We start from the raw sequence: 57,671 nt of genomic DNA, 5'->3' as shown, positions 1-57,671 counted from the left end.
AAACAGAGTATAAGGCGAACCTGAGACGTAAGGACGCTGAATACAATGCTTTGCTGCTGCAGATCAATCCTCACTTTTTGAATAATACGCTTGAAATTATCGGGAGTCTGGCCCTGCAGGAGAAGAACCGGGAAGTGATGAATGTGAGTGTGGCGTTAGGCAAAATGCTGCGGTATTCACTGAAAACAGAGCATACAGAGGTCCCGCTCGCTGAAGAATTAATGTATATAAAAAGTTATACTGACATTTTAAAAATAAGATATGGCGATCAGCTGAAGGTAACCATTAAAGATGATAGCAGCGCACTCGGTTTACTGGTTCCTAAGTTTACCTTACAGCCGCTCGTTGAAAATGCAGTTAAATACAGCTTCACGCAAAAACATCATGCTGAAATTGACATTAGTATCACTGATCAGAATCATAGCGTCATTGTAGCTGTCTCAGATAAAGGGGAAGGGATGACAGAGGATTTAATTACAAACTTAAAAGATTTTGAGGAGTCAGATGTACTGAAAAGTAAAGGGTACAGTATTGGATTACGTAATGTCATAGGCAGGTTAAAGCTTTATTTTGGCGACAGGTTCAGCTATGACATCAAGTCCAGACCAGGTCTTGGAACAGACATGTATCTATATTTCTATACAAATGAGGGGGTGGAAAATGATGAAGATCATGATCGTAGACGATGAAGTCCAGATCAGAAAAGGCATGCATTTGAAACTTAACTTAACAGATCAGGCGTATGAGGTGATTGGGGAAGCCTCGGATGGGAAGGAAGCACTTGAAAAGCTTGCTTCAAACGCGGTCGACCTAGTGATTACTGATATGAGAATGCCTGTGATGGATGGTCTTGCATTTACTAAAGAATGTAAGAAGCAGTATCCGCATATCAAAATCATTGTCCTCTCAGGCTACTCCGATTTTGACTATGTGAAGAATGCGATGAAAGAAGGGGCGAGTGATTACTTACTCAAGCCGGTGTCACCTGATGATCTTGAAACCACCCTCAGTAAAATGAAACAAGAAATAGAGCATGAAAAAGTTGAAAAGCATGAACTGAATAAAATGAAAAGAGCAGCGAGATATGCCTTTGAAGATGAACGCAGGAAGTATCTTCTGTACGTTGCCAATGGGGACTGGCTGAATCAGGATGCAGTGAGTGAACGGCTGAAGCAATTGCAATTTAACGAACTGGCAGACCCGGATGCAGTGATCAGAATCTTAACAATCGAAGCAAGAGGGACAGATGGCGAATCCTCAAGACCTAAAAAGCTGTGGGAATCGTTCAGATTATTATGTAACGAGATCAGCAGTCAATTCGATCAAATCTGGCTGTTTGAGAATCCGGCTTACCCTTCTTTGATTCATGCGGTCAGTCTGTTACATCAAAAGTATGAACAATCCTTTATAAGAAAAGTACAGGATCAATCCAAATCACTGCTCAATCTATACACCGTGATCGGCGCAGGGGAAAGCGTAATCGGCTTTGACAAAATGAAGGATACGTATATTTCAAGTCTGCTTGCCTGGAGTCAATCCCCTCTTGAAACAGGTGCTCACCTTTATAAAGAAGATCAGCACAGTTTACAGGGGACCGGGCTATCACCGGAATTTGAAAGAATTATGATGAGTGCAAGTGAGCAGGGCGATGTAAAACCGGTTTCGGATCTGATAAAAAAAGAATTGGTTAAGTCAGGACAGCACTCAGCTTATTCATTCACAGTGGGTGCAAATCGAATTCTTTTTCTATTAGGAACCATTGTTCAAAAGTATGAATTAAAAGATCCATCAATCTCCCAGTCTATCTGGTTGTGTCAGCAGGAAGTTCGTCAGATGACAAATTATGTAACAGTGATGAATTCCATTGTTCTTGTCTCTGAAACGATTACGCAGGCTGTTCATTCTGTTCGTTTTTCAGGTTCAAAGGTGACGGATTCAGTCAAACAATACCTGGATATGCATTATGCTGAAGATATTTCTCTGTCAATGCTCTCTGATCTGTTTCATATGAACGGGACCTACTTATCAGAGTTATTTAAGCAGCAGACGGGTCAGAACTTTACAGATTACCTTGTGAAAGTAAGGATGAAGAAAGCTGCAGATTTTCTAAAGGATCATCGTCTGAAAATTATCGATGTAGCTGAACTGACAGGGTACTCGAGTGCAGGTTACTTCAGTACAGTATTTAAAAAGCATTATGCCTGTTCACCGGTTGAATACCGCAGGCAACAGGATAATGGTTCTGTTGACAGGGAAGTGGATTGATATGAAGAAGGGAATCATATTTTCAGCTCCTATTATTGTAATGATTGTTGGGATCGTGATCGCAGTGAGATTCAATCTAGATTCAGAGAATGACATGACGATCACACCGGTTACTGAAACAGATGACCAGACAGTATTAACATTCTGGAGAAACTACGGGAATGTGGCTGAAAATCAGGCCTTTGAATTAATGATCGCATCTTTTGAACGGGCTTATCCTCATATCGATATAGAAATGAACGCGATTCAGTATGGGGATTATGAATTGAAGCTGCGTACGGAGATTGCCACTGGAAAGCCGCCTGATTTGATGCTGATTGACAGCCCGAATCTGGCACTTTATGCGCGAATTGGCGTGCTCGAGCCGTTAACAGATCATTTTTTGGAAGAGCAGTTGGATCAAGATCTTCCACCGGCGCTTCTTGAAGGGGTAAGCTATGAGGATGAAGTCTATCTGATGCCGCTCGTACAGCCTGGCGCAGCGCTTTATTATAATCGTCATCTCTTTCAGGAGGCGGGTATTCCTTACCCGTCAAAAAATCCGCATGATCCAATGACGTGGGATGAAGTACTTGCGGCTGCCCAAAAAATCACAGATCCTGACAAAGGGATCATTGGAATTGACCCGGCACAGGGTTTTCCCGGAGGAGAAGCACCCTCTTATTTTAAATCCCCTTTCATCTGGCAGTTCGGAGGGGAATTACTGAGTCCTGATGGTTCAACGGCAGATGGATACTTGAATGCGCCTGAGTCAATTGAGGCACTGACATTTTATAAGGATTTATATCACCGCTATGATGTGGCTGAAGTTCAGCTGCCTCCTAAAGCGTTTGAAAATGGGAAGCTTGGGATGAGTGTGTTTGGTTCCTGGGAATTAAGCAGACTGAAAGAAACGGATCCGGATTTTGAAATTGGAGAAGACTTCGATATTGCCCCGCTCCCGAAAGGTACGGCACAGGTTGCACCAAATGGAGGCTGGTCGATGGGCATCTCATCCAACACGCAATATCCGGATGAAGCCTGGACGTTCATTTCTTATATGACAGACTATGAGGCAATGAGTATTTATGTTGATCAGACTGGAGAACCACCTGCACGGCAGTCAATTGTGCAATCCTTTCCGGAATTTCTTGAGTATCCTGAAAATATTTTTCTGACTCAGTCTCAGATTTATTCCAAAAGCCGTCCGGTCACACCAGCGTATCCGTTTTTAAGTGATGCGATCAAAACGCTTTTTGAGGAAATTGTGATAGAGAATGCAGAAGTAAAAGAAGCTGCCGATCGGGCGGTCAATAAAATAGATAACGGAATTCAGGAACAAAACAGCTATGCAAACGATATATATTCATTTCCCCAGTAAAGGTCCGTTCAGCGGATCTTTTTTTTATGTTTTCACAACCCGAAAAAAATGAAAGTCAGATTCCAAAGATTTTAAAATCGCCTCTATTTTTTCTCTGTTATATTGAAATCAACTTATGAAAACGCTTTCTAAGCAGGGGGGATACAATGCAAAATGCAGCCAGAGAATTACAGGAAGAACACGTTCAGCATCAAAAGCAAAAAGAGCCTGATAAACAGCCGGGCCATCAGCCGGACAAAAAGAAAAACAAGAACCTGGAGTATATCAAAAAGAACTATCTGTTATATCTTTTTATTGCCCCGGCTATTATTCTGACGATTGTTTTTAAATACATTCCGATGTACGGTGCTGTGATTGCCTTTAAAGACTTCAGCCCGATGCGGGGGATTATGGGAAGTGAATGGGTAGGCCTGGAACACTTCACAGGATTCCTGACTTCTCCAAATTTCCTGAATATATTTATGAACACACTGAAATTGAGTTCCTTTGAATTACTGCTCGGGTTTCCGATCCCGATCATTTTAGCCTTAATGCTCAACCAGATCAGAAGGGCAAATGCTAAGAAAAATATACAACTGATTTTGTACGCACCACACTTTATTTCCGTGGTCGTCATTTCCGGAATGGTATTTTTATTCCTCTCACCTACAGGACCGATTAATTCTCTCGTTTCTCTCGTAACAGGAAACACTTACTCTTTAATGTCGGACCCGGATGCTTTCCGCTCAATTTATATCATTTCAGGCATTTGGCAGGGAGCCGGGTGGGCATCCATTATTTATGTAGCAGCTCTGGCGAATGTTGATCCGCAGCTTCACGATGCGGCAAAAATTGATGGTGCTTCACTGTTAAGAAGAATCTGGCATATCGATCTGCCGGTATTAAAGCCTGTGATGGCAGTCCTGTTCATTCTTGCAGCAGGCGGCATTATGGCCATTGGTTTTGAAAAAGCTTATCTTCTTCAGACATCTATGAATATACCTGCATCTGAAATTATTCCAACCTATGTCTATAAGCTCGGACTCCAGGCGGGAGATTATTCATTTGCAACTGCGGTCGGATTGTTTAACGCAGTCATTAACGTATTCCTTTTAGTCTTTGTGAACAGCGTAGTTAAAAAACTAAATGAAGGCGAAGGTCTCATGTAGAAAGGGGTAATGAAATGAATTTAACAAAAAGTGACCGTATTCTTTTAACAGTAAATAAAATGTTGCTTGTGATTGTCTCACTGCTTGTATTGCTGCCATTACTGTACGTATTCCTGTCTTCATTTCTTCAGCCGAACACCCTTTTAAATAAAGGGATCATGCTTAGTTTCTCTGATTTCAGTCTTGATGGTTATGCAAGATTATTTGCAGACGGCACCATTTTAAGAGGATTCTTTAACTCTGTTTTATATGCCACCGGATTTACGTTTGTCACCGTAGTGGTCAGTATTCTTGCCGGATACACGCTATCGCAGGACGGTCTGGTCGGCAAAAAAACAATCATGATTTTTTTCATCGTGACGATGTTCTTCAATGGAGGTCTGATTCCAACGTACCTTCTTGTCAGAGATCTCGGCATGCTGAATACGGTCTGGGCAATCATTCTGCCAAACGCCATTTCAGTATGGTTCATCATTTTAGCAAGAACCTATTTCAAGGCGATTCCAAATGAGTTAAAAGAGGCTGCGAGAATAGATGGTGCTTCTGACTTCATGATTTTCCTGAAAATTATTCTTCCGTTGTCCAAACCGATTATTTTTGTACTTGCGCTATACGCATTTATTGGCCAGTGGAATGCGTACTTTGATGCAATGATCTATCTCGAAGACAGAGAGCTGCATCCGCTGCAGCTGGTCTTACGATCAATCCTGATTCAAAACGAAGTCCAGCCCGGCATGATTGGCGATCAAATGGCCAGAGCCGAACTTCAGCGGATTTCAGAAATGATCAAGTATTCATCTATTGTTGTTGCCAGTCTTCCACTGTTAATCATGTACCCGTTCTTCCAGAAATACTTTGAAAAAGGTGTCATGGTCGGGTCATTAAAATAATATAAATGGGGGTTTTATGAATGAAGAAAATGTTAAGAGTAATGATGCCGATTGCTGCTGGCGCACTGATCGTATCGGGATGTAATTCCGGGGGTAATGCCTCATCTGAAGATTATGGTCTGTCTGATATTACGTTTCCATTAGAGGAAGAAGTCACGCTGAAATTTATGACTCAGAGTTCTCCAATTGCACCTGAAGATCCGAACGATAAGCTGATCTTACAGCGGATGCAGGAGGAAACAGGTGTAAAGGTTGAATGGACCAATTATACGTCTGATTCCTTTGTAGAGAAACGAAATCTTGCGATGGCGAGCGGGGAGCACCCTGACGCGATTATGAATGCTGCACTGAGTGACAATGAACTTCTTAATCTTGCAGAAGACGGCAGTATTATTGCAGTCGAAGATCTGATTGAAGATTATATGCCAAACTTACAGGCTGTACTTGAGCAGGCACCTGAATATAAAGCAATGATGACTGCGCCTGATGGTCACATTTATTCTTTCCCGTGGATAGAAGAACTCGGAGCTGATAAAGAAAGTATTCATTCAGTTGATGCATTCCCGTGGATCAACCAGGGCTGGCTGGATGAACTGGGTCTTGAAGTACCAGAAACAACAGAAGAGCTTAAAGAAGTGTTAATTGCGTTCAGAGATAACGATCCGGCTGGTGATGGACAGACCATTCCAATGTCTTTCATTATCAATCATGGTGGAGAGGACCTTTCGTTTCTATTCGGATCATTTGGTCTTGGAGATAACTGGGACCATACTGTTGTAACGAATGATGGGGAAGTGAAATTAACCGCTGCTGACGAAGGTTATAAAGAAGCAATGAAGTTTTTTAACGAACTGTATGAAGAAGACCTAATGGATGTAGAAGCTTTTGAACAGGACTGGAATACGTATCTTGCGAAAGGAAGAGAAAACCGCTACGGACTCTATTTCACTTGGGATAAAGGAAACATTACCGGCATGAATGAACAGTACACATTAATGCCTGCTCTTGAAGGCCCTGATGGTCATAAGAACGTTGCCCGCACAAACGGTATGGGCTTTGACAGAGCGAAAATGGTCATTACAAGTGCGAATCAAAACCTGGAGCTTACAGCTAAATGGATTGACCAGCTTTACGATCCGGTACAGTCTGTCCAAAACAACTGGGGAACATATGGAGATACTGAAAAGCAGAACATCTTTGAATATGATGAAGCAGCAACTATGTTAAAGCATTTACCACTTGAAGGAACTGCACCTGTGGAATTAAGGGAAGAAACTTCAATTGGAGGACCGCTTGCGATTTTGGATGAGTACTATGGAAGTGTGACAACAAAACCTGAAGATGCAGCGTGGAGACTGGACTTGATGAAAGAGGTCATGGTACCGGATATGACTGCTGATCACATCTATCCAAAAGTATTCTTCCCTGCAGAAGACCTTGAGCGTCTGGCTGAAGTGGAAGCGGACCTGATTCCTTATGTAGAACGAAAACGTGCAGAATGGATCACCAACGGTATGGTTGAAGAAGAGTGGGAAGAGTACCTGGCTGAGCTGGAAAGACTGGGCTTATCAGATTGGCTGGAAATCAAACAGCGAGGCTTTGAGCAGCATATGGAGGGTGGAGCATGAGTGTTACTAAAGTGAACCCATCAAGACCTTACCTGCATTACGCGCCTGAAAAAAACTGGATGAATGATCCTAACGGACTTGTGTTTTTCAATAATGAATACCATCTGTTTTATCAGTATCACCCTAATGGCACTACATGGGGGCCAATGCACTGGGGACATGCAGTAAGCCGTAACCTGATTGACTGGGAAGAGCTGCCGATTGCATTGTACCCTGATCAGCATGGCATGATTTTCTCGGGAAGTGCTGTAGTGGACTGGCACAATACCACTGGATTTTTTGACGATGAGCCCGGGCTGGTTGCGATTTTCACACATCATAAAGACACAGATTCAAAGGTGGTTCAATCCCAAAGCCTTGCGTACAGCTTAGATGACGGAAGAACATGGATAAAGTATAAAGGTAACCCGGTACTGAGCCATCCAACAAATCCGGATTTCAGAGATCCAAAAGTATTTTGGCATCATGAAACAGACAAATGGATTATGGTGTTGGCTACAGATCAGACCATCTCCATCTACTCATCCCAAAACTTAATTAACTGGGTATTTGAAAGTGAGTTTGGTACAAATATCGGTTCACATGAAGGCGTATGGGAATGTCCGGATTTGTTTGCACTGAAAGTTGAAGGAACTAAAGAAGTAAAGTGGGTCATGATTGTCAGTATTGGTGATGGAGAAGGTCTTACTTATGGTTCACGCACACAGTACTTTACAGGGTCCTTTAATGGAAAAGAATTTATCTCAGAGCACAGTGAAGCGAAATGGCTGGACTATGGAAGGGATCAGTATGCAGGAGTTACTTTTTCAGACATCCCGCAAGAAGACAGTCGCAGAATGCTAATCGGCTGGATGAGTAATTGGCGTTATGCAAATCAGGTTCCGACTGAAGGCTGGAGAAGTCAGATGACGCTGCCGCGTGAACTCACTTTGAAGGAATTCGAAGGAAATACAAAGCTGGTTCAGCATTTCCCGAAGGAACTTGATAACTGGTTTAATCATACAAGTGAGATAGAAAGAACTGTAGATTCAAGCGGGCTGAATATTGAGGTTGAACAGGGGCCGGTATATTTATCACTGAATACACAGCGTCCAAAGAGTGGTGAACTCCAAATCGCATTGAACTATTCTGAACAGACGTATACTCTCATTCAGTTAAATTTTAATGAGAAAAAACTTTCACTCAAACGTTCGAAGTCAGGAAGAGTAAATTTTTCAGAACTGTTTTCAAAAGATCAGGAATTATTCTTCAGTGATATAGCAGATCTTCAACTCACAGTGGTAATTGACACATTTTCGGTGGAATTACTTTTGAATGAAGGAGAGTATGCATTAACAAGTTTACAATTCCCTAATGATTCTCTTAAGAATATCAACCTCAAGGTAAGTACAGGAGAAGTGTCAATCAGGGGAATGATCAAACAATAAGAAGGAGCGAATCTGGGTTGATCTCAGGTTCGTTTTTTAAATTTATATAATTTTGCTTTGTTTCGTAAAAGTTTTGAACTTACACTGAGGACTTTTAGTGAAATCTAGAAAGCAGGTAAATAATAGAACACTCTAGAATGAAATATAAGTGAATAAATAAAATAGAATCCAAGAGGTGAGGCAGAATATGAGTGAATACGGTACGTTGCATGAATCAAATGATCACTATGTTTTAAGGTTTGAACGCTCTTTTTCTCAAAATCCACACGATGTTTTTCGTATCCTTACGACGCCTGATTATTTTGTACAGTGGTATCCTTTTGCCACAGGAGAGATGGATCTCAAACCTGGTGGTGAAATTAGCTTCGATGATGGGGAAGGAACAACATATAAAGGCATTATTACAGAGATAGAAGAGCCAGTACTTTTTGGGTTTCGTGAAGAAGGAGATCTGATAAGGGTCTCTATAGAACAAAAAGAGAGCGGTTCCCAAATGACTTTTACTCATACTTTTGATGACAACGCGTGGGCAGTAAATACTGCTGCGGGGTGGCATCGCTGTCTGGACGTATTTGATCAAATTGTTAATGAACATCCAGTGGAATGGAAAGAGAATGCCGCTGATTTAAGAGCTTATTATCAAAAAGCATTTAATTAAAATGAAAAGACCGGGTCCACACCCGGTCTCATTCCGTAATCCTGTCAGCATGACTATAAATATTCAAACTGTTTCCTCTGATAAACCCACACGCTGTAATCCCAAGATCATGTGCAAGCTCAATCGCAAGCGTAGTTGGTGCTGACTTTGACAGCACGATCCCGACACCGATTTTTGATACCTTCAGCAGCACTTCAGATGAAATCCGTCCGCTGAAAACAATGACTTTGCCCTTCAGTGGAATCCGGTTCTTCAGGCAGTGACCGTAGATCTTATCAAGTGCGTTGTGGCGTCCGATGTCAGAATGAGCGATCACAATATCGTCTGTTGTGCAGAGGGCCGCGTTATGCAGCCCGCCTGTTTTTTGAAAATCTGTAGAGCTTTCCTGCATTTTTTTCATGAGGCTTAGACAGTTTCTGACCGGAATGGTAGACTTTTTTGGAATCGTTTTAGCTGTCTTGACGTCATTCTGGAAATAAAATTGTCTGCTTTTACCGCAGCATGAGCCGATAAAGCGCTTTGAGTGAAATTCCCTGCCTGCAGGAGATTTATTCACCAGCTCAGCGTATGCAAAACCGCGATCCTCATTGATTTCGAGCGACTCAATTTCATCCACTCTTCTGATCATGCCTTCTGAAGCGAGAAAGCCGATGATCAGCTCCTCAAGATGAGAGGGGGTGCAGACCATTGTCGCAAATTCTTCACCGTTCACGTAGATCGTCATGGCGTATTCAGTTGCGATCTGATCGTCTGTTTCACTCAGTGATTCACCGTCGTAGCGGATGATCGTTCTTTGCTCCATCACTTCTTCATTCACCGTGAACACCTCGTTAGTTCGCTTCAGTCTCAAGGTCGTCAATGCGCTTTTCAAGGTACTGTGTATCCTTGCGCGCGTTGAAACGTTCAGCCTTTTCGACCGTTACGGTAATGTTGTAATCCGGAATCCCTGCGTACTTTTCATAGCGGCCGCGTGGCAGCAGGAAGTTACCTTCAGGGAAGTGGACTTCAAGGTTGCCTTTTGCGATATCAACGAACTTCGCACGGCCCTGGAATACACCGAATCCGTTGTAGACAACAATGCCTTCACCTTCAGCAATACTCATTCTTCTTCCGTCCTCAGCATTCATCAGCACGTCATAGCGACCCGCATTATTAAACGGATCCTTTTCCTTATACACCATAGAGTTGAACTGCTTACCACGGCGTGATGTAACGACAAACTGTCCATCTTTTTTGCCGAGGTCAGGAATATCAACAGAGATCAGATTTCCTTTACCGTCAGGCGTCGGACAGATCCCGTCTTCACACAACCAGGCGCCGCCCCACTGAAAGACATCTCCCTGCTTTTTCAAATGCTGAACACCGTCATAGTTTGTGTTTGCTTTCGCAATTTCTTCGCGTATGGACTGTCCATCTTTAAAATCAACAAGATGAGCTGTCTCAGGCTTCACACGTTTTGCAAGGTCAATATAGATCTTCCATTCAGCGCGCGCTTCCTCCACCTGATTTTTATTCCCTTCAATCTCAGGTGAGAAGTAGACCATGCGCTCAGTTGACGTGCTCGTTCCGCCGCCTTCCTGTTCATAACGCGTTTTGGCAGGGAGGACGATGACCGCTTCTTTTGCATCGACAAGCGTGCTTGTATTCAAAATAATATCCTGATGCACGCGGATATCGAGTTCTGACAGTGCCTGTTCAACAAAGTCAGGGTCAGGCATCGTTTCAAGGAAGTTACCTCCTGAAAGGTAATACATTTTAATTTTGCGCTCATGATCCTCAGGCAGCACAGCATTTTCAAGCGTGACGCCGACAATATCACCCTGCCATTTCGGAATCTCGAAATTCCACAGCTTCTCCATGCGTTCAATGTTCGCATCGTTAAAATCACTGCCCGGCAGTACGAAAGGATCGGCACCCATTTCACCGCTTCCCTGAACAGATGAATGTCCGCGGAACGGCATCAGTCCGGCATACTCACGTCCGAGATGACCGCGCAGCAGGGCAAGATTTGCCACCTGAGAGATGTTATCTGTTGCGAAAGAGTGCATTGTCAGGCCAAGCGCCCACGCATAGACTGCATTTTTACTGTTGGCAAGCAGTGTTGAAAGCTCAATGATCCTCTCTTTCGGCACACCTGATGATTCAATGATGTCTTCCCATGACTGATCCATCACCGTTTGCTTGAGTTCTTCATACCCGTTCACATGTTCCTGGACAAATGAGTGATTGATCGCAGAACCTGCTTTTTCCTGCTCCATTTCAAACCAGTGCTTCATGATCCCATGCATAAAGGCGATGTCTCCACCGATATTGACCTGGTAAAAGTCATCAGCAATTTTTGTGCCAAACATCGCTGATTCCATATTTGACGGAACCCAGTAATTGTCCATTGCAGGCTCACGGTAAGGATTAACGACTATGATTTTCGTACCCTTTTTCTTTGCAGCGAGCATGTATTTCGTTGAGACAGGCGACGAGTTTGATGCGACGCTTCCCCAGAACAGCAGGACGTCTGTTCCGATCCAGTCAAGATAGTTAGAGGTACTTGCGCCGACTCCGATCGAACGCTTCATTGCAGTTTTACTCGGTGAGTGACAAATTCTTGATGCGTTGTCGATATGATTTGTACCAAGAAAACGTGCTACTTTTCCTGCCACATAGTAGGACTCATTCGTAATACCGCGCGCTGTCAGGAAGAATGCATACTGCTTCGGATCAAGCTTTTTCATTTTCGCTGCAATCATATCCATTGCATCATCCCAGTCGAGACGTGAGAATGTCCGCTCGCCAGGTCGTCTGATCAGCGGGTAGGGGATACGGCCAAGTTCCCGCAGCTCTGCGCTTGTATACTTGCGCAGCTCATCAATGTCTGCATGAAGAATGTCAGGCTTCACTGCCGGCATGGTATTTAGTCTGAGTACATTCAGTCGGGTGGTGCAGACGTGGGGACCTTTCAGTGTCTGGTCATAGAGACCGGATACGCCAAGTGCGCAGCCGTCACATACGCCTTTTGTAATGATAGATGTTGCATAGCCAAGGTTATCGCGGTTTTTCCATGCGATCTTTGCTGTATCTGTAAAGTGGTGCGGTTTAATTTTGCCGACGCCGAACGGGACTTTACTGACCCAAAGCGACGGATCAGGCTTTTTCGAAATTTTTACCGGTCCCGGGTGCTGTGTTTTTCCCATTTTAATCATCCTTTTTCTAAGTTTTGAAATGAAAAAACCACCTGAAATACCGCTCAAATTTGAACGGTATTTCAGGTGGTTAGTCTTTAACAGGATCGCTGCCAAGCGCCAATCCACGTTTATATGCAATTAGTTGTCACGAAATTTGTCTTCAAGGTTTTCATCAAAAATGAATATGGACATACCTGCATCTTTTTCTATATTGATGTCCACATACAGATCCACGAAGTTTGCGCCGACCAGTTCTTCCATTTCAACAGGTCTGTGTTTTTGGTAGAGGTCTTTGACCATTTCAGTTCTCGCTGCGCGGAGCATTTGTTTTCCTTCATTTGCTCCTGCGATGAACTTTTCAACGGGTGAAAGATTGCCTTCCATTTCACAGATCGCCCAGTTTTTACAGAATGTCGTCTTAATCTGGCTTGGGCCTTTCCCCATATGACGCTTTCTGAATGCTCTTACAAGGTTGCTGAATTCCGCTTCGTATTTACCCAATGTTACGACAATCCCTCATCATTTATTTATCTTTATTTATGTTTATTATGATAGCACCTGAAAGAAATGTACACTAATTTTTTTATCCGGCCAGCTTGTCTGCTTCCTTCACACTGTTCTCGCGCTTCAGCTTGTTAATATCCATGCGTGTCAGGAATGAAATCACAAGTGCCACCAGAAATAGTGCGGCAAAGAAGTTCAGACTGTTTGCGTAACTTCCGGTTGTATCCTTGATCCATGCAGCAAACAATGGTCCTGCAAGACCGGCTGCTGCCCAGGCAGTCAGGATGTAGCCATGAATCGCACCGAGCTGCTTTGTTCCGAACATGTCTCCGATATAGGCAGGAATAGATGCAAATCCACCGCCGTAGCACGTGTAAATCACTGCAAGCATAATCTGGAACAGAATTGCTTCTGACGTCAGTGGCAGCATGAAGAACAGTGCGGCCTGCAGAACGAAAAACGTTGTATATGTATTTGTTCTGCCAATAAAATCTGATACCGATGCCCAGCCAATTCTGCCGAGTCCGTTGAAAATACCAAGCGCACCGACAAGGATGGCTGCTTCTTCAACTGACAGACCGATACTTTCCTCAGCGAGTGGTTTTGCCGCTGATAAAATCGCAATTCCGCACGTTACGTTAATGAATAACATAAGCCATAGGAAGTAAAAACGTTTCGTTTTGATTGCTTCATTTGCCGTAAGCTGTGAGAGGTCCTGAGGTACTTTTTTCTTTTTACCTGGATTCTCGGCATTAAAGCCTTTTGGTGCCCAGTCAGCTGCCGGACGCTCAAGATAAAGTGATGACAGAATCATCACAGTAAAATACACAATGCCTAATGTGAAAAATGTGCCTGCAATTCCGATTGATGTGATCAGGCTGTTCATGACCGGGCTTGCGATTGCTGCTGCGAACCCAAAGCCCATAATGGCAAGACCTGTCGCAAGTCCGCGGCGGTCAGGGAACCATTTGACGAGTGTCGAAACTGGCGCGATATAACCAACCCCAAGTCCAATTCCGCCGAATACCCCGTAGAATAAATAGAGCAGCGGTAATGAGCCGAGCTGAACGGCAAATCCGGAGCCGGTTACACCGATTCCGAAAAATACTGCTGCGACAATCCCTGATTTTCTCGGTCCGCGCTTTTCAACAAAGTGACCCATAAAAGCTGCTGAAAGCCCGAGGAAGAGAATCGCAAGACTGAATGTGAGCTGAACCTGACTTGAACTCCAGCCAAATTCATCGATGAGCGGATTCGTGAAATTACTCCAAGCGTAGACTGACCCGATTGAGATGTGAATCCCGACAGCTGATAAAGCGATAAGCCAACGATTTTTTGTCTTTTTCATCATTCAAACTCCTTTAATCTTTTTTTGACATAAAAAACCGCCACAACGGTTTCCTGGCAATGATGCCCGGAAAAGTGTGACGGTAGCTAAACATACAGGTTCGCTGCATATAACCACTACGATCTTTAAAGCGCTTTCAAATCAAAGCTGGCAGAGGAACAGGGTCGCTATTCGTATCAGCCTGAGATTTGAGGGACTCTAAAGAAAGTTCAAAATTTGTTCATAATTTTCTGTTTTATCTTATAAAAGATGATGGAGGAGGTCAAGGGTTTTTTGAAAATAAACAGATTTGGAGACTTTTCAAGAGGCGATTATTCTCTACTATAGCAAATTAGTGTGTATAAAGAACTAAAATTATTTAGTAATTTATGGTTCAAAAATAACTTCGCCTGACGATAATAGTTTTGAATACATATGAAAAGGTGGAAGGATATGAGATTTAACTTAAGTTCAAAAATTAATGCGTTAATGATCGGAACGATTTTATTCGTCACGATTTCGCTCGGAGTGCTGGCACTCTATCAGATTACTTCCGGTATCAAAACATTTGCCATTGAAAAAGCTGCAAGGGATTTGACGATGAGCTACAGCTACATCGATGCTGCTTATCCTGGAGACTGGGAAATCCGGGATGATCAATTATATAAAGGTGACCTGCTCGTAAATGGAAACGATGAGCTGGTTGATAAAATCGGTGCCGACACAGGTGATACAGTTACATTCTTCCTGCGTGATACCCGTGTTGCGACGAATGTGATGAGTGATGGAGAGCGCGCCATTGGAACAACTGTATCTGACGTCGTTGCGAATGCAGTGCTTGAAAATAATCAAACCTATTACGGTGAGGCAAATGCTGCGGGGAATATCTATCAAAGTGCATACATGCCAATTGTGAATGCAGCTGGAGAGACAATCGGCATCTATTATGTCGGTGCACCTCAGGAATTAATTGATGCGACAATTTCAACATTTTTAATTACACTTGCTGCAGTGGTTGCGGTTATTCTGGTCATTGTTCTGATGATCGTTTATCTCTTTACACGCCGACTAAAAAAACGACTTGTGACAGTGGGTGGAGCGATTAAAATGGCTGGAGAAGGTGACTTTACTCAGGAAGTGACTGATACCGGAAAAGATGAATTGACTGATCTGGCGGAGAGTTATAATAAAATGAGAAGCAACCTGGCTGATATGGTTCTTGAGGTTTCTCAGATTTCTGAACAGGTCGCTGCTGCTTCTGAAGAGCTGAATGCAAGTTCTGAGGAAACAAGTATGGCGACAGAAGTGATTTCTCATACGATTCAGGAAGTAGCAACAGGTGCTGAAGATCAATCAGACAGCGTCAGCAGAGCTGAACAAATGATGACTGACGTGACAAAAGGCGTCCAGTCTATCGCTGCCAGTTCGTCTGATATCTCTGATAAAAGCAGCCATGCCACTGAAAAGTCACGGGAAGGCGATCGGATGGTGGAAAAGACATCCAATCAGATGAATGCAATACACCATTCAGTATCGTTAAATAGTAAAGTTGTCCATTCTCTTGATGAGCGATCGAAGCAAATTAGTGAAATCTCTCATGTCATATCTGAGATTGCTGATCAGACGAACCTGCTCGCACTAAATGCGGCCATTGAAGCTGCAAGAGCAGGGGAGCATGGAAAAGGCTTTGCTGTTGTGGCAGATGAAGTGAGAAAACTTGCAGAAGAATCTCAGCAATCATCTGCGCAAATCAATACATTGATTGCAGATATTCAATCAGATATTGCGCAGTCTACAACATCATTTGATCAGGTGACACAAGATGTGGATGAGGGACTTTCACTCATCCAGCATACGAGAACTAACTTCAGAGAGATCCTTGAAGCGATGGAAAACATCCGTCAGAGCATTACATCTATGAATGGTTTTGCAAAAGAGGTATCTGAGCATACTATGAATGTGAATGGCTCTATCCGTGATATCACATCTATTTCACAACGGAACAGTGACCACTCGCAGACAGTAGCTGCCTCAGCGGAAGAACAGCTGGCGTCAATGGAGGAAATCAGTTCTTCTGCTACCGTTCTGTCTAAAATGGCTGTGAATCTTCAGGAACAGATTTCAGTGTTTAAAGTAAAACGAAGATAAACATATAGAGCGTCCCCATTTCCGTTGCATTTTATGGAGGGAAAAGGGGGGACGTTTTTTTGTTTTCATCATAAACAAAACTAGTATTTATCAGTATATTAGAAGAGATACAGGGATCAATTTAAAAAATATTTGAAAGGTATCAACCCTCATCTTTTTTAGTTCATATTACTGTGCTCAAAGTGCCGCCAAACCCCACTACAAATAGTTATTTTGAAATAATTATTCTGATTAGACGCTGACTATATTTGTTCGTATTAGATCTTCATAAATCCGTAGGATAAGAGAAGCTGTAAATAATAAAGGGAATTTAATTCCAGTTGTCGAACACTATGTTAAGCCTTAAAAAAGCACTGCGAAGTATGTTGTGTGATCTATACAAAGTAATAGTGAGTTGTTGTTTCCGATATTTACACGAATGTGAATATAAAATGGAGGTGCAATAAATCTCTGATGAAAAATCATCCGAAAGCAAAAAGCATACAACAGCATTACAGGACAGAACTTGCACATCAAAAAAAGAAGAGCAGGTATTCACTTGAAGCGATCGCGGTTATGCTCGGCATTTTATTTGTCCTGATTTTCCAATGGAACAACGCTAATAAAGCTGAAATATTAGCATTGAGTGATACAGAAAAAAGCTGGTTTGAAGTAACGCCTCACATTGAAGAGTATCTGGAGAGTATGTTTAGTGAGTATGAGGGAATTGCGATTGATGTGAACGACGAAACAAAAAGACTGATTTTAAAAACATCTTTTGTAAAATCTGATGAGGATGTCGAGGGCAATTTAACAGAACTAGTTAACGTAACCAATAGATTGTTAGGTAACGCAACCAGTCCATCTAAAGATGAAACTTATATGATTATTGTAAGAGGGGAGAATGAGGAAGAATTAATACGCAAAGTATTTAATGGGAAATAAATTTTTATTCCCCTTGTCCTGAAAACGATTCTGAGCACTTACTATGATTGAGACTTTCTGGAGGTGTATGATGAAGAAATTTTTCTTCTCTTTACTGGGAGGGATATTTTTTGGAGGAATCATATCTTTCTTTTTAATGGATTATAGAGACACAGGATATGAATTGGGGAATTATTACGGTATCACTTCAAAAACTGTAAAAGAATTAGATTTCAATTTCATTTTTAATGTCGGAATCATAATAATTGGGGTATCTATTTTGATTTTTGTGATTTGGACATACATTGAAAAGAAATTTATCAATGTATAATGTATTCTCCCTTTCATCATCTTATTTTTGATCTTTAGCAGTTGTATCGGATACATCGCTGAAATGATCAGAGATTAATATGATGATAAGTGGCTTGCAATAGTAGGCATGATCGCAGGATATATGCTTCAGTTTTACAAGACATGGTTTGGCGTAATCCTGATCGTGCGGAGTATTGTTTGGTGGTTCGTATTGTAAACATGCGCGTTATAAATAAAAATATGCGGGGGAAATCGGTGTGTGGGTAATATTTGGAGTGATTGCAATCGTTGTAACATTTATAAATCTGTATTTGTATGCAGCAGGGAAGGATTATAAGCTCGCGATGGCGTTAGGACTATCATTTACAGCCTTAACACTTTGTGCAGAATACAGTGTTGTATCGGACTGGGTAGAAGTGGAAGACTGGTCAGCTTTAGGGGATGTAGTACCTGGTATGGAAAGAGCATTATGGTTTTTGACAATTGCTTCTATCTTACTAAATATATTACCTATATTTTTAGAACGTAGAGGTAAGAAATAATAAATTATTATGAACGTAAAAATACAAAAAATCTCCCTGTTCTGAAAACGATTTGGAACATTTATTACATATGTAAGATTGAACACCCAGCACTTCTGTTTGAATATTAATTATCTGCATTAACTATTCATCAATGTGTACACAAAGTTAAAAACTAAATAATTTTAAAAAATAAACTCCCCGCACGATTCAATTATATAATGCGGGGAGTTTTATCATTTACAACGCTGTCCTAATCACTTTCTTATAATAAACTACCGACAAAATCCCAAAAATCGAATATAGCCCTGCGTACAGTACCATCACAATAATCATCGGCGTCCACAGCTCGGTTCCGAAGAAGAACCAGCCTGATCGGACGGCGAAGTAGCTGTGCAGAAGGCCGACTGCGAGTGGGATCCCGAAGTTAATCATCTGCTTTTGAAGGATGCCCTTCAGAAGATCCTGTCGTGTAAAGCCGAGCTTTCTCAGGATTCTGTAATTCGGCTGTTCTTCGTCACCTTCTTCTACCTGCTTAAAGTAAAGAATACAGCCTGAAGTGATCAGAAAGGTGAGTCCGAGGAATCCGACTACAAACATGATAAAGCCCATACTCAATTTTTGCATACGTTCCATGGAATATTGGGAGGCGCTTCCAGCCTCCTCACTGAAAGGCATGCTGCGAAACAGTTCATCAGCTTTTTCCACGGTGTCCGGGTCCTCTAATGTAAGTCCGACATACAGAGAAGATTCACGCTGGATTTCCTCATCCAAATCTTCAGCAAGCATGTCATAAACCGTTTCATCAACCACTACTGCAGGTAAGCCACCAGTTAATAAAGCAGGCAATACGTAATCATCACGTAATCCGGCATATTCTTTTTCAATCTCATTTGTATCACCGTACAAGGTAAGTGTTCCTTCATCCTGCAGGTTCATAAGCGCCTGGATCGCATCACTCGAACCTGAGAATAAAATGTCATCTATACTCACGTCCACACCTTCAACCTGACGATCACTAACGACTGACATATTCATCCGATCAGCATCAAATTGCACATTTTCAATTTCTGTACCCAGAATTTCTTCAATCCCTATATCTGCCTGGATCACATCAATCTTTTTTTCACTGTAAGCAATGCCGTTTTCACTTAATACGTCGCCGAATGTTTCAGCATTCTCTGCTGTGATAAAGATAAAGTCATCAGGAGCAGAGGTCTCAGCTGATCTTTCAGCAGAGTAATATGAAATGTAGCTTAATGACAACAGCCCGATTGCAAGTGCTGATACTGTTGTGATAATTGTCAGCAGCATTGCATTTGATTTCATCCGGAACATGATAGAAGATAGAGACATGACCTCGTTAATATTAAGGTATCCGCCTTTATTTTTTCTGATCAGATTGGCAATAAAGCTGACAGAACCTTTGTAGAAAAAGTAAGTTCCGATAATGACACTGGCAAGGATAAAGACCATTGCAGTGAACAATTGAGTGATTGATGCAAAATCCCCGTCAAACAGCCGTGCAGATACATAATAGCCGGTACCAATCAGAATGATTCCAAGAAGACCAATCAGGATTTCGAGAATCGATATCTTTTTCACCCTGCTTTCAGCCTTACTTTTCACATGGAAGAGTGACAGGATACTTTGCCGCTTAATATAAAGCAGATTCATCACCATGATTAAAAGATACACAGCACTGAATACAAGTAATGTCTGGACAAATGCGGGTCCGGAAAAACTGAGTGTCGCTGTTTCATCCACGCCTGTTAACCTGAAAAAGATCATCGCGACTAACTTCGAAATAGCAAAGCCGATCGCAGTTCCAACGACTAGAGAGCTGTAATAGAGCAATAAATTCTCAGCACTCAAAATGGCAAAGATCCGGTTTTTCGTCATACCGATTAACTGAAACAGACCAATCTCTTTACTACGTCGTTTAATAAATAAATTATTTGCATATAGCAAAAAGATCGAGACAATCCCGATTAACAGGACAGAAGCTGCTCCAATACCTGCAGCACCTCTGACAGACCCTTCAGCTTCATCCATTGAAGGATCAAACTGCAGTGTAACGAAGGCAAAATAGAGAGCGGCGCTGAAGATCAATGCAAAAACGTACAGGTAATAGCTTTTCAGGTTCTTTCTGAAACTGCGAAAAATCAGCTGATTAATGCTCATACTGCACACCACCAAGTACGCCCTGCGTTTTCATAATATCCTTCAGGAATGAATTGCGGGTCTCGTCACCTTTATTCAGTTGCGTATAAATTTGCCCGTCTTTAATAAAAATGACGCGACTGCTGTAGCTTGCTGCAACCGGATCGTGACTAACCATCACAATCGTTGTTTGACGCTTTTCGTTCAAATGAGTCAGTTTACCAAGCAGGTCTGACGCAGCTTTGGAATCAAGTGCACCGGTTGGCTCATCGGCAAAGATAATACTTGGCTCATGAATAAATGCGCGTGCGGCAGATGTCCGCTGCTTCTGACCACCAGAAATTTCATTCGGGTACTTCCCTGCAATATCTTCAATCCCAAGATCCTCGGCGACACTTTGAAATTTAGCCTGTGCTTCTTTTTTAGAAGTACTTGTGATCGAGAGGGGGAGCAGAATATTTTCTTTAACAGTCAGCGTATCCAGCAGGTTATAGTCCTGAAAAACAAACCCTAAATGGTGCTTTCTGAATTCCGCCAGCTTCTTTTCCTTACTTTTAGTCAGATCCTCATTTTCGATGATCAGGGAACCGTGACTCAGCCGATCGATCGTTGACAGGACATTCAAAAGCGTGGTTTTACCTGAGCCTGAGGCGCCCATGATTGTCACAAATTCACCTTTTTGAATGCTGATATCAATGCCTTTTAAGACTTCCTGCTTTGTGAATTTATTGCCGTAGCTTTTATGGATTTTCTTTGCTTCAAGTATCGTCATTGAAAATTCCTCCAGGTGTTAAGATACATTTATTGTATCGGGTCTGACAGGTGAAGTCCTTCGATTCTCCTGACAAAAAAGCAAAGCGTGTGACATTATTGTCACACGCCCTGTATCTCGAGAAATTCATTTTCTTTTGGGAAGGTCAGTGTCATCGTCGTACCGGCTCCGTACTTTGATTGAGCGGTGATGTTGATTTCAAGCGGAACGGCAGCCTTTTTTGCCAGATACAATCCCATTCCTGTTGCATGCTGATCATGATTGGCGGTGGATGTGAAGCCTTTCTCAAAAATTCTCGGCAGATCGCGCGGGTCAATACCGCGTCCCTGATCCGCTACAGTGAGGACGGTCTGACCCGATTGCTCTGATGACTGTATTGTAATTTCTGATCCCTCACCGCTATACTTTACAGCGTTTGTTAACAGCTGACGGAGAATAAAGGAGAGCCACTTTGTATCTGACAGCACATGTGTATCAACAAGGTCTATTTCAAATCCGATTTTCTTTCTCAGACACCATGCACGCAGCGTATGTATTTCATTATAGACCACTGATTCAAGGTCAACCTTTTCAATGAACAGATCATTTTCGATAAATGGAATCCGCTTTTGGTGGAGCTGCTGATCGAGTAGGTAATGGATTCTCAGCCATTCATACATCAGCTCAGACTTTAACTTGTGATCTTCTGTCCGGTCAATCATCAATTTCATCGCAGTTAACGGCGTTTTCACTTCATGAATCCATGACATCAGCTCATCCTTTTCCTGTTCGAGCAGCACCTTATTCGAAGAAGCCTCCTTTTCAAGCTGCTCCAATGAGGAGGTCACCTGCTCATAAATCGATGCTTCAAACGGACTGTTCGGTTCGGGGAAGCTGGATAGATCTGTTGAAGGATCCCGTGAGTCAAGTTGTTTATAAAACGTCGTCTCTTTAAAATAGCGTACCGTGACAAACACAGTGGTGATGAGAAGTGACAGAAACACATAATAGGTCATTGAGCTGATCGAAAGGGAAGGGTCCAGATAGGCAATGATCATCGCTAAAAAAAGTAAAAGCACAATCAGCATCATCCAGCTGACTCTCTCCAGCAGAAATTTTTTAATCATTTCTCCACCTGCTCAAGTGCAATATACCCCTGACCAACCTTCGTTTCAATCGCATCGCCAAGTCCGATCTCAGCGAGTTTCTTTCGTAGTCTGTTCACATTGACAGTCAACGTATTATCACTGACAAACCGGTGATCATCCCACAGCAGATTCATCAAATCCTCTCTGCTGACGACTTTATTTTTTCGTTCCACGAGCAGTTTCAGAATAAAGATTTCATTTTTAGTGAGCTCAATCACACCCTGATCACTTTTCACACGGTTGCTTTCCATATCAATCGTAGCGCCCATCCATGTTCTGAGGTCGGAAGTCGTTGTGCTGTAGTTATACACCCGGCGCAAAATGGCCTGAACTTTCGCAATCAGTACTTCAAAGTGGAATGGCTTCTGAATAAAATCATCCGCTCCGAGATTCATCGACATCACCATGTCAGTCGGATGATCACGTGAAGACAGAAAGACAATCGGCACATTCGAATGTTCACGGATCATTCGGCACCAGTGGAAGCCATCAAACTTAGGCAGCTGAATATCAATAATCACCAGATCGGGCTGAACTTCAGCAAAACTCTCCATGACCCTCTGGAAATCTTTCACCCCATATATATTGTACTGCCAGGCCATCAGCCGTTCTTTTATCTCTTTAAATAGCGTTTCATCATCTTCAATTAATAGAATCTTAAACAATAGAATCACCTGCGCTTTCAAGTAGAAGTATAGCAAAGAGGAAAGATGGGAGGAAATGGTGAACAAGAGGTTATTTGTATTTCTTTTGATGAAAGCTTTGTTAAAGTTCATTGTTGTTTCTGCACAGCTGGTGATTGGAGCGTAAGGCGGTGACTCCTGCGGCAGGAAGGGACAGGTGAGATCATCACGGCGAAGCCTGATAGCTCAGCGCCCGGCCGCGGAAAGCGTCCGCCTGAAGCGGAAATCAACAGCCGGCTTTAGCAGAACCTTGATGAAAATGAGTTGAATGTAACGTACAGCAATCAAAAAAAGTGTTATTTAATGATTAGACATTCAATTTTTTAGTCTGAAAATATTTTTTAAAAATTGTCTTGCAATTCAGAATTAAGTTCTCTATACTGAAAATGTAATCGATTACATTACAGATTGTAGCCAATTTGTTTTTAAAGGTGTGATCAATGTAAGGAGAGAAGCCTGATGGTGAAAATGGTTGATGTAGCTAGATTAGCTAATGTATCGACTGCAACTGTTTCGAGGGTTTTACGTAATCCTGAGAGTGTGAAAGAGCATACACGTCTAAAAGTATTAAACAGTATTGAAGAGTTAAATTATCAGCCGAATGTGCTGGCGCGTCATTTCAGAAGAAATAAGACCAATACGATTTTAGTAATCGTCCCCAACATTGCTAACACGATCTTTTCTCAGATTGTACGTGGGATTGAAGCTACAGCCTCTGAGAAAAATTTCCGGGTTTTGCTCGGTAATACAAATCGCGATGTGGAGAAGGAATACGACTTCCTGAACTTACTGCATCAAAGACAGGTAGATGGATTGATTTTGCTGTCTGGAAAGATCGATCACGACATTCTATCTGAGTTGAAAGATAAATATCCCCTGGTATTAGCTTCTGAATATGTGGATGATGTCGAGATTGCAACAGTTTGTATTGATAACATTAAAAGCAGCTTCGAAGCTACTGAACATTTAATTAAACAGGGACACAAAAGAATTGGTCATATTTCAGGTCCAATGAACTCTCTGCTTAGTTTTGATCGTTTATCCGGTTATAATCAGGCGTTGAAGGAGTACCATATTGATGAGAGTAAAGATCTGATCCGCGAAGGAGATTTCTCCTATGAAACTGGTTATCAGCAAATGTGTGAACTTTTAATACTTCCAGAACCGCCAACTGCCGTCTTTGCTGCAAATGATGAAATGGCAATGGGCGCAATTAATGCGTCAAAGAAAAAGGGATTATCCGTTCCCAAAGACCTGGCAGTAGTAGGATTTGATAATATCCGTTTCTCATCTATATTCGATCCTGGTGTGACAACGATCGCGCAGCCAGCGGTGGAAATGGGCAATATCGCAATGGAGCTATTACTTCAAAAGCTTGATGATCCGGATTTTGAGAACAAGAGAATTACATTAAAAAGTGAATTAATCATTCGTGAATCATGTGGGTCGAATATCGTTGAGACTTCACAGTGAAGTCTTGAATAATAAAATGTAATCGATTACATTTTTCGCGTGTGGTATTTACCTTATAAATAAGAAGTAGTAAAAACAAAAATGTAAACGATTACATTTTAAAAGGAGGAGCATGAATGAGTAAAAATGGAATTGCAGTGCAGATGTATTCTTTAAGAAACGAGTGTGAAAAGGATTTTACCGGAACGCTGAAAAAAGTTGCTGATTTAGGGTTTGATGGGGTGGAGCTTGCTGGCTATGGAGGAATGTCAGCTGCGGAGTTAAAAGCCGTTCTGGATAATCTGAATTTAAAAGCGGCTTCCAATCATGTGCAGCTTGCACGATTGGAATCAGAGCCTGAACAGGTCATTCGTGAGCAGAAGGTATTGGGCTGCGATCACATTGTCTGTCCGGTGCTGCCAAGGGATCGTCACTCAAGAGAGGATTACGAAAAACTCGTTCAGACTTTGAATGAGGTTGGAGAAATGAGCGCCGCTGAAGGAATCACGCTTTCTTATCATAATCATGATTTTGAACTTCTCCCATTTGAAGATGGAGTCGTTCCGCTTGCGTACATTATGGACCAGTCCAATCCTGATTGGGTAAAAGCAGAATTTGATGTGTACTGGCTGAAAAAGGCTGGAGAAGATCCGGTTGAATGGCTAAAGAAATATCAAGAACGTACACCTCTTGTCCATTTAAAAGATATGACGACAGACGGAGAAGAGTTTTTTGCAGAACTGGGTACAGGAGGAGTTGACATTGAAGCAGTGCTCGAACATACAGCTTCTGTCCCTGTGGAATGGTGGATCATTGAACAGGATCAAAGCAGAAAAACGCCACTGGAGAGTATAGAGCAAAGCATCAATTATTTGAAAAAACAAACAGTGTAACACGAACAAAGGGGAAGAAAGTGGAGCAATAAATAAAACATAGGGGGATTTAACTGATGAATCGATTCTTTTTACTTACTACAGCATTATCAATGTTGGTCGTCACGGCTTGTGCACCAGGTGGTGGATCCGGTACTGAGTCCAGTTCAGGAAATGGATCAGCTGAGGAATCTGATTCAGAAAACAAGGTATTGGAATTTTGGTACATAGATCCCGGCGAAAAAGAAAAGGTGTATGAAGAAGCTGTTGCGCGGTTTGAAGAAAATAATCCTGATGTTGAAGTGAAAATGCTGCGTGCAGCGAATGATGCATATAAGCAGAAGCTTGCGGTTTCAATGTCAGGTGGAAATCCTCCGGATGTTTTTCACAGCTGGGGTGGCGGCTGGTTAAATCAGTTTGTTGAAGAAGGTCAGGTGCTTGATGTAACAGACAGTATTGATAAAGAACATTTTAATGAGCTTGCGCTTGATAATGCTACTTTTGAAAATGAAGTCTATGGTCTTCCTTTAGGATTGTCTCTTGATCTTGTTTTCTATAACACAGAAATTTTTGATGAATACGGTTTGACGCCGCCTGAAACGTATGATGAGTTGGTTCAGATTATCGAGACCCTGAAAGAAAATGATGTGATCCCACTTGCTTTAGCAAACCAGACAAAATGGCCTGGTGCGTATTATTTAATGAACTTTGCCAGCCGTATTGGCGGTCCTGAACTATTCAACGAAGCATTCACCAGAGATGGCAGAGGGTTTGATGATCCTGCTTATGTTGAAGCAGGCGAGTACATTCAGGAGCTTGTCGAAATGGATGCGTTTAATTCCGGATTCAACGGTGTTCCTTATGATGAAGGCCAGGGTCGTCAGCTGATGTATTCAGGACAGGCGGCAATGATGGATATTACGATCTCATTCCTGAATAACGTGCGCACTGAAGCACCTGAATTTGAAGAGAAGCTTGATTTCTTTGTATTCCCAGAGGTCGAAGGTGGAGAAGGTAGCAGCGCCGATGTAGGTGCATCAACGGGGCCTGTATGGTCTGTTGCTGCCGCAAGTGAGCATCCTGATCTTGCAACTGAACTGATTAAGGAACTAACAAGTACTGAAACAGCAGAGGCATATACAAATCGTACTGGTTCATTAACTGGCGTTAGCGGTGTTGAGCCTGAGGATGAATTTGTTAACCGCATGTATCAGATCGCTGAAGAAGCTAATCACCTTCAGATGCCTTATGACCAGACGCTTCCTCCTGAGTTAGCAGAATTGCATAAGGATACAACACAGGCACTTTTCGGACTATCAATGACGCCTGAAGAAGCAGCTGAAAAAATGGAGGCTAAGGCAAAAGAGGATTTGGAGTAACCAATAGTCAGGAAGGGGAGCGATCCCCTTTCTTTTGTTAAAGGGGGATTATCCATGCAGCAGGTTCACACTTCACTTTCACAGGTTAAAGCAGAAGCAAAAGTGAAAGCAAAAAAACGAAAAATGAAAAATGTACTTACGATTACTCTTTTTGTCTCTCCTGCTCTGATTGTTTATGCGCTTTATGTGATCTATCCAATACTTGCAACCCTGAATTACAGTTTTTATGACTGGAGCGGCAGTAATGTCGGGACATTTATTGGCCTGCAGAACTATGTTCAGCTTTTTAATGACAGTATTTTCTGGACTGCATTATTGAATAATACCTGGATTACTTTAACATCAGTCTTTGTGCAGATCCCACTTGGGTTAATCATGGCATTAATGTTATTTGCACCAATCAAAGGGATCAAGCTGATGAGCAGCGTTTACTTCTTTCCGTTTCTGATGTCGACTGTTGCGATCGGTCTGTTATGGATTTATATGTTCGATCCAATCAACGGGTCAATTAACCAGTTAATCAACTTTTTTGGATTTGAAAATGTAGCATGGCTAAGCGGTGAAAATTCTGCTTTGATTGCTGTATTATTCGTTATTGTGTGGCAGTTTGCTCCGTTTTATATGATTCTTTTCCGCGCAGCCATTGTAGGTATTCCGGAAGAATTATATGAAGCTGCTGAGATCGATGGTGCAAAGCCCTGGCATAAATTTATCAAAATCACCTTACCACTACTGATGCCAACAATTGTCAGTTCATCAATTTTGGCGATTGTCGGTTCACTCAAAGCGTTTGATATTTTCTATGTCATGACAGGCGGAGGTCCCAACCATGCGACAGAACTAATGGGGACGTATATGTTTAAGCAGGCTTTTGTGAACTTTAACATGGGTTATGCAAGTGCGATTGCATTCGTGATGTTCTTTATCGCACTGATCGTTGTCATTATCATTCAGGTGCTGGATTACTATCGACAAAAGAAGGGGGTATTTTCTGAATGAAATCACTATCAAAAATTCCATTGTACCTCGTAGCAGTTATTCTGCTGATTGTCTCCGGCTATCCTTTTGTCTATATGATCTCAACAGCTCTGAAAACACAGGGTGAGTTCTTTGAACAGCCTTTTTCACTTTTTACATCATTTACACTTGAGAACTTCACAAATGTATTCCAGCTCGGACTGACCAGTTATTTTGTCAACAGTGTCATTGTAACAGTCATAGCGGTTGGAGCAGTTGTCATCATTGGAGCGCTTGCCAGCTACCCGATCAGCCGTATGAAATTTAAGTTTAATCGTGTGCTCTTTCTGCTGTTTATCTCAGGGATGATGCTTCCGATTCATGCAACGCTCATTCCAATTTTCAAACTGTCAGAAAGCATGGGCATTTACGATACGCTGTATGCTTTAATTGGTCCTTACATTGCATTCAGCTTACCAATTTCTATCTTTATTTTGACTCAGTTTATGAGGGAGATTCCTAAATCGCTTGAAGAAGCAGCGCAGATGGATGGCTGTACGCATCTGGGAATTTTCCGTCATGTCATTATGCCAATGCTGAAGCCTGCATTAATGGCTGTTATCATTTATAACGCCATTCATTTATGGAATGAATTCGTCTTTGCACTTGTGCTGATCTCCAGTCCGGAAAGTATGACACTCCCATTGGGTCTGCAGGCATTCAGAGGAGATTTTGCTGTAAATGTTCCAGGTTTAATGGCCGCATTGACTTTAGCGAGTTTACCAATTTTAGTCGTATATCTGTTCTCTCAGGAAAAGGTTGTCAAAGGCCTGACTGGCGGAGCGGTAAAAGGATAAAAGGAATAAGAGTTAGTTTAATATTTTGATAGGATGGAAGGAGAACAAACATGAATATTAAAAAGTTAAGAGTCGGGGTAATTGGATGTGGAAGTATTGCGAGTAGAAGACATCTGCTTGAATATCAGCAAAATGAGGGTGCAGAGATTGCTGCAGTTGTAGATATAGTAGAAGAACGTGCGCAGGAAATGGCTGAAGCATTCGGTGCTAAAGCTTATACGCGTTATGAGGAGATGCTGCAGGACGAAACGATAGACGCTGTCAGTGTGTGCTTACCGAACTATCTTCATGCCAAAGTCAGCATTGATGCACTGAACGCAGGGAAGCATGTGCTTTGTGAAAAGCCAATGGCTACTTCAAGAGAAGAAGCCGAAGAAATGAATCTGGCAGCAAAGACGAATAATAAAAAGTTAATGATTGCCCACAATCAGCGCTTTGTTCCTTCACATCAGAGGGCGAAAAAGCTTTTAGACAGCGGTGAACTTGGGAAGGTGTATAGCTTTAAGACAACATTCGGTCACCCGGGTCCTGAACGCTGGAGTGTTGATGGCAGATCCAGCTGGTTTTTTGATAAGGATAAAGCCTTCATTGGAGCCCTTGGCGATCTGGGGGTACATAAGTCAGATTTAATCCGCTATTTATTAGGCGAAGTAAGTCAGGTCGGAGCCTTTGTTGAATCGAGTGCGAAGGAAGGTACAGATATTGACGATAATGCAGTTTGTATTTTAAGAATGCAGTCTGGTGTGATCGGAACTTTAGCAGCAAGCTGGTCGTATGTGTCCGGCGGAGATAATTCTACGATCATCTATACAGAAAAAGCTGTACTGAAAATTGAAGCAGATCCGGACTATCCACTGATTGTTCAGTATAGTAACGGAGACATTGTAAAATATGAACTGGCAAAAATTCAATCTAATGATGCTGGCGGACAGACAAACACACATGTGATTGATCATTTTGTTGAATCAATTATTGAAAATAAAGAGCCATTAATTACTGGAGAAGAGGGAATGAAATCTCTTGATGTAATTTTAGGTGCCCTTGAATCAAACAAAACTGATCAGATGGTGAAGTTAGGCGTACTGGTAGATATGAATTAAATCAGGCTGGACCAAAGCGGAGATCGATTCCGTTTTGGTCTCTTTTTGAATAAATGATATAGGATGATGGTGATGAATGATGGGGTTTTTCACAGTGCTTATTCCGGTTTTTCTCATATTTGGGATCGGCTATATCGGACAGAAAATAATCGGTTTTGACACAAAGGCTCTTTCAACGATGGCGCTATATTTATTAACACCGTTTTTAACGTTCCAGGTATTTTACGAGGCAGATCTAAATATCGATTATGTCATGATGCTTTTCTATACTGTGGTTTTAGCTTTTAGCTTAATTAGTGTTGTGTATGTAATTGGTTATTTTAGAGGGTACTCGCAGAAGAAGAAATCCGGAATGATTCTGGCCTCTGCTTTTATGAATAACGGAAATTACGGGACGCCGTTAGTATTATTTATATTTGGAGAGACAGGAATGAAATATGCCATTATCATCATGGTTCTTCAGCAAATATTGATGTGCACTGTGGGGGTCTATTATGCTGCAAAAGGTTCTTCTGAAGATGCTACGTTTAAGTACTCACTGAAGGAAGTTCTCCGCATACCAATTATGTACAGTGCTGCACTAGGCGTTTTGCTGCAATTGATCTCAGTTGAGCTTTCCCGACCGCTCATGGAGGCAGTTTCCATGGTGGGCGGTGCTGCGATTCCAGTTGTAATGGTGATACTTGGTATGCAACTTGCAAAAATTCCATTCAACAAGTTCTCACTTGCTCCACTGTCTCTATCTTTAACGCTTAGACTGGTGGTGTCGCCGGTCATTGCTCTATTGATTGTTCTGTTTCTACCGATTGATGCACAGTTGAAGCAGATCATGGTGATACTTGCTGCAATGCCGACTGCTGCTAATACAACGATGTATGCCATTCAATATGAAACTGATCCTGATTTTGTTTCGAGTGCTACTCTTTTCAGTACACTGCTCAGTTTAGTGACAATTCCTTTTGTGTTATATGGGGTGGGGTTTATCTGACATTAAAGATCAGACAAACTCAAACTCTCCCTCTCTCACTATGCGCCGACAGATGATCAACACGGTTATAATCTCTGATGTGCCAGCGGCCTTCAGCAAAATCTATCGTTGTGATGCCACCGTTAATTAATCTCGTTTTTCTTGAACCGATTTCACCGTCTGAAAGCATGGATAAAACCGCACCAATGATCGCGCCGTGGGCGACCAGCAGTACATTTTTGTTCCCGTAATCACTGTTGATTTGCTGCAACCCGCTCAGGAGTCGCTGCTGAAGCACTTCTGTGGTTTCCTGATTTGGATATGCTTTATCCGGAAAAGCGACCATTCTCTCTTCTCTGGTCATGCCTTCAGCGTCACCAAAATACCGCTCCGAAAATTCATTCATCACAACGAATGGGAGGCGCAGTTCCTCATTCATAATTTCAGCAGTCTTTTTTGCCCTTTGAAGGGGGCTCGTAATCAATACATCCCACTGCCTACTTTTCAGAAAATATCCGCATTCCTGTGCCTGTAAAATCCCGGTGTTATTGATCGGAATATCCGTTGCCCCCTGCAGCCGTCCTTCTGCGTTCCAGTCTGTTTCACCGTGTCTGATAATATGAATTGAAGTAATAATATCCAGCTCCTTTGTAATGACAATTAATCAGCCTCTCAATAATTCCTGATCACTCTTCCACCAAAAGCCGCCTCAATATCCGCGTATTTCCCGGTAGCTTCAACGAGTCTCGTTAACATATTTTCTTCTGCAATAGAGTCCAGGTAGAGGTGAGGCTCTCCGTCCTGTTCAATACGGGATTTCATCTGAAAAAAGTCCAGCGCTTCCTTGATAAAAGTAACTAAATTTCCCTGCCAGCGTTCTTTCGCAAAATGTTCGAAGTTCATAGGATCGTCTCCTTAACATGAAGTGATACGTATAGTTCAATTGTATAGGAAATAGTCAACCGGACACAATCACTGACCTTTCTTCCCGGAAGTTTATATTGCGTTTATATTCACCATGTAGACTTCCCTGTGAAGACTAAAAAGGAAGTGACAGGATGAATCGAATTTTACAGTCAATCACAGATTTCGTGTCTACACGAAAAGGCATGTGGATCACATTGATCGCATGGGTCGTGCTGGCGGTCGTATTAAGTGCGGGGCCGGCTGCATCTGAGTACCGGAGTGCAAGCTTTCAATCACTCCCGGATGATGCGCAGAGTATCATTGCAGAAAATAAAGTGAAAGAACTGTTCCCTGATGATCAGGCGACACCTGGCATTCTTGTATTTGATGCAGAGAAGGAGGTAGAGGTGTCAGATGTGCAGGCTGTACTGAATGAGATCAGGGAAGCCGATCTGACAGGCGTCCAGGAAATGATGGAGCTCTCTGATCTGCCGCCTCAGGCAATTGAGGGGTTTTTCTCAGAAGACAGTCAGACATTTATCTTCCCGATTGAGCTAGAGTCCGGTATCGGGAGTGATAAATACAGTGAGATCAATGATGAAATTCTCTCAATTGGTCAGACTTACGGGGAAGAACAGAACGCTTTTGATTTTTATGTAACAGGACCTGCAGGCATTGCAGGTGATACGTTAAAATTGTTTGAGGAAGCTGATTTTGTTTTATTACTTGCGACAATTGGGATTATCTTAGTGTTATTAATTCTGATCTATCGTTCACCGCTGCTTGCAATCATTCCACTGCTTGCGACGGCAATTGTATATCAGGTAACGAACCAGATCATTGGCTTGCTTGGAGCAGGCGGTCTTGAGATCAATAATGCGACAACGTCAATTATGAGTATTTTACTGTTTGCAGCAGTGACCGATTATTCACTGTTTGTATTTTCACGTTTTAAAGAAGAGCTGTATCAGCATGAGAATAAGCATACAGCGATGGCAGTCGCGATGAGAGCAACAGGGAAGCCGGTGTTCTTTGCCGGGGCAACCGTTCTTGCTGCGATGCTTGTCCTGTTTATGGCGGATTTCCGTGATTATCAGAACTTCGCGCCTGTATTCAGTACAGCGCTGGTTGTCATTATTTTAGCGTCAGTTACACTTGTACCGGCTTTATTTACATTGTTTGGCCGTAAAGCCTTCTGGCCGAAGGTACCGCATTACGGCAAACAGCCGAAGCAGGAAAAAGGATTGTGGGCACGTATTGCAGAAATTGTGACGCGTCGTCCTGCTATATCAGGTGGAACAGTGCTGATATTGCTGACAGTCGCTTCACTGAACTTATTTAATCTGGAATATGAATTCGATATGGTCAAATCATTCCCTGAGAATTTACCTTCAAGGTCCGGCTATGAAATTGTAGAGGCACAGTTTGATAAAGGTCAGCTGGCGCCGATAACGGTTGTGCTCGAAGGAGAAGAGGATGTAAGTGAAGACGCACGCACATCATTTGAAGAACTGCTGGCGAATGATGATGCAGTGGCTTCTTTCCGTCAGTCCAATGAAACAGATGACGGATCAGCTATCAGTTATTCTGTTACGCTCTCATTAAACCCTTATACAACTGAAGCGATGGACGCTGTTGAGAAGATGAGGGCAGAGACAGGTGATTATGGGGATGCTGAAATATACTGGTCAGGTATGACACCGAAACTAATAGATGAGCAGAATGTGAATAATCAGGATATCGTGAACATTGTCATTGCAGAAACGCTGTTAATCATCGTGCTACTGTTCTTTATGACACATTCATGGAAGATGCCGCTCTATATGATGGCAACGATTCTACTGTCATTTACGGCAGCGCTTGGCATTGGGATTTTTGCGGTTGATGTCCTGTTTGGTTATGAAGCGATCAGTACTCGTGTACCGTTATATGCATTCATTTTCCTGGTGGCGCTTGGAATCGACTATAATATTATACTGGTGTCACGTTTTATGGAGGAACGACGGAAAGATGCGATCTTGCCTGCATTAAAACGTTCGATTGCCTCGACTGGCGGGGTCATTTCATCAGCCGGTGTGATTTTAGCAGCGACGTTTGCTGCACTTATGACAATGCCGATTGCAGACTTATTCGTATTCGGCTTTATCGTGGCAATCGGAATTTTGATTGATACATTCCTTGTGCGCGGTGTGTTATTACCGGCACTGATCCTATTTTTTGAAAAGGAAAAAACAACGTCAACATAAAAGGGGAGAGCATCATGCGCATTTTAGTCGTAGACGATGAACTTCATATCCGGCAGTTAATTGCCATTCAGTTGCAGCAGGCAGGCTATGAAGCTGTTCTCGCGAAGGATGCGCAGGAAGCACTCCTTTATCTTGAGGATGAAGAGGTCAGTGCTGCGATTGTGGACGTGATGATGCCGGGGATGACCGGCTTTGAACTGACGGAAATTTTGTCTCAGGAACTGGATATTCCGGTTATTCTTGTGACAGCGAAGGGACAGCTTGAGGATAAGGAAGAAGGCTTTCTTGCTGGTTCAGAGGACTATCTCGTCAAGCCGTTTGAGCCGAAAGAATTACTGTTCCGGCTGAATGCGATTTTGCGGCGTTACGGAAAATCACAGCGCAATAAAATTCAGCTTGCGAATGTTGTACTTGACCGGACGACCTATGACGTCACAATCAATGATGAAACGCTGATCATTCCAATGAAGGAATTCGATATTCTGGCTGTGTTAGCTAATTCATCCGGCCAGACGATTCCCCGGTCTGTTATCCTGAGGGATGTATGGGGTGATGAGGAAGGAAAGCACGAATTTTCACTGAACACACATATTACCAGGCTGCGTGAACGCCTGAATCAATACGGTGCGAAAGTCGAAATCCAGACAGTACGCGGGATCGGCTACCGGTTAGAGGTGACTGGATGAAGACACTTTACCGGCAATTTATCCAGACCAGCTTATTGTTTTTAGCGCTCAGTATTGTGCTTGGGGTCATTTTGACGAATGTGTATTACGTATCTTTTACGAAGCAGGAAACGATTGATCAGAACCTGGAGCGTGCGCAGGAGGTTGCTGTAACACTGGAACAGATGCACGGCGATACTGCTGCGCTGGAGCCATTTTTATCATCCGTTGCCAATCTCGGTTATCAGATTGCACTGCTTGATTCCGAGCAGCAGTTCACGACTTTTGGCGAGCCGTTTGAGGATCTGACGCTGACTGATCAGGCGGAGCAGGTGATGTCAGATCAGCAAATCTATACAGGTGAAAATGCTGGACTGTCCTTTTTTATGACCAGTCATTTTTCAAGCCGTCTTGATAATACGGTGGGCGTGCCGTTTCAAGTGGACGATCAGCAATACGCACTATTCCTGCGGCAGGATATGAACCTATTGTCTTCAGATATTCATACGCTGCTGCTGGCATTTCTGCTGTCGATTGCAGTTGTTAATCTGGCCGGGATGTTCCTGATGGCAAAACAGCTCACGCGTCCGATCAGTCTGCTGCAGCAGGCAACAAGGGAAGTCGCGAATGATAATTACAGTCATACGCTTACGATTTCACGTCCGGATGAAATTGGGGATCTGGCCAACAGTTTTAATGAAATGATTGGCCGCCTGAGACAAAATGATGAGTCGCGCAAAACGTTTATCACCAATGTCTCGCATGATCTGCAATCTCCATTAATGAATATTAAAGGGTATGCAGAGCTGCTTTCAGCTAAAGCAGCGGCTGGATCTGATGAGCAAGAGTATGCGGAAGTGATAGAATCTGAAGCGAAGCGTTTGTCGGGACTTGCAAAACAGCTATTACTTTTGAGCTCGCTTGATCAGCCGGTTTATCAGCTGAAAGAGGAAACGTATGCGCTGGATCAACAGATCAGGAAAGCGATCAGGCATTACAGGTGGCGCCTTGATGAAAAAGAGCTTGATGTCAGCTTGAAACTGATGAAGACAGACGTGTATGCAGACCGGGAGTTAATGAATTATGTCTGGGACAATCTGATCTCCAATGCGATTAAATATTCTCCGGCAACAAGTTCAATTCGCGTTCATTTATCAAATGAGGACGGGATCTCGGTTGTGATTGAAGATAACGGAACCGGAATCTCTGCAGCGGATCTGCCGCATATTAAAGAGCGGTTCTATCGGGCGGACCAGTCGAGAAGCGAGGAAGGTACAGGCTTAGGTCTTGCGATTGTGCAGGAGATCGTAAAGCTGCATAAAGGAAAAGTTGAATTTGAAAGTATAGATGGAGAAGGCACAAGGGTTAAAGTGCACCTTCCGACATATAAGGAGGAATAAGGAATGGAAAGGAAATGGGGATTACGGTTAATCCAGTTCTCTGCAATATTCGGTTTTATCGGAACGTATCTTGGCTCACATATGGCAGGGGTAATGGATTATTCACTGCGTCCGATTCACGCACATATATTATTAGTGGGCTGGTTATCAGTCTTTGCCTGGGGAATCTTCTATCAGATTTTTGAGATTAAATATAAAAAGCTGGTTACAATTCATAGTATCGCTGCGATGATTGGGGCAGTTGGATTAACGTCGGGTATGTGGTTTTATAACCTGAATCCGTTGAATCTAGGTGACACGTTTGTCCTCGTGTTCTTTATTGTTGGGGGAACGATTTTGTTAATTGCGTTTTTCCTGTTTGCAGTTGTGACGTTTTTTACAGTGCCAAGAACGGAAAGAAATTAAGGGGAAGTCAAGCGAAGTCCGGCCTGGGCTTCGCTTTTTTAGATCTTTTCATTTTCTACTCTTTCTTGATATTCGCAATAAGTAAAATCCTCCGATAAAAAACACACCCACCAATGTAACTTTCACAAGCGAAATATGCTCAATGAGCGGCGTATGCGTGCTGCGGTTTGAATGAAATATAGACCACCAGCTTGGGTCAGGATAAAGGTGAGAAACAATTAACCAGCTTAAAAATATCACAATCATAAGAGCCCAAAAACCTCTCAACGTCATAACCCCCATTAGATTCGGATTCTTTTAATTTAGCTGATAATCCCTTTAACCATAAGAAACGTCCATGGACTCAAAATAAGCAGTGCGCTCACATACGCAAATTTACGTTCCTTTAGCACACTTGCAATCAGAAAGCTGACCAGACCGCAAATGAATGTGGTAATGATCGTATCAACAATTCCATATTCACGAAAAATAGGGCTCACAAATGATAACACGCCGATACCAATAATCAGCCAATAGAATATGTACAGTAATCTGTTATTTTTCATATCTCGCACTCCTTTGATATCCTAATTCAGTGGTGAATCCATTATATGGTTTTTCTTAGTGTAATGTAAGGGTAGACGTTACTAAGGTATCAGTGAGGAGGCGTTTGAAGTGAATCATTTGAGTCAATCGGAATGGAAGTTAAGTGTATATACTGTTGCGGCAATGCTTGGTACTTTCCTTGGTATTTTCATAGTTTTGCGTGAACTGAATCTGATCTTTGTGATGATCTACCTGGGTATTGTAGCTTTCATTATTTCAGGATATGCGATTTATATTTCTACTAAACGGAAGAAGCATTCAGATGAGAAATAATGATATGCGAAACGAATAACCGTAGTTGAACACAAGTTCCATCTAATTCATTCAGGTTACTTATGAAATTAGATGGAGATTGCATTCAGCATGGAACTTTAAAAGTCATACGTATTTTAATTTCTTTTCTTAGCTTGCGGCGCATCACTGAATGACAATTTTCTCTTCTCAAGCTCCAGCTTTTCTTTTTCTAACTCAAGCTTCTTCTTTTTCAAATCCAGCGTTAAGATGAAATACAGGAAAATGAAAGTAAATCCAACAATGATTAAAATAAAAATAAATATATCCAAAATGATCTCCTCCTGAATGATGTGGGTTTTTAAATTGGTTGTGTTTGCTCCTGTGAAATGGGTTTACTCGCTTTCTCTGATCTTATTTCTAAAGAGTTTGAATGTTGCTATACTGATAAGACAGACATATCACTTATGAGAGGTGGATAAAAAAATGAAAGAAGTGCTTATTCAGTATATGAAACGTTTCTCAGATCTCAGTGAACCAGAATTAATGAAGCTGACGGAAGACATACCTGTCGCTGTATTTAAAAAAGGAACGATTTTGCTGTCTCAGGGAGATGTACCTGATAAATGTTATTTTATTTTAAAAGGCTGTGTGCGCCAGTTTGCTGTAGATGAAAACGGTAATGAGCATACGTATCAGTTTTATACTGAAGAGCAAAGTGTCACCATCTTCAGTGAACAGGCGTCTCAATATTCACTGGGCTGTCTTGAAGACTGTACGCTGATTGTCGGTGATTTAACCACAGAGCAGGAAGCTTACGATATGAACCCTGTGTTAGAGACGATGACACGTAAAATGGTCTTTGAAGACATGGGCACAATGAGAGATGAATTCTCTTCTTTTACTTCTTCGACACCGGAAGAACGTTATCAGGCTTTGATGGATAAAAGGCCAGAGCTCATTGAAAGAGTGCCACAGTACCAGTTAGCCAGTTATCTTGGCATCAAGCCTGAATCATTGAGCCGGATCAAGAAAAGAGCTGCAGCCACCCACCTCAGAATTGTTGATTAATCAGCTATCAGCTTTCTTCCTTTGACCAGCAGCCAAATACCAAAGCTTAATTCACCGATAAACATTGGCGCCATAAGAGCTAATTCTAGTATGCCTGTAAATTGCGCTATTTCAGGGATGAAGTTGTACATGAAATGGATCAGCGAATAACTTATGCCTGCCATAATCAACATTGTACTGATGACCTTTGGTATTTTTGCTGTTTTCAACGCGACGGCTCCAACTGCTGTGAGATGAACGCCAAAGACAATTAAGCCCAGTGACCAGATTGTTTCAAATGACATGATGGAGTTCATGACCTGCTGTGAAGCCGACACAGCTGTTACCGCCTGATCAGCTGAAATGAGGTTTACAACAGCAATTGTCAGGATCGCAGTATATATCAGGCGAAGCCCTCCGGCTAACAAGGCGTAACCGGAGTGGAACGGCTTTAGAAATTGATAGAATCCCCAGGAGACAATTAAGTCTGTCACAATAATAATCACCCATCCAAGAATCTCAAGACGAAACAGGAGCTGGGATGATTGAATATTTGCCAATGTAGCAGACGGACCCCCTTCGACAACCAGTGAGCTATGGACATATCCCTGCGCAAAGAATGCAGCGAGTGTCATGATGAGCAGTGAGACACCTGAGTAAACTGCAGCCTTTTGGTGAATTTGCTGATTCGACATGTGCATGGATCTCATTTTTAAAAACCTCCTCTTATCTGATTTCACTTCGATTGTAAGGCGTAGCTCAAAAGCGATCATTGACTTAAGTTAAGAAGATGATTGTTTTTTAAAAAAAATTGTCAGGCTAATGATTGAATTAAGAATCCGCCTTTTGACTCGCCCTCTGGCATTCCTATTGTTTTACACTTAAGCAAATGGAGGTGTCACGATGGAGTTTACATATTTCAATGCGTTACAAATTAGAATGGCGAGACCGACTGATCAGATGCAAGAGATCAATCGATTTTATGAAGAAGGGCTGGGCCTTAAAAGGGTGGCAGCTTTTCAGGATCATGATGGTTACGACGGTGTCATGTATGGGTTACCGGGAACTGAGGTGCACTTAGAGTTTACAAGTCACAAGTCAGGTAGCCCGTGTCCCGACCCTGGACGCGATCAGCTGCTGGTATTCTATATTCCGAATGCTGCGCAGCTAAAAGAGACTGCAGACAGGCTTGTGAAAATGGGGTATCTGCAGGTGGAGCCTGAAAATTCTTACTGGACAGAAAAAGGGGTCACGATTGAAGATCCTGATAAATGGCGCATTGTGTTGATGAATACTGAAGGGCTTGGATAAACAGATTGAACCTTTTAGAAAAAGTAAATGTGTTGGCATTCATTGACGATAAACAGCATATTTTTATAGCTGGTACAGGCAATGAGATCGTTGACGTTATCGTAACGAAGAAAGAAAATATACCTGAGAATATTTTTGTAAAAGCGAGGAAAGTATGATTAATTCAAAGTTTATGTGTGGCTGAGGAGAATGCATCTGCCATCGGATTTTATCAATCGCTTGGTATGACAACAAAAGCAGAAAAATGGAGATTTTGCTGAAGTGATTACAATACTGATCATCAAAAAAGAAGCTTGATCTATAAGCTTCTTTGTATGTTGCTTCTGAGTTTAAATGATTTGCTGTAAGCATTCTTTAATATTTTATTTGAGGTCGTCGAAAAGATCTTGAATAAAAGTTTTTAATTTCACCGGGCTGAATGGCTTGGTAATAAAATGTTTAATTCCGCAGTTACGAGCGTTTTCCTGATCTCTTTGCTGCGTCATTGCAGTTAACATAATAATATGTTCTGGACAGCGATCGCTCGCCAGGTTTTCTATTACTTCAATACCAGACAGTTTCGGCATAATGTTATCAATTACGCAAACATGGTAATCCTCATTCTTCAGTTTTTCTAAAGCCTCATGTCCATCTGAAGCAAAGTCCAGTTCAGCATCTAAATCCTCCAGCGTGTCGCGAATCAGCATTCTTGAAAACTTTTCATCATCGGCAATTAGTATTTTCAAAGTATGACCTCCCTCACAAATACGCTCTAGTTAAAATGTTATTTAGACAATATCTTGAACTAGATAGAAGTAAAAAACAAGTCATATTTGATTTTTGTTATATTTGAGTAGTTAGCGTGATTAGGTCTCAATTCTGTCTGGAAGTAAGCAGACGGTGCATTAAAAAAGCGGAGGCAGGGTCTATCCTTGTCTCCGCTTAATTAATTCACTTTCGCAAAACCAAACCCGGAAGCTAGATCATCACCGACAGCAGCGCTGCGTCCGCCAGGAATGTCATTTGCTTTTGCACGGTTTTGAATCTCAGTGCGAAGCTGGACGTGAGATATAGTTATGGGGACAGACCCAGACTGCCTAAAATATCTCCGTAAATTGAGAATGATAAAAGATTAAAACCTTCTCTCTACCAGGGAAGCTTTTTTATTTAAGAAAAATATAAAAAGGTCCAACACTTCTTTGTGTTGAAACGTTATATACATGAGACTACAAAAAAGTGAGTGAAGTCCATGAAATCCAGTGAGGTGTATCTGGGATTGGAAACGGATCTGCGCAGGTTTGCCAGGTCAATTGCACGACATGAGCAGGAAGCGGATGATCTGGTCCAGCAGGCTGTTATCAAATCGCTCGCTCATGAAAGTCTGCTTCAGGAAATGCCTGTATATAAGCAGCGGGCCTGGTTTTTCCGGGTGATAAAAAATCAATTGGTTGATGACAGGAGAAAGGAAAAGCGTCTGACAGGGTGGGAGGATGATTTTGATCAGATTCAGTTAGATCAGCGGTTTACTCATATTGAAGTAACTGAACTACTTGCAATTCTGTCGCAGGAGTACAGGGACATTGTGTTTAAGCGGTATTGGATTGGCTTATCAAGTCAGGAAATCGGTCAGCAGCTGCAATTACCTGCTGCTACTGTCCGCTACAAATTGAGTCAGGCTTTAAAACAGCTTAAAAAGAAATTGGAGGAAGAATAAAATGACAAAACAGCGAATTGGTAATATAGGTGTACTTAATTTAACAAAGGTGAATGAGAAAACAATTGCAGGAATTGAAAGCATCGAAAATGTCGGCTGCATTATTTACTCAAGAGAAACAGCTCATTTGCAATCTGCCTTAAAGGTTCAAAATGTTGGGGCAAGCATAGAAATTAACGGTGACTATCAGACGCTCACAGGAGAAACAGTTTTATCCCGCAATTATTTTCAGTCTCTTACAACACCTGTCCAGTTGCTGACTGTTGGCAGCATCACGTTTGATGAAAAAATAGAAGAAGCTGATCTGGAAGGTAAAATTGATGGACTTTTTGTGGTGGGGACAGTGTACGCACCAGCTCACTTACAGGGACACATTCAAAGTAAAGTAAAGCACATGACAGGCATGTTTGAACCTTATGAGGGTGAAAAACCAAGAGTGATTAATGGAAAACATGAGTTGACTAATGCCTATCTTGAATCCATTCAATCGTCTGTAAAACTAACCGTCAATGGAAAGTTAAAACTCGATAAGCACTTATCAACTGAATCGTTAAATCAAAAAATTGAGAACCTGACTGTGAATGGAATCCTGTATTTTCATGAGTCACAGGAATCGGCTGTCTTCGGGCTTCCACACACCATCAATGGGAAATCCGTCAAGATTCCGGAGGGCTTTACCCTGCTGACTTCATCTCAGTCTTATTCAGCCCGCACATTGCGCCGTTTAAATGGAGCGAAGCTAATGACGACAAATCCAATTTATTTTGAAAAAGACGTATCACGTGAGCTGCTGGAGCAAGCCATTGATCAGATCCAGACGACTTCTATTGTGGTCGTGGACGAAGATCTTGAGGATCTGCTTTATGAAAAAACAAATATTGAAGCGGAGATTTTGTCTTATGAAGGACAATATGTGGTGATTGAAAACGAAGAAAAATGGGACACAGAAGAATATGCATTTTACGATAAACCGGTCACACTGATCGTGGCAGGAAAGTTGATTTTCGAAGAAGATCTGAGCGCAACAGAACTCAAAACTACAATAAAAAATATCGACCTTTTGGGCACCATTGTAACAGAAACTCCTGAAATCAAAGGCATTATCAAGTCACTCCTGCGTCTAAATGATGGAAGTGTAGAAAGCGCTGATCAACCGGTTGATTCCAGATATGATGTTGCCAACTACGGGGAACTCAGCTTATAACATGAAAGCAGGTGGCACTATGTTTTATCAGGACAGAAGTCTCGCACAAAGCAAAATGAATGACCGCCAGAAGCGGGTGGAGGAACAGAGGCTGGTAAAGCGGATGAAGAAGAGGAAAGTAATTAAAGATTGATGAAGTGTTTACTGTGTTAAATAGCATTCTCACACGATATCTTATATCTAAATGAATAAAAGAAATCGTGTGAGAGTTGTATACCTATTCACCCGGCATATATCCGATCACCTCATTCGTATCAGGGTCAATTAGTATGAGTGGCGTGCCAGTCACAACATTTTCTTTATCTTTAAAGGAAACTCTCAAGGCCTCATTCCCCTCAAAAGTGTCATCCAATAATTCAAAAGTTTGATCAGCAATCACCTCTGTTACCTCGGCACTCTGCCAATCCTCATCTGCAGTATTATCCCAGCCTTCTTCCTTCACAAAATCCCAGGCGGCTTTTTTTGCTTCATTATATTCTTGTGTTTTGCTTTGGTCACTAGCACAACCAACTAGTATGAGTGCAGTAAATGTGCAAATTGCTAAGTAGCAAATGCCCTTTTTCATAAAAGTTTGCCCCCCTTTTTAACAGTAGACGTATAGCATACTTGAAAGTTCCTATCTGAAAGCAGACGCTAAATTAAACTTGAGTTCCCATGCATATGTTGAAATAATTGGGAGTATAGATTTTTTTTACTATGACTAAGACAGGGGAAGAATTGATGGAATCTACACTTATTATTTTACGCGGCAATTCAGGCAGCGGCAAAACGACAATTGCGCAAAGACTTCAAAAGCATTTAGGCCACGGCACGCTTCTGGTTTCCCAGGATGTCATTCGCCGGAATATGCTAATGGTTCACGACAGGGAGGGTAACCCTTCAATTGATCTGACCCGTCAGATTGCGGAATACGGTAAAGGGACTTGTGAATTTGTCATAGTGGAAGGTATTTTTAACAAAAAGCGCTATGGTGACATGTTAAAAGGGTTAATTAAGCTCTATGACGATAAGGCGCATACATATTATTTTGATTTATCCTTTGAGGAAACAGTGAGACGACATAACATGCGTGACAAAAAGATAGATTTTGGTGAAGACTCATTACGCGCCTGGTGGAATCCAAATGATGAGCTTGGAGTGGAAGGCGAAACCCTGCTGACTGACCGTATGTCGGAGGAAGAGGTGTGGGAGCGGGTTTTAGGTCAGTTGAAATAGTGATAGAAACTGTTTCAGTTATAATGTTCATAGAAAACCGTTCCCTATGTCGAACTCAATTCTCACAGTATTTCATTAGAAAATGGCCGAGAGGTGAAATATATGAATATATTCATTCGGGCAGCCAGCTCAAGCGACTACGAATCTTTGCTGCCTTTATTTAGACAGGTTCATGCATTCCACGTTCATGTCAGACCTGATTTGTACAAAGAGAATGACACTCCAGTTGAACAAGCGTTTTTTGAGAATCAATTAATTGATGACACACAGCATATTTTTGTGGCTGTAATCAGCAATGAACTTGTCGGCGTTGTAGTGACAAAGGAAGAAGTGGTAACTGAAAATACTTTTGTTAATGAGAGGAAAATGTTATTGGTAAATAGCTTATGCGTTGCTGAAACTCATAGAAAGAAAGGGATCGGAAAGAAACTGACTGAATACGTTTTTGATTTTGGAAGAAGCCTTAAAGTCGATAGTATTGAATTGGGCGTATCCGAGGAAAATACATCTGCCATTGAATTCTATAAGTCAATTGGGATGACAACGAAGAGCAGGAAGATGGAGATTATGTTGGACTAACGGGGCGTTTTGATTGAACAAGGAACATTTGATTCTACTGATAGAAAGATTGAAGGCATTGTCTAAGACCTATTACTGAGATTAAATTCACCCTTTTGAATCGTCATAGGACGTCTCCATTGTTTTACACTAAAGCAAATGGAGGTGTCATGATGGATTTTACATATTTTCATGCAATGCAAATCAGGATGGCCAGACCGACTGACAGGATGAATGAGATCATTAACTTTTACGAGAAAGGACTTGGTCTTAAAAGAGTGGCAGAGTTCCAGGATCACGAAGATTATGACGGTGTCATGTACGGATTGCCGGGGACAGAGGTGCATTTAGAGTTTACGAGCCACGTGTCAGGCAGCCCTTGTCCGGACCCGGGACGTGATCAGCTGTTGGTATTTTATATACCTGATCCTGTTCAGCTTGATCAGACGGCAGATCGCTTAGTGGAAATGGGCTATCAGCAGGTTGAACCTGAGAATCCATACTGGAAAGATAAAGGTGTCACAATAGAGGATCCGGATAAATGGAGGATTGTACTGATGAATACTGAAGGGCTGAGTGAATAAAAGCGAAGTTTGGGCCTGACCCAAACTTCGCTCAATAAAATCAATTCACTTTCGCAAATCCGAACCCTGATGCCACATCATCACCAACAGCAGCGCTGCGTCCGCCAAGGATGTCATTTGATTTTGCACGATTTTGAATCTCAGTGCGAAGCTGGACGTGGGAGAAGCCAGGGTTTTCTGCCCATACTTTTGCTGCAAGTCCTGCTACGTGTGGAGATGCCATTGATGTACCACTGATTGTGTTATAACCGCCATTTGGCCAAGTGGAGAAGATCGCTGCACCAGGAGCAGAAATTTCAACGTCGCCTTCCTGGATCAGGTAATCGCCATCGCCTTTACGTACACCTCTTGAAGAGAAATCTGCTACACGGTATGTACCGTTTTCGAATCTGTTTTCAAGTGCTGCAACTGCAACTGCATTTTCAAGTGCGCCAGGGTAACCGATTGAACCAACGCGGAATCCTGAGTTACCAGCAGCTGCTACAACAAGAACGCCTTTATCATATGCATAGTTTACTGCGTCTTCAATCAGCGGGCTGTTAGCTGATGAACCTAGAGACATATTGATGACTGTGTTTGTACCAGTTGCAACTGCCTGATCAGCTGTGTGGCGGATTGCTGCAGCGATATCATCTGAGTAACCAGATCCGTCATCACCAAGTACTTTGTATGCCCAAAGATCTGCATCCGGTACAACACCGTATACGCCTGAACCGTCACTTCCGCCATCAGCAAGCACAGAGCCTGCAACGTGCGTACCGTGACCATCAACATCATTACAAGATCCGTTTACAAGCGGAGTCGCCTGTGTGAAGTCTTTACACTGCTCAACTGTTCCCTGAAGGTCATGGTGACCCGTGAATACGCCTGTATCCAGTACCGCTACATTAATGCCTGTTCCACCTGATGTTGCAGTAACATTCGCATCGTTATAAATTGCTTCAATGCCCCAGGGTGTCTGATCTGCAGGAGCTGAAAACGCAGTTGTTACATTTTCAGTGTTTCTTAATGTATCCACCGACACCTCATCAACTTTTGTCAGTATAAGATTCTTATTGTTTTGAAGGGCTTTGAATTGTGCCTCGTTCATATCAGTTGAAAATCCGTTAGCACTCAGTTCCCAGCGAGAATCATATTGCTTCTGCAATGCAGCTTTTTTCTTTTGAGCAGACTCTCCTGATACCTCTACATAAACGCGGAATTTTTCAGCATTGTTCGACTGCTGATCCGGTGCAGCACTTGCCCCAGCTGGTACTGCGAGGCTTGCTGCTAATAATAAACTCATCATGACACTTCTCGATTTCTTCATTTCCCACGACTCCTTTTGTCGAAATATTTTGTGAATAGGTTCATCCTAACAAAAGAAGTGTGTCTTGTTTATCGGGAAAATTAAAGGGGTGTTCATACGGTGAAGGGGTATAATTCCCTTTATATGTAATGGTTTGTACGAGGTGTTAACTATTCAAACTCTATGTTGTTGGGAAAATTTTTAGAAAGCTTCTAAATTCACACTTTTTCTTTCAAAAAAAACCTCTGTCAATCTGATTTATTTCTACATTTCTTTATCATTTACAGTAAATATTGATATATCAGACAGAGAGATTTTCTAAGAATGTTTTTCTCCTAACCTTGTCGCCCACGATTCACACCAGAAATCATCATACGGTTTTAAAGTGTATCCTTTTTTATTTTTGTGATTCCGAACATGATAACGGATCGACGAAGGAATAGTGACGGCAAAAACCATGAATGGTCCTAACAGCAAGTTTTGAAAACTGTGTCCATACTCGTGTGATTTGAGTCTGACGGAGGCATGTTTTTGAACAAAGAAGAAGCCTCCAAAATTAACACCACCCCATTTTTCACCGACCTCAAAATAAATGGCATGGTTGAATCGTTTTGGTTTTATGCCTGTGCACATTAGAATGATTGCGATGAACAAGCCTAATAGATTAATCAGCAGACCCCAGGATAACTGAATGAGCCAGAAAAGATAGATATTCATTTCTAAATTCCTCCTGGTCTGAAAATGATTTTGTACATTTACTGCAATTGTATATTGAAGAGAAGGGAACTGGCAACGGTGAGAGGGGTTTGATCATCTTAAGTAAATACTCTTAAATTTGTCTAATTAAGAGGAGGGGGAATTGATATTTTTCATATCGATTAGGGAACTCAATTAAAATAGTTGCCTGAGTACTTTCAGTAAAGAAACCACCAATGAATTAGAAAACGAAAAAATCCCGTGTTTGAGTTCACGAGATTTTTTCGTTTTCTAATCTTTTCTTTAATTCAGTTATATTAATAGGCTTGCGGTTTGAAAATTGAACTTCATCTGCATTTTGTTCTTCAAAAAAAGCTTCCTGTTTTTTATTTTTGATATTCACCGCGATTGTTTTCAAGCCCATTGATCCTGCAATCGACATTACACCTTTGACGATGTGATCAGCAGCTTGCTTTTCTCCGTTTTTTTCTAAGACTTGTGCATTAATTTTGATTTGATCGATTGGCAGCTCGTTCATATATAGTAAGGCACTGTAGCCTACTCCAAACTCATCTAACACAATTTTGATTCCAATCTGGTTCAACTGTTTAAACAGGTCGTTGAAAAAACTCATTTCGGCAGGTGGAATATGTTCACTTAGCACAAATCGCAAAGCACAACCATTCACTTCATACTTTTTTAGCAATTTTTCAATCGACGTAAAAAACTTAGGATCATAGCACTGATCAATCAACAAAGGCAGCATGATGTCAATATGATACCCCTCTTTAGAAAGTTTGCTTGCATCAGCAATTGCCTTATTCACAATGTAGTTTCCAAGCTCTTTACTCAAATGTACTGACTTAGACAGCGTTCTCCATTGAGCAATTGTCATTTCCCCATGTGGCCAGGTGATTTTAGCTGCTGCTGATGTCAGATCAGCGGAATTTCTTTTGTATATTGGATCATAATGAATCGTAAGAAGGTTTTCTTTCAATGCATTGCGTAATCTCTGTTCGAAAATCTGGTTCTTTTCATTTTCGATATTTAAATAGTTATTAAAAAACGTTGCCTGATTCTTTCCATTACGTTTTGATTCATACAAGGCAATGTCTGCGTTTTGCATCACTTCAGTCAATTCGGTCCCGTGATCCGGTGCAAGCGCTAGACCGATACTTGGTGTAATGGCAATCATGTGTCCATCAATATTCAAAGGTGATTTAAACACTTTAAGAATAGCAGATGAAAACTTACGCAAATCTTCTTCTGATGTGTCAGGTACTAATAAAATAAACTCATCGCCGCCTAGTCTGCCGACTGTGGTCTCTGCGCTTGAAACTTCTATTAATTTACTTGCAACTTCTACTAACACTAAGTCTCCAACTCCGTGACCAAGTGTATCATTTACTTTTTTAAAGTGATCTAAATCCATAAACATTATGCCCAGTGCTGTTTCTGGACTCATATGTTCCTGAAAGCTTTCGTCAATTCCCATACGATTTTGCAGATTGGTTAAAGGGTCAAACTTTGCTAAACGTGATAATTTATTTTGCTGGTCAGAAACTTCGTCAAACGCTTTAGATAGTTTTCTGGTCATCTTTCGAAAGTTAATGATGAGTAACTGGACATCAATTAAACGTGTTCGTGGCCATACAATTGATTGACTGTCTTTAACCCTTTCAGGCAGATTTTTTGTGATTAATTCCAGCTCGTGAATAGGACGTAAGATTTTTTTGGTAATTTTTGTTGATAGGAAAATACTGAATGCAAGTATAATAGATATAAAAATTAGTCTGTAGAGATGCTGTGTGAACAACTCCTTGTGATAAGGGCCCGTATTAACAGTCGATATCACAGTCCATGGCGTATTTTCATTTTCGCCCATTGTTACATACGTTGCGTTTTTCCAGCTTGAAATCTTTGTATCTGTGTCAGAAGGCATCCATAAGAATGATAGTTCCTCCTCGTTTCCCTGATTAAAAGTGCTCTGAATAGATTCAAAGAATGGATCATCATCAGGGTTCGCTGTTCCATCCATCCGCATACCTGATTGGTCATGGACAGTAACACGCCTGTCATTGCCATATAAATTTTCCCATTCCTTCATCTCTATACTGACTGCAAAATACAATGTTTCTTCATCCGTAAATTCAGATGGTTTTGTTAAAGGTATTGTCGCGATTACATAGGGATCATTATTTGCGTCGAAGTAAAAAGGTGAATAGCGAACCTGATTAGGCATAAAATCAGGATAATTCGATTCGTTCAAAGTGTTTAACCGATTCTCAGGATAGTCTGCAATCACATTCATATCGCTATCCATTAAGACGATTTCATCAGCGCCCCAGACAGCTTCGCTGAGTGTTGCCAGGTAAAGTTCATCCTCAATGACATCAGCAGAATAAACAAAATTTCCCTGAGATGATAAAACGGTTCTGACTTCATACATCCACATATTTAACGTATCCTGTGCATCCGTGTACTCTTTCTGTGAATCACTCTGAATTTGTTGTTGTACATCTTCTGAATCACTGGACATTTCAAATAAAAGCATAGTGAATGCAGGAATGAGGAAAAGAGTTAAAATCGTATGAAAAATAACATCTTCTAGTTGAATTTTTTGACGATGCTTTTTAAAGAAAAAATAACTGACGATAAAAAGTAATAAATTCGCAAGCAAAATATTAATAATGCCATTCACAGTATCTTTTAGCGCTACAATGAGCGAATCGACAAATGAGAGGTCCAGTAAATAGTAATAGGTTACAAATACGAATGGAATACCCAAAGTCAGCCAATAAATCATATCAGCCATTATAAGCGATTGTTTATATTTTTTATAAAGGAGAATGACTGTCAGAAACTCCATCAACATTGCTGCAGAGCCATAGAAGTGACCCCATATATAATAGGTCGCAAAAGCAAAAATCATTGAATGAATCAATGCGATTCTAAAACCGAATAATCTATATAAAAGGAAGGTTAAAAAAGATCCAATCAGAAAATCTATACCGAATAATGTAGGGATATAATAAAAACTTGCTGCGCCTGAAAGGATCAGAATGATGTAAATGACCCATCTGGGTAAAATGTATTTAGATAGCACCTATTGCACCTTCTTTTATCATGGTTATTTAAGTATATATTAATACTTTTTTCCTATCAAATTTTAAGGAAATACTGATAAAAACATTTATAATGTTCTATTAGAAGGAATAAGTACTTTGCATAAGAATTGAATTTATTTACGATGTTAAAGGTTTTATAATTGCTCTTTCATACAGCATCTCACTTTAACAGAGCCAGAAATAAAAAGAATACATGCACAAGAAAACGCCATTGTGCATGTATTCTTTTTAAATTATATGGTCTGTCTATCTAGTAATCCTGCAACAATTCAACCGCCTCAACAATCTCTTCATAAGGTACATCCACAGATATTTCATACTTCTCCAATATCCGGTCACCAACCATCAGTTAAGATACTTACAAAGATAGAGGGGGGCTGTTCCAAGATTACCTTAAGTTAATCTAACCGAATATAGGACAGTACCTCAGGAGTCCACTGAAAGTACGAAGATTTTTACAAGGTTCGTTCCAAAAGAAAACATCCACGTTTACAGTGTGGACGAAAGCTTTATTCAGGTGGATGGCACTTCTTCATTGTGGGAAGGACCGCATGCTGTCCACGATTTATGATGCGTGATTTTGGTTTGTCATGTGCTAGCGGCATATAACCATGCCAAGCTTTGTCTTGATCTTAAAGCGAAAAAGAAAGGTATCTGTGACTGAATTTTGAGGATATTCCAAAGAAGCTCTGGCCACTTCAGCATCTTTCAGCAATGTGAGGAATCGGACGCCAGCTTGAAAAACGTTAAAATCATATGAGGATTTACTCAGTTGGTGATCTTGCAGCACACGACATGAGCCATCTTGAATCAGTTTTTGATGTAATGGACAATCAATAGTATTATCATGCACACGGAATTGACCGTTCTGAAATTGGCGCATCGATTATTCAGGGGCAGATGGGCTACGAAAAGAGCCAGATCATTCTCAATGACTACAATAAAACAGAAGAAATTGAAGCAGTGTTGCTTGAAATGTGTGGGGAGGTAGCGAGAAGAAGAGCATGGAAGTATATTTTTCATATCAATAGACCTTCAACAAACTACCATTGTATAAAGTGGTAGAAATTGGAGGTCTTTTGTGATTATGAGGTTATTTAACTAAAGTTCACCGTTAGTTGAATAACATCTCACCTTTTATTCCAAACCAAATGTTCTCTATTATCGCTAAAAATATGGTTGCTATAATAAAAGCTGTTATAGAGATCAAAACCTTGTTGCGTAATCTGGTATTGAAACGTCTATATAACTTAATTATCAGGCTGACAAGAAGAATATAGATAGGAACTGATATACATATTGCTATTAAATCAACGAATGAAAAAGGTTTGCTGATGTAAGGGTCAAAGTAGATGTTTAGAAGGAGGAGTGCAATAAATAAGCTAAATTGATAAATGAAAAATTTAACACAATTCATAAAAATTAGGATCCCTTCTATTGCCGACTTTCTTTATTAAACTTTACTGCTCCGTTACTTCAATAAGCAGGTCCGATTTAACTCTTAAAGAAATGCTCACCTTTACTTTAAGAGTATCTTTATGAGTTTGTAGTGAATTTTATATGTTTATATTCCACCGAGGGTGCATAACTAAATTATTTTTTTCATCCAATTCTAAAGCCATATGAATTTCATCATCTTCAGTAGTCAGAATAGCCATTCTTTTGTTATCAATATCTATATAGGGTTTAAAACTTTCTACCATTTCTATTTTCCAATCAAAAAAATTCATTATTCACCTCCAATTTCCTAACTAAACCAATATAGCTATATAAGAGTATTTAGCCAGTTCTTCTTGTACTAACCTGCCCCGTTAGTTGAACAAGACTAATAAGTTCATCTGAATAAAAATGGTTAAATATACAATGAGTTCTTAATCTAACTATACATTATCTCTAATAAGCATAGTGCTGAAAACTAGAATTTTTAAATGCCAGATACAAATAAATATTCATAAACAGCTCTAGGACAGAGTGATTTGATTTTATCGCATATGACAGAACAACAACTTTAAGAAGTTGCAGAAAGAAAAAGCTACTGAATAGCGGCTTTTTTGTATGGAATAAAAAGTATATACAATAATAATTACGTATGTTAATCTATTTTTACAGATCAACGATCTAAAAAAATAGATCGTTAAGGAGGAGACTTATGAACGACCAACCACTAAATGTTTCACTTGAACAGGCAAAATTACTCGGAAACGCCCTAAGAGTAAAGATAATCAGTCAATTAATAGACGTTCCAAAGACAGCGAAGCAAGTGGCAAATTTATTAGACCAGTCTGGTGGAAATGTTCATTATCATATTAAAAAGTTACATGAAGGCGGACTCATTGAATTAGTGGAAGAAAGGCAATATGGCGGAGTTAAAGAGAAGTATTACTTAGCGAAGGCAAAGTGGTTTAACTCTGTAGGTAATACACCAATGGATCCTGTATTAAATGATGATTACCTTTCTAGAGACTCAACCTCATTGAGCCTTCGATTAAATTTAACTACTGAGCAACAGGAAGAAATAAAAGAAGAATTTAAAAAGTTTCTTGAGAGTTGGGTGGTCAAGACGTCAGTCAGGAATTATAGCAATGGAGAAGAATTTAGTATAGGGGTAAAAATCGTTTCAACTAAACAAAAAGAAGAAGGGGATACGGAAGAAAAGTTATGAGAATATTCTCTAACAAGAATTTCTTATATATGTTTTTAGGAAGAATCGTCACAAATATTGGTGATACTCTATATGCAGTTGCGGCAATGTGGTTAGTTTCTGATTTAGGTGGGTCTACATTTTTTACAGGGTTAGCTGGATTTCTCACTATTATACCAAGGTTTATTCAGTTCTTTGGGGGACCGCTGATTGATAGAATTCCAATTCGACCCTTGTTAATTATTACACAATGTATTCAATCCTTTATGCTGCTAATAATCCCTCTAGCATACTATTTTGATCTTTTAAGCGTCTCACTTGTGTTAATCATATCTCCAATTATTACAACATTTAATATGTTAGTTTATCCTGCACAAATGGCTTCTTTACCTAAGTTTGTAGAAGAGAAAGATTTAACAAAAGCGAATTCTCTATTCACTTTTGCTTATCAGGGAATTGAAACAGGTTGTAATGCAATTGCGGGGATACTATTGGTTACGATAGGTGCCGTTTCTATTTACCTTTTAGATTCTATTATGTTTTTAATAGGTGCTTTAATTTTTTCGATGATCAATTTACCTAAGCAAACCAAAAGAGAAAAAGTATCTGATAAGCAACCAATTATTACTCATTTCAAAAAATATGGAGTCGATTTAAAAGAAGGGTTTAGCATTCTTCTGAATAAAACATTTTCCAGACTATTGCTGGGTGTGATTGCCATAAATCTCGTGGGTGGCGCTACTTTTGTTGTCTTGCCTGAGTTTAGTAAACAACAGGGTGGGGCAGAAGTATTTGGCTTTTTATTAATGGCACAAGCCTTGGGTAGCCTTGCTGGGGCACTATTAGCACCATACTTAAAACTAGAAAAATTTGGATTGGGAAGGGTTTATGGCACAGCTTTTATCATCAGCGGAATATTATGGGCTACATCTATTTTTAGCCCGTGGACATGGTTAATGATAGCGATCTACGGCCTTGCCTGGTTCCCGGGTGGAGTGACAAATATATTAATAAATACTTGTATGCAACGGGGGATACCGAAGCATTTATTGGGCAGAGTATTTTCAGCATCATTTAGCTTAAGTGGTATGGCGATGCCGTTAGGTTCTTTGATCGGTGGAATATTAGGAATGATGATAGGAAGTACATATGTCATCTTATTTAGTGGCATTGTTGTATTGTTAGTTGGAGTTTTCTGGATGTTTGATACAGTTACTCAATCCCTTCCAAAGTCTGAGGATGTAACAGAAACAACATTTATAAAAACTATTCCACATGCTGGAGGGCACTAATTGAAGGCTTTCCATGTGTTTAAAAACATTATCTAACGTAACAAAATGTGGCTAAGAGCTTTGTTCTGTAATATGAAACAAAATATAGATTAAAATCTTAGTGCAGCAGAGCGTAAGGTGTCGACTCCGGGACGATTAGAGCTTGCTGAGACCCCACAGGCGAAGCCGAGTGATCACAAAACGGTCCATCGTCCGGAAAGCGTCCACCTGAAGCGCAGGGAAACGATTAAAAAAGCCGAAACAATATAAATTGTCCCGGCCATTTTTAACATATTTATTTCTCTAGTAATTTTGTAGCAACTCAACCGCCTCAACAATCTCTTCATAAGGTACATCCACAGACATTTCATACTTCTCCAATATCCGGTCACCAACCATCAGGTAAAGAGACGTACTATGCACGAACTGATCAGATCCTTCCACCTGTGCGGCAGGGGAGAGGAAGCCTCTGTTGGCAAACAGCTCTACTTCTTCCTGTTCATAGCCTGAGACGAAATCCCAGTTCCCAAAATCCACTTCAAACTGTTCTCCGTATGACTGCAGAACGTCTGGTGTATCGCGTTCAGGATCTATGGTGAAGGAGACGAACTGATAGTCGAGATCCTTTTCATCTAATTGCTTCTGCAGCTCTGACATGTTGTAAGTCATGGGCATACAGACAGTATCACAGTTTGTGAAAATGAAGGCAGCAAGCCAGATTTCGTCTTCCATATCATCGGTGTGAAAGGGTTCTTCACTTTGATTCACTGCCTCCAGGTCGGTGACTTCTCCGTTTAAGGGAAAATGTTCATCCAGGTTAACCCCGGATGAACATCCCTGTAGGATCATCAGAGCGAAGCATGCTGTGATCCATTTTTTCATAATTATTCTGCACTTCCTACTTGTGTGTCCTGTGAAACCACGAGGTCATCAAACTTAGGCTTTTCTTTCAGGAACTGCAGGTCGTGTGACGATTCAGCGAATGCCTGAATCACGTCAGCATTGACTTCAGTCGTGTAAGTCACGCGCTCCCATGCACTTGCAATAATAGCTTCATCCATGCGCTGGTTTGTGATTTCTTCAATAGAATCTACTGCAATTGTTTGGGCTTCTTCAGGATTTTCGTTGATAAATGCAATACTCTTTTCGTGCGCTTCAGTGATTTGCTGAATCATTTCGCTTTCTTCTTCAAGCAGTTTTCCACTTGTCACCAATACTGTATTCGGCAAAGTTGTTCCATAGGCAATTTCATCCGTATCAACGATGATTTTTGCGCCATTTGCTACAAGCGTTGAAGCCCATGGCTCTGGAACTGCTGCAAGATCTACCTTACCTGATTCAAACATCGCCTGATATTGTGCCGGGTTACCAGTCACGTGCTTCAATGTTCCGCCAATACGGGCTGAAGTGATGCCCTGTTCTTTCAGGAATGTTTCCATTTGCACGTCATGCGTACAGCCGATTCCCGGTGTAATAAATGTATGGTTATCAAGATCTTCTAAGCCTTCAATACCGCTTTGTTCACTTGCAACAACAACTGTACCGCCTGAAGATGCGCCGGCAAGAATTTTAACATCCGCACCATTTGCGTAGTTGTTCATGACAGGACCGGGTCCTACAAATCCTGCGTCAATATCACCTGTTTTCAAGGCAGTCATGAATGCACCGCCGTCAGGGAACGTCTTATATGTTACTTCCTTGTCATCACCAATTGCTTCTTCAAAATATTGCTTTTCTTTTGCGATCATCGCTGGAACATGGTCAATGTTCGGGAAGTAGCCAATCACAACTTCGTCTTTACTGCCGGAGGAGCTGTCTGATCCACATGCTGATAACACCAATACTGCTGCCAGGAAAAATAGTACACTAAGATTCTTTTTCATTGTTTTCGCCTCCAAAATTTTATGATGTTGCCAGTCCCCATTTTTTAAGAACCTTCTTTTCAACACGCTGGAAAAATAGTAAATCGACAATAATACCAATCAGCATAATTAAGAGCATGATCGCAATAACACGGCTCATATCTCCAAAATCTGATGCAAATCTTAATGAATAGCCAAGTCCGGGACCTGTGCTGAGCAGTTCACCGGCCATCAGTGCGCGCCATGCAAATGCCCATGCAAGCCGCATACCAGTAACGGCATAGGGGATAGAAGCAGGGATTGTTACCTTACTGAATAAACGAAAACCTCTGTAATTCATCGTCTTTGCTGCTTTTATAAAAAGCGGAGGTACATTGATGATCCCTGTACGGACATTAATGGTCATCACAATGGTTGCACCAAGTACGACAATAAAGATCACGGCCATTTCATTCAGTCCAAACCACATAATCGCAAGCGGGAGCCACACAATACTCGGTACAGATTGCAGTGCCAAAATCAGAGAACCAAGCGTTTCATCAGCTGTTTTTGATTTCGCTAACAGTACACCGAGTAAAAGTCCTAACACGAGTGCAATCGCGAGGCCGATAAATAATCGTCTGAAGCTGGCTACAAGGTCATAGACGAGTGTGAGATTACTGAAACCTTCATATAATGAAGCAAAAACATCAGTCGGTGCAGGCAGAAGGGATGGTGATACGTCAAATACGTAGACGGCACCCTGCCAGATAGTAAATAGTAGTACGTAGAAAATAATTCGTTTAACGGCTGGCTGCATTTTTCTGCTCCTTTTCCGTTACCTTATCAATTTCAGATTTCAATAACGCCTGTATTTTTTCTTCATAATATAGAAGCTCTTCCTTTGATTGAGAGCGGGGTCTCGGAAAGTCCAGTTCAATCACATCTAAAATCGTGCCGGGCTGTGTTCCCATGACAACAATCCGGTCAGAAAGCTTGAGCGATTCAGCAATACTGTGGGTGACAAAAAGAATCGTCTTCTTTGTCTCAAGGAAGATCTTCTCCACAATTTCGTGCAGTCGTGAACGTGTCTGTTCATCAAGCGCACCAAACGGTTCATCCATCAGCAGCAGGGCCGGATCCATCGCCAGTGCCCGTGCGATTGCCACACGCTGCTGCATCCCGCCTGAAATCTCATGAGGTGAATGCTTCGTATAAGCACTCAGCTGCACCATTTGTAAATACTGATGGGCTTTTTGCTGCGCTTCTTTTTTAGACATCTCAGGTAAAAGAGGAAACATCACATTCTCCTCAACTGACAGCCAGGGAAACAAAGCTGCCTGCTGGAACACCATTCCGCGTTCCTTACCGGGTCCTTTAATCGTCTTACCTGAAAGCTCAATCGATCCATCAGTCGCATTCGTAAGACCAGCGACGATCGATAAGAGCGTTGACTTACCGCACCCTGATGGTCCCAGAATCGAAACAAACTCGCCTTCATTCACATCGAGCTGAATATCCGAAAGCACAAGCTCAGTCTTTCCATTGTTCGTGAATGATTTATGTAAATTATTAATTGATAAAAACATGACATCACCTGCTTATCTCTTTAATCCTATGTATTTAATCGGAATTGTATGTAAGTATAGCGGAAGCAGATAAAAAGTCAATACTTTTTCATTTAATTCTTTAACGTGGTGGTGGGGTAGAGGGATGGGTGGTCTTGTCCTAATTCTACCTTTTTAAGAAAAAAAAGGTCCACTGAAAGCTAAAATAGCAATGAGTGGACCTGCTTTTTATATATTATGGTAAAAAGAAATTCTCTTAAGGCGAAAAGTACTTGGTTTTCAGCGCATGAAGATGATGCAGTTCGTGACCAGCGGAAACATATGCAAGTGCGCGTGCTGAGAATGTAGATTTACCCATTTTACCGCAGTTCAGCCAGTTTTCATCTCTGACATTTTCACAGGTTGTGATCATCAGCTGACGAGTGTCCCAAAAATACTGAATCAACTCCTCAACCGGGATGGAATCGTATTCGAAATGACGAATAGACTTTTCACGATCGAAAGAAGGTAAGGAAGCTGAAAAGCCTCTGGTGATTCTGAATATGCGATAAAGCATATTGATTTCGTTATCAATCATGTGGCCAAG

General features: G+C 41.4%; 58 protein-coding genes (2 of these 58 cut by a window edge). 34 read left to right on the top strand and 24 right to left on the bottom strand.

The window, feature by feature from the left end; all coding sequences use genetic code 11:
- From E2626_RS11770 to E2626_RS11735, 8 genes are all read left to right on the top strand, one after another.
- Positions 1 to 689, top strand: the end of a protein-coding gene (locus E2626_RS11770; RefSeq protein WP_166786807.1) for a cache domain-containing sensor histidine kinase. 1,108 nt of this gene lie to the left of the window's left edge; 689 of the gene's 1,797 nt are visible here — the last part of the coding sequence; the start codon falls outside the window, past its left edge; its stop codon occupies positions 687 to 689.
- Positions 661 to 2,265, top strand: coding sequence for a response regulator transcription factor (locus tag E2626_RS11765; RefSeq protein ID WP_166786806.1), 1,605 nt, complete (start codon positions 661 to 663; stop codon positions 2,263 to 2,265). Before E2626_RS11770 ends, E2626_RS11765 begins: the two co-directional genes overlap by 29 nt.
- Position 2,266: 1 nt before the next feature.
- On the top strand, positions 2,267 to 3,625 hold the full coding sequence (locus E2626_RS11760; RefSeq protein ID WP_134381959.1) for an ABC transporter substrate-binding protein: 1,359 nt from the start codon (positions 2,267 to 2,269) through the stop codon (positions 3,623 to 3,625).
- 146 nt (positions 3,626 to 3,771) lie between these two features.
- Positions 3,772 to 4,773: an ABC transporter permease gene (locus E2626_RS11755; RefSeq protein WP_134381958.1), complete on the top strand. Its 1,002-nt coding sequence runs from the start codon at positions 3,772 to 3,774 to the stop codon at positions 4,771 to 4,773.
- Between the two features lie 14 nt (positions 4,774 to 4,787).
- Positions 4,788 to 5,663, top strand: coding sequence for a carbohydrate ABC transporter permease (locus E2626_RS11750; RefSeq protein WP_134381957.1), 876 nt, complete (start codon positions 4,788 to 4,790; stop codon positions 5,661 to 5,663).
- Between the two features lie 20 nt (positions 5,664 to 5,683).
- Positions 5,684 to 7,291, top strand: a complete 1,608-nt coding sequence (locus tag E2626_RS11745; protein ID WP_134381956.1) for an extracellular solute-binding protein — start codon at positions 5,684 to 5,686, stop codon at positions 7,289 to 7,291.
- Positions 7,288 to 8,718, top strand: coding sequence for a glycoside hydrolase family 32 protein (locus E2626_RS11740; protein ID WP_134381955.1), 1,431 nt, complete (start codon positions 7,288 to 7,290; stop codon positions 8,716 to 8,718). Before E2626_RS11745 ends, E2626_RS11740 begins: the two co-directional genes overlap by 4 nt.
- A 187-nt stretch (positions 8,719 to 8,905) precedes the next feature.
- Positions 8,906 to 9,376, top strand: a complete 471-nt coding sequence (locus E2626_RS11735; RefSeq protein WP_134381954.1) for an SRPBCC family protein — start codon at positions 8,906 to 8,908, stop codon at positions 9,374 to 9,376.
- Positions 9,377 to 9,404: 28 nt separating this feature from the next.
- Here the strand turns inward: E2626_RS11735 and fdhD are convergent, their stop codons facing one another.
- From fdhD to E2626_RS11715, 4 genes are all read right to left on the bottom strand, one after another.
- Complete coding sequence (gene fdhD / locus E2626_RS11730; RefSeq protein WP_244094309.1) at positions 9,405 to 10,193, bottom strand: formate dehydrogenase accessory sulfurtransferase FdhD; 789 nt, start codon at positions 10,191 to 10,193, stop codon at positions 9,405 to 9,407.
- Positions 10,194 to 10,206: 13 nt separating this feature from the next.
- Positions 10,207 to 12,564 (bottom strand): FdhF/YdeP family oxidoreductase, encoded by a 2,358-nt coding sequence (locus E2626_RS11725; protein WP_134381953.1) that lies wholly within the window; start codon positions 12,562 to 12,564, stop codon positions 10,207 to 10,209.
- A gap of 129 nt (positions 12,565 to 12,693) precedes the next feature.
- Entirely contained in the window at positions 12,694 to 13,056 is a 363-nt protein-coding gene (locus E2626_RS11720; protein ID WP_039807555.1) for a Na-translocating system protein MpsC family protein, read from the bottom strand.
- A gap of 82 nt (positions 13,057 to 13,138) precedes the next feature.
- The gene (locus tag E2626_RS11715; RefSeq protein WP_208528145.1) at positions 13,139 to 14,407 is read right to left on the bottom strand and encodes an L-lactate MFS transporter; all 1,269 of its coding nucleotides are present in this window, start codon (positions 14,405 to 14,407) and stop codon (positions 13,139 to 13,141) included.
- A 432-nt stretch (positions 14,408 to 14,839) separates the two neighbouring features.
- Here E2626_RS11715 and E2626_RS11710 point away from each other — a divergent pair, with 432 nt between their 5' ends.
- The 4 genes from E2626_RS11710 (at position 14,840) to E2626_RS11695 (ending at position 18,291) form a co-directional block, all read left to right on the top strand.
- Positions 14,840 to 16,534, top strand: coding sequence for a methyl-accepting chemotaxis protein (locus tag E2626_RS11710; protein ID WP_134381951.1), 1,695 nt, complete (start codon positions 14,840 to 14,842; stop codon positions 16,532 to 16,534).
- 453 nt (positions 16,535 to 16,987) lie between these two features.
- A complete protein-coding gene (locus E2626_RS11705) occupies positions 16,988 to 17,458 on the top strand; it encodes a hypothetical protein (RefSeq protein ID WP_134381950.1) in 471 nt (156 codons plus the stop codon).
- A gap of 70 nt (positions 17,459 to 17,528) precedes the next feature.
- Positions 17,529 to 17,768: a hypothetical protein gene (locus E2626_RS11700; protein ID WP_134381949.1), complete on the top strand. Its 240-nt coding sequence runs from the start codon at positions 17,529 to 17,531 to the stop codon at positions 17,766 to 17,768.
- 238 nt (positions 17,769 to 18,006) lie between these two features.
- Positions 18,007 to 18,291 (top strand): hypothetical protein, encoded by a 285-nt coding sequence (locus E2626_RS11695; protein WP_134381948.1) that lies wholly within the window; start codon positions 18,007 to 18,009, stop codon positions 18,289 to 18,291.
- 219 nt (positions 18,292 to 18,510) lie between these two features.
- On the opposite strand, the gene E2626_RS11690 is transcribed toward E2626_RS11695, so the two are convergent.
- From E2626_RS11690 to E2626_RS11675, 4 genes are all read right to left on the bottom strand, one after another.
- Positions 18,511 to 20,454 carry an FtsX-like permease family protein gene (locus E2626_RS11690; protein WP_134381947.1) on the bottom strand — a complete coding sequence of 648 codons (1,944 nt, stop codon included), beginning with the start codon at positions 20,452 to 20,454 and terminating at the stop codon, positions 18,511 to 18,513.
- The gene (locus E2626_RS11685; protein WP_134381946.1) at positions 20,444 to 21,205 is read right to left on the bottom strand and encodes an ABC transporter ATP-binding protein; all 762 of its coding nucleotides are present in this window, start codon (positions 21,203 to 21,205) and stop codon (positions 20,444 to 20,446) included. The genes E2626_RS11690 and E2626_RS11685 overlap by 11 nt, the downstream gene beginning before the upstream one ends.
- 101 nt (positions 21,206 to 21,306) lie before the next feature.
- Entirely contained in the window at positions 21,307 to 22,311 is a 1,005-nt protein-coding gene (locus E2626_RS11680; protein ID WP_134381945.1) for a sensor histidine kinase, read from the bottom strand.
- On the bottom strand, positions 22,308 to 22,997 hold the full coding sequence (locus E2626_RS11675; protein ID WP_134382040.1) for a response regulator transcription factor: 690 nt from the start codon (positions 22,995 to 22,997) through the stop codon (positions 22,308 to 22,310). Before E2626_RS11675 ends, E2626_RS11680 begins: the two co-directional genes overlap by 4 nt.
- A 477-nt stretch (positions 22,998 to 23,474) precedes the next feature.
- Between E2626_RS11675 and E2626_RS11670 the strand changes: the two genes are divergently transcribed.
- From E2626_RS11670 to E2626_RS11640, 7 genes are all read left to right on the top strand, one after another.
- A complete protein-coding gene (locus tag E2626_RS11670; RefSeq protein WP_134381944.1) occupies positions 23,475 to 24,488 on the top strand; it encodes a LacI family DNA-binding transcriptional regulator in 1,014 nt (337 codons plus the stop codon).
- 116 nt (positions 24,489 to 24,604) lie between these two features.
- Positions 24,605 to 25,360, top strand: coding sequence for a sugar phosphate isomerase/epimerase family protein (locus E2626_RS11665; RefSeq protein ID WP_134381943.1), 756 nt, complete (start codon positions 24,605 to 24,607; stop codon positions 25,358 to 25,360).
- Between the two features lie 56 nt (positions 25,361 to 25,416).
- A complete protein-coding gene (locus E2626_RS11660; protein ID WP_134381942.1) occupies positions 25,417 to 26,718 on the top strand; it encodes an extracellular solute-binding protein in 1,302 nt (433 codons plus the stop codon).
- Positions 26,719 to 26,772: 54 nt separating this feature from the next.
- Positions 26,773 to 27,717, top strand: coding sequence for a carbohydrate ABC transporter permease (locus E2626_RS11655; protein WP_134381941.1), 945 nt, complete (start codon positions 26,773 to 26,775; stop codon positions 27,715 to 27,717).
- A complete protein-coding gene (locus E2626_RS11650; protein WP_134381940.1) occupies positions 27,714 to 28,532 on the top strand; it encodes a carbohydrate ABC transporter permease in 819 nt (272 codons plus the stop codon). The genes E2626_RS11655 and E2626_RS11650 overlap by 4 nt, the downstream gene beginning before the upstream one ends.
- A 56-nt stretch (positions 28,533 to 28,588) precedes the next feature.
- Positions 28,589 to 29,632, top strand: a complete 1,044-nt coding sequence (locus E2626_RS11645; protein WP_134382039.1) for a Gfo/Idh/MocA family protein — start codon at positions 28,589 to 28,591, stop codon at positions 29,630 to 29,632.
- A 79-nt stretch (positions 29,633 to 29,711) separates the two neighbouring features.
- Positions 29,712 to 30,620: an AEC family transporter gene (locus E2626_RS11640; RefSeq protein ID WP_134381939.1), complete on the top strand. Its 909-nt coding sequence runs from the start codon at positions 29,712 to 29,714 to the stop codon at positions 30,618 to 30,620.
- A 19-nt stretch (positions 30,621 to 30,639) separates the two neighbouring features.
- On the opposite strand, the gene E2626_RS11635 is transcribed toward E2626_RS11640, so the two are convergent.
- The gene (locus E2626_RS11635; protein WP_341785742.1) at positions 30,640 to 31,215 is read right to left on the bottom strand and encodes a histidine phosphatase family protein; all 576 of its coding nucleotides are present in this window, start codon (positions 31,213 to 31,215) and stop codon (positions 30,640 to 30,642) included.
- 56 nt (positions 31,216 to 31,271) lie between these two features.
- Positions 31,272 to 31,502, bottom strand: coding sequence for a DUF6407 family protein (locus E2626_RS11630; RefSeq protein WP_134381937.1), 231 nt, complete (start codon positions 31,500 to 31,502; stop codon positions 31,272 to 31,274).
- Positions 31,503 to 31,657: 155 nt separating this feature from the next.
- Between E2626_RS11630 and E2626_RS11625 the strand changes: the two genes are divergently transcribed.
- The 4 genes from E2626_RS11625 to E2626_RS11610 are packed head-to-tail and all read left to right on the top strand — an operon-like array spanning position 31,658 to position 36,221.
- A complete protein-coding gene (locus tag E2626_RS11625) occupies positions 31,658 to 33,751 on the top strand; it encodes an MMPL family transporter (RefSeq protein WP_134381936.1) in 2,094 nt (697 codons plus the stop codon).
- Positions 33,752 to 33,765: 14 nt separating this feature from the next.
- Positions 33,766 to 34,437, top strand: coding sequence for a response regulator transcription factor (locus tag E2626_RS11620; protein WP_134381935.1), 672 nt, complete (start codon positions 33,766 to 33,768; stop codon positions 34,435 to 34,437).
- Positions 34,434 to 35,816, top strand: a complete 1,383-nt coding sequence (locus E2626_RS11615) for a sensor histidine kinase (protein WP_134381934.1) — start codon at positions 34,434 to 34,436, stop codon at positions 35,814 to 35,816. The genes E2626_RS11620 and E2626_RS11615 overlap by 4 nt, the downstream gene beginning before the upstream one ends.
- 3 nt (positions 35,817 to 35,819) lie before the next feature.
- Positions 35,820 to 36,221 (top strand): hypothetical protein, encoded by a 402-nt coding sequence (locus E2626_RS11610; RefSeq protein WP_134381933.1) that lies wholly within the window; start codon positions 35,820 to 35,822, stop codon positions 36,219 to 36,221.
- Positions 36,222 to 36,523: 302 nt separating this feature from the next.
- Here the strand turns inward: E2626_RS11610 and E2626_RS11600 are convergent, their stop codons facing one another.
- Positions 36,524 to 36,766: a hypothetical protein gene (locus E2626_RS11600; protein WP_134381931.1), complete on the bottom strand. Its 243-nt coding sequence runs from the start codon at positions 36,764 to 36,766 to the stop codon at positions 36,524 to 36,526.
- Positions 36,767 to 36,875: 109 nt separating this feature from the next.
- On the opposite strand from E2626_RS11600, the gene E2626_RS11595 reads away from it, so the two are divergent.
- Positions 36,876 to 37,079, top strand: coding sequence for a hypothetical protein (locus E2626_RS11595; protein ID WP_134381930.1), 204 nt, complete (start codon positions 36,876 to 36,878; stop codon positions 37,077 to 37,079).
- Between the two features lie 116 nt (positions 37,080 to 37,195).
- Here the strand turns inward: E2626_RS11595 and E2626_RS17225 are convergent, their stop codons facing one another.
- Positions 37,196 to 37,369, bottom strand: coding sequence for a hypothetical protein (locus E2626_RS17225; protein ID WP_166786805.1), 174 nt, complete (start codon positions 37,367 to 37,369; stop codon positions 37,196 to 37,198).
- Positions 37,370 to 37,523: 154 nt separating this feature from the next.
- Between E2626_RS17225 and E2626_RS11590 the strand changes: the two genes are divergently transcribed.
- A complete protein-coding gene (locus tag E2626_RS11590) occupies positions 37,524 to 38,108 on the top strand; it encodes a Crp/Fnr family transcriptional regulator (protein ID WP_134381929.1) in 585 nt (194 codons plus the stop codon).
- Here the strand turns inward: E2626_RS11590 and E2626_RS11585 are convergent.
- Entirely contained in the window at positions 38,105 to 38,797 is a 693-nt protein-coding gene (locus E2626_RS11585; protein ID WP_166786804.1) for a DUF4386 domain-containing protein, read from the bottom strand. The genes E2626_RS11590 and E2626_RS11585 overlap by 4 nt on opposite strands.
- 193 nt (positions 38,798 to 38,990) lie before the next feature.
- Here E2626_RS11585 and E2626_RS11580 point away from each other — a divergent pair, with 193 nt between their 5' ends.
- Both E2626_RS11580 and E2626_RS17220 read left to right on the top strand, forming a co-directional pair.
- Positions 38,991 to 39,398, top strand: a complete 408-nt coding sequence (locus tag E2626_RS11580) for a VOC family protein (protein ID WP_134381927.1) — start codon at positions 38,991 to 38,993, stop codon at positions 39,396 to 39,398.
- 5 nt (positions 39,399 to 39,403) lie between these two features.
- On the top strand, positions 39,404 to 39,556 hold the full coding sequence (locus E2626_RS17220; protein ID WP_166786803.1) for a hypothetical protein: 153 nt from the start codon (positions 39,404 to 39,406) through the stop codon (positions 39,554 to 39,556).
- A gap of 204 nt (positions 39,557 to 39,760) precedes the next feature.
- Here E2626_RS17220 and E2626_RS11575 read toward each other — a convergent pair whose 3' ends face one another.
- Complete coding sequence (locus E2626_RS11575) at positions 39,761 to 40,123, bottom strand: response regulator (RefSeq protein ID WP_244094308.1); 363 nt, start codon at positions 40,121 to 40,123, stop codon at positions 39,761 to 39,763.
- Positions 40,124 to 40,626: 503 nt separating this feature from the next.
- On the opposite strand from E2626_RS11575, the gene E2626_RS11570 reads away from it, so the two are divergent.
- Positions 40,627 to 41,091, top strand: a complete 465-nt coding sequence (locus tag E2626_RS11570; protein WP_134381926.1) for an RNA polymerase sigma factor — start codon at positions 40,627 to 40,629, stop codon at positions 41,089 to 41,091.
- Position 41,092: 1 nt separating this feature from the next.
- Positions 41,093 to 42,295 carry a hypothetical protein gene (locus tag E2626_RS11565; protein WP_134381925.1) on the top strand — a complete coding sequence of 401 codons (1,203 nt, stop codon included), beginning with the start codon at positions 41,093 to 41,095 and terminating at the stop codon, positions 42,293 to 42,295.
- A 217-nt stretch (positions 42,296 to 42,512) separates the two neighbouring features.
- Here the strand turns inward: E2626_RS11565 and E2626_RS11560 are convergent, their stop codons facing one another.
- Entirely contained in the window at positions 42,513 to 42,860 is a 348-nt protein-coding gene (locus E2626_RS11560; RefSeq protein WP_134381924.1) for an outer membrane protein assembly factor BamD, read from the bottom strand.
- 155 nt (positions 42,861 to 43,015) lie between these two features.
- Between E2626_RS11560 and E2626_RS11555 the strand changes: the two genes are divergently transcribed.
- The 3 genes from E2626_RS11555 (at position 43,016) to E2626_RS11545 (ending at position 44,652) form a co-directional block, all read left to right on the top strand.
- Complete coding sequence (locus E2626_RS11555; protein ID WP_134381923.1) at positions 43,016 to 43,510, top strand: kinase; 495 nt, start codon at positions 43,016 to 43,018, stop codon at positions 43,508 to 43,510.
- 102 nt (positions 43,511 to 43,612) lie between these two features.
- Positions 43,613 to 44,089: a GNAT family N-acetyltransferase gene (locus E2626_RS11550; RefSeq protein ID WP_134381922.1), complete on the top strand. Its 477-nt coding sequence runs from the start codon at positions 43,613 to 43,615 to the stop codon at positions 44,087 to 44,089.
- Between the two features lie 149 nt (positions 44,090 to 44,238).
- A complete protein-coding gene (locus tag E2626_RS11545; RefSeq protein WP_134381921.1) occupies positions 44,239 to 44,652 on the top strand; it encodes a VOC family protein in 414 nt (137 codons plus the stop codon).
- Between the two features lie 40 nt (positions 44,653 to 44,692).
- Here the strand turns inward: E2626_RS11545 and E2626_RS11540 are convergent, their stop codons facing one another.
- The 4 genes from E2626_RS11540 to E2626_RS17215 all read right to left on the bottom strand — a co-directional run bounded on the left by E2626_RS11540 (position 44,693) and on the right by E2626_RS17215 (position 51,494).
- Positions 44,693 to 45,961, bottom strand: a complete 1,269-nt coding sequence (locus E2626_RS11540; RefSeq protein ID WP_134381920.1) for a S8 family serine peptidase — start codon at positions 45,959 to 45,961, stop codon at positions 44,693 to 44,695.
- A 297-nt stretch (positions 45,962 to 46,258) separates the two neighbouring features.
- Positions 46,259 to 46,657 carry a hypothetical protein gene (locus E2626_RS11535; RefSeq protein WP_134381919.1) on the bottom strand — a complete coding sequence of 133 codons (399 nt, stop codon included), beginning with the start codon at positions 46,655 to 46,657 and terminating at the stop codon, positions 46,259 to 46,261.
- Between the two features lie 250 nt (positions 46,658 to 46,907).
- Positions 46,908 to 49,742, bottom strand: coding sequence for a putative bifunctional diguanylate cyclase/phosphodiesterase (locus E2626_RS11530; RefSeq protein WP_134381918.1), 2,835 nt, complete (start codon positions 49,740 to 49,742; stop codon positions 46,908 to 46,910).
- A gap of 1,578 nt (positions 49,743 to 51,320) precedes the next feature.
- Positions 51,321 to 51,494, bottom strand: coding sequence for a hypothetical protein (locus E2626_RS17215; RefSeq protein ID WP_166786802.1), 174 nt, complete (start codon positions 51,492 to 51,494; stop codon positions 51,321 to 51,323).
- A gap of 419 nt (positions 51,495 to 51,913) precedes the next feature.
- On the opposite strand from E2626_RS17215, the gene E2626_RS11515 reads away from it, so the two are divergent.
- Together E2626_RS11515 and E2626_RS11510 are read left to right on the top strand one after the other, a co-directional pair.
- Positions 51,914 to 52,426 carry an ArsR/SmtB family transcription factor gene (locus E2626_RS11515; protein WP_134381915.1) on the top strand — a complete coding sequence of 171 codons (513 nt, stop codon included), beginning with the start codon at positions 51,914 to 51,916 and terminating at the stop codon, positions 52,424 to 52,426.
- On the top strand, positions 52,423 to 53,697 hold the full coding sequence (locus E2626_RS11510; RefSeq protein WP_134381914.1) for an MFS transporter: 1,275 nt from the start codon (positions 52,423 to 52,425) through the stop codon (positions 53,695 to 53,697). The genes E2626_RS11515 and E2626_RS11510 overlap by 4 nt, the downstream gene beginning before the upstream one ends.
- 282 nt (positions 53,698 to 53,979) lie before the next feature.
- On the opposite strand, the gene E2626_RS11505 is transcribed toward E2626_RS11510, so the two are convergent.
- The 5 genes from E2626_RS11505 to E2626_RS11485 form a co-directional block, all read right to left on the bottom strand.
- Positions 53,980 to 54,558 carry an SCO family protein gene (locus tag E2626_RS11505; protein WP_134381913.1) on the bottom strand — a complete coding sequence of 193 codons (579 nt, stop codon included), beginning with the start codon at positions 54,556 to 54,558 and terminating at the stop codon, positions 53,980 to 53,982.
- Positions 54,559 to 54,560: 2 nt separating this feature from the next.
- Positions 54,561 to 55,559, bottom strand: a complete 999-nt coding sequence (locus E2626_RS11500; protein WP_134381912.1) for an ABC transporter substrate-binding protein — start codon at positions 55,557 to 55,559, stop codon at positions 54,561 to 54,563.
- A gap of 19 nt (positions 55,560 to 55,578) precedes the next feature.
- Entirely contained in the window at positions 55,579 to 56,337 is a 759-nt protein-coding gene (locus tag E2626_RS11495) for an ABC transporter permease (protein ID WP_134381911.1), read from the bottom strand.
- A complete protein-coding gene (locus E2626_RS11490) occupies positions 56,321 to 57,106 on the bottom strand; it encodes an ABC transporter ATP-binding protein (RefSeq protein ID WP_134381910.1) in 786 nt (261 codons plus the stop codon). Before E2626_RS11490 ends, E2626_RS11495 begins: the two co-directional genes overlap by 17 nt.
- 235 nt (positions 57,107 to 57,341) lie before the next feature.
- Positions 57,342 to 57,671, bottom strand: the 3' portion of a protein-coding gene (locus tag E2626_RS11485; RefSeq protein ID WP_134381909.1) for a DinB family protein. It continues 189 nt past the right edge of the window; the window shows 330 of its 519 coding nt (coding positions 190-519); its start codon lies beyond the right edge, outside the window — the gene reads right to left on this strand; the stop codon is at positions 57,342 to 57,344.

The organism is Jeotgalibacillus salarius, from assembly GCF_004405125.1.
Classification (GTDB): domain Bacteria; phylum Bacillota; class Bacilli; order Bacillales; family Jeotgalibacillaceae; genus Jeotgalibacillus; species Jeotgalibacillus salarius.
This window is presented reverse-complemented; position numbering and strand designations above follow the sequence as displayed.

What these genes read in the sequence shown, in the direction of transcription:
- E2626_RS11650 (WP_134381940.1), top strand. Translation starts at nt 27,714, where the DNA reads ATGAAATCACTATCAAAAATTCCATTGTACCTCGTAGCAGTTATTCTG.
- E2626_RS11505 (WP_134381913.1), bottom strand. Translation starts at nt 54,558, where the DNA reads ATGAAAAAATGGATCACAGCATGCTTCGCTCTGATGATCCTACAGGGA.
- E2626_RS11510 (WP_134381914.1), top strand. Translation starts at nt 52,423, where the DNA reads ATGAGAATATTCTCTAACAAGAATTTCTTATATATGTTTTTAGGAAGA.
- E2626_RS11750 (WP_134381957.1), top strand. Translation starts at nt 4,788, where the DNA reads ATGAATTTAACAAAAAGTGACCGTATTCTTTTAACAGTAAATAAAATG.
- E2626_RS11705 (WP_134381950.1), top strand. Translation starts at nt 16,988, where the DNA reads ATGAAAAATCATCCGAAAGCAAAAAGCATACAACAGCATTACAGGACA.
- E2626_RS11660 (WP_134381942.1), top strand. Translation starts at nt 25,417, where the DNA reads ATGAATCGATTCTTTTTACTTACTACAGCATTATCAATGTTGGTCGTC.
- E2626_RS11555 (WP_134381923.1), top strand. Translation starts at nt 43,016, where the DNA reads ATGGAATCTACACTTATTATTTTACGCGGCAATTCAGGCAGCGGCAAA.
- E2626_RS11740 (WP_134381955.1), top strand. Translation starts at nt 7,288, where the DNA reads ATGAGTGTTACTAAAGTGAACCCATCAAGACCTTACCTGCATTACGCG.
- E2626_RS11540 (WP_134381920.1), bottom strand. Translation starts at nt 45,961, where the DNA reads ATGAAGAAATCGAGAAGTGTCATGATGAGTTTATTATTAGCAGCAAGC.
- E2626_RS11535 (WP_134381919.1), bottom strand. Translation starts at nt 46,657, where the DNA reads ATGAATATCTATCTTTTCTGGCTCATTCAGTTATCCTGGGGTCTGCTG.
- E2626_RS11700 (WP_134381949.1), top strand. Translation starts at nt 17,529, where the DNA reads ATGAAGAAATTTTTCTTCTCTTTACTGGGAGGGATATTTTTTGGAGGA.
- E2626_RS11655 (WP_134381941.1), top strand. Translation starts at nt 26,773, where the DNA reads ATGCAGCAGGTTCACACTTCACTTTCACAGGTTAAAGCAGAAGCAAAA.
- E2626_RS11625 (WP_134381936.1), top strand. Translation starts at nt 31,658, where the DNA reads ATGAATCGAATTTTACAGTCAATCACAGATTTCGTGTCTACACGAAAA.
- E2626_RS11580 (WP_134381927.1), top strand. Translation starts at nt 38,991, where the DNA reads ATGGAGTTTACATATTTCAATGCGTTACAAATTAGAATGGCGAGACCG.
- E2626_RS11545 (WP_134381921.1), top strand. Translation starts at nt 44,239, where the DNA reads ATGATGGATTTTACATATTTTCATGCAATGCAAATCAGGATGGCCAGA.
- E2626_RS11640 (WP_134381939.1), top strand. Translation starts at nt 29,712, where the DNA reads ATGGGGTTTTTCACAGTGCTTATTCCGGTTTTTCTCATATTTGGGATC.
- E2626_RS11615 (WP_134381934.1), top strand. Translation starts at nt 34,434, where the DNA reads ATGAAGACACTTTACCGGCAATTTATCCAGACCAGCTTATTGTTTTTA.
- E2626_RS11565 (WP_134381925.1), top strand. Translation starts at nt 41,093, where the DNA reads ATGACAAAACAGCGAATTGGTAATATAGGTGTACTTAATTTAACAAAG.
- E2626_RS11570 (WP_134381926.1), top strand. Translation starts at nt 40,627, where the DNA reads ATGAAATCCAGTGAGGTGTATCTGGGATTGGAAACGGATCTGCGCAGG.
- E2626_RS11670 (WP_134381944.1), top strand. Translation starts at nt 23,475, where the DNA reads ATGGTGAAAATGGTTGATGTAGCTAGATTAGCTAATGTATCGACTGCA.
- E2626_RS11600 (WP_134381931.1), bottom strand. Translation starts at nt 36,766, where the DNA reads ATGAAAAATAACAGATTACTGTACATATTCTATTGGCTGATTATTGGT.
- E2626_RS11710 (WP_134381951.1), top strand. Translation starts at nt 14,840, where the DNA reads ATGAGATTTAACTTAAGTTCAAAAATTAATGCGTTAATGATCGGAACG.
- E2626_RS11725 (WP_134381953.1), bottom strand. Translation starts at nt 12,564, where the DNA reads ATGGGAAAAACACAGCACCCGGGACCGGTAAAAATTTCGAAAAAGCCT.
- E2626_RS11765 (WP_166786806.1), top strand. Translation starts at nt 661, where the DNA reads ATGATGAAGATCATGATCGTAGACGATGAAGTCCAGATCAGAAAAGGC.
- E2626_RS11665 (WP_134381943.1), top strand. Translation starts at nt 24,605, where the DNA reads ATGAGTAAAAATGGAATTGCAGTGCAGATGTATTCTTTAAGAAACGAG.
- E2626_RS11590 (WP_134381929.1), top strand. Translation starts at nt 37,524, where the DNA reads ATGAAAGAAGTGCTTATTCAGTATATGAAACGTTTCTCAGATCTCAGT.
- E2626_RS11610 (WP_134381933.1), top strand. Translation starts at nt 35,820, where the DNA reads ATGGAAAGGAAATGGGGATTACGGTTAATCCAGTTCTCTGCAATATTC.
- E2626_RS11680 (WP_134381945.1), bottom strand. Translation starts at nt 22,311, where the DNA reads ATGATTAAAAAATTTCTGCTGGAGAGAGTCAGCTGGATGATGCTGATT.
- E2626_RS17215 (WP_166786802.1), bottom strand. Translation starts at nt 51,494, where the DNA reads ATGAATTTTTTTGATTGGAAAATAGAAATGGTAGAAAGTTTTAAACCC.
- E2626_RS11715 (WP_208528145.1), bottom strand. Translation starts at nt 14,407, where the DNA reads ATGAAAAAGACAAAAAATCGTTGGCTTATCGCTTTATCAGCTGTCGGG.
- E2626_RS11685 (WP_134381946.1), bottom strand. Translation starts at nt 21,205, where the DNA reads ATGACGATACTTGAAGCAAAGAAAATCCATAAAAGCTACGGCAATAAA.
- E2626_RS11620 (WP_134381935.1), top strand. Translation starts at nt 33,766, where the DNA reads ATGCGCATTTTAGTCGTAGACGATGAACTTCATATCCGGCAGTTAATT.
- E2626_RS11495 (WP_134381911.1), bottom strand. Translation starts at nt 56,337, where the DNA reads ATGCAGCCAGCCGTTAAACGAATTATTTTCTACGTACTACTATTTACT.
- E2626_RS11735 (WP_134381954.1), top strand. Translation starts at nt 8,906, where the DNA reads ATGAGTGAATACGGTACGTTGCATGAATCAAATGATCACTATGTTTTA.
- E2626_RS11560 (WP_134381924.1), bottom strand. Translation starts at nt 42,860, where the DNA reads ATGAAAAAGGGCATTTGCTACTTAGCAATTTGCACATTTACTGCACTC.
- E2626_RS11755 (WP_134381958.1), top strand. Translation starts at nt 3,772, where the DNA reads ATGCAAAATGCAGCCAGAGAATTACAGGAAGAACACGTTCAGCATCAA.
- E2626_RS11515 (WP_134381915.1), top strand. Translation starts at nt 51,914, where the DNA reads ATGAACGACCAACCACTAAATGTTTCACTTGAACAGGCAAAATTACTC.
- E2626_RS11760 (WP_134381959.1), top strand. Translation starts at nt 2,267, where the DNA reads ATGAAGAAGGGAATCATATTTTCAGCTCCTATTATTGTAATGATTGTT.
- E2626_RS11690 (WP_134381947.1), bottom strand. Translation starts at nt 20,454, where the DNA reads ATGAGCATTAATCAGCTGATTTTTCGCAGTTTCAGAAAGAACCTGAAA.
- E2626_RS11490 (WP_134381910.1), bottom strand. Translation starts at nt 57,106, where the DNA reads ATGTTTTTATCAATTAATAATTTACATAAATCATTCACGAACAATGGA.
- E2626_RS11500 (WP_134381912.1), bottom strand. Translation starts at nt 55,559, where the DNA reads ATGAAAAAGAATCTTAGTGTACTATTTTTCCTGGCAGCAGTATTGGTG.
- E2626_RS11585 (WP_166786804.1), bottom strand. Translation starts at nt 38,797, where the DNA reads ATGAGATCCATGCACATGTCGAATCAGCAAATTCACCAAAAGGCTGCA.
- E2626_RS11550 (WP_134381922.1), top strand. Translation starts at nt 43,613, where the DNA reads ATGAATATATTCATTCGGGCAGCCAGCTCAAGCGACTACGAATCTTTG.
- E2626_RS11630 (WP_134381937.1), bottom strand. Translation starts at nt 31,502, where the DNA reads ATGAACTTCGAACATTTTGCGAAAGAACGCTGGCAGGGAAATTTAGTT.
- E2626_RS11745 (WP_134381956.1), top strand. Translation starts at nt 5,684, where the DNA reads ATGAAGAAAATGTTAAGAGTAATGATGCCGATTGCTGCTGGCGCACTG.